52 protein-coding genes, 2 tRNA genes, 1 other RNA gene and 3 pseudogenes (1 of these 58 running past the window's edge) are annotated in these 57,671 nt (G+C 28.1%); 30 read left to right on the top strand and 28 right to left on the bottom strand.

The window, feature by feature from the left end; genetic code table 11:
- From KJR01_RS03470 to KJR01_RS03455, 4 genes are all read left to right on the top strand, one after another.
- Positions 1-2,263, top strand: the 3' portion of a protein-coding gene (locus tag KJR01_RS03470; protein ID WP_214117186.1) for a hypothetical protein. 155 nt of this gene lie to the left of the window's left edge; the window shows 2,263 of its 2,418 coding nt (coding positions 156-2,418); its start codon lies off the left edge, out of view; it ends in the stop codon at positions 2,261-2,263.
- Positions 2,250-3,500 carry an adenylosuccinate synthase gene (locus tag KJR01_RS03465; protein WP_214117184.1) on the top strand — a complete coding sequence of 417 codons (1,251 nt, stop codon included), beginning with the start codon at positions 2,250-2,252 and terminating at the stop codon, positions 3,498-3,500. The genes KJR01_RS03470 and KJR01_RS03465 overlap by 14 nt, the downstream gene beginning before the upstream one ends.
- Positions 3,497-3,913 carry a flagellar FliJ family protein gene (locus KJR01_RS03460; RefSeq protein ID WP_214117182.1) on the top strand — a complete coding sequence of 139 codons (417 nt, stop codon included), beginning with the start codon at positions 3,497-3,499 and terminating at the stop codon, positions 3,911-3,913. Before KJR01_RS03465 ends, KJR01_RS03460 begins: the two co-directional genes overlap by 4 nt.
- 193 nt (positions 3,914-4,106) lie before the next feature.
- Positions 4,107-4,556, top strand: a complete 450-nt coding sequence (locus KJR01_RS03455; RefSeq protein ID WP_214117287.1) for a tyrosine-type recombinase/integrase — start codon at positions 4,107-4,109, stop codon at positions 4,554-4,556.
- A 584-nt stretch (positions 4,557-5,140) separates the two neighbouring features.
- Here KJR01_RS03455 and KJR01_RS03450 read toward each other — a convergent pair.
- Positions 5,141-5,216, bottom strand: a tRNA-Met gene (locus KJR01_RS03450).
- Between the two features lie 9 nt (positions 5,217-5,225).
- A tRNA-Gln gene (locus KJR01_RS03445) sits at positions 5,226-5,300 on the bottom strand.
- Positions 5,301-5,452: 152 nt separating this feature from the next.
- Here KJR01_RS03445 and KJR01_RS03440 point away from each other — a divergent pair.
- On the top strand, positions 5,453-6,442 hold the full coding sequence (locus tag KJR01_RS03440; RefSeq protein ID WP_214117180.1) for a bifunctional 3,4-dihydroxy-2-butanone 4-phosphate synthase/GTP cyclohydrolase II: 990 nt from the start codon (positions 5,453-5,455) through the stop codon (positions 6,440-6,442).
- Between the two features lie 55 nt (positions 6,443-6,497).
- On the opposite strand, the gene KJR01_RS03435 is transcribed toward KJR01_RS03440, so the two are convergent.
- From KJR01_RS03435 to glmM, 7 genes are all read right to left on the bottom strand, one after another.
- Positions 6,498-6,791: a DUF2325 domain-containing protein gene (locus KJR01_RS03435; RefSeq protein ID WP_214117178.1), complete on the bottom strand. Its 294-nt coding sequence runs from the start codon at positions 6,789-6,791 to the stop codon at positions 6,498-6,500.
- Between the two features lie 87 nt (positions 6,792-6,878).
- A complete protein-coding gene (locus KJR01_RS03430) occupies positions 6,879-7,679 on the bottom strand; it encodes an adenylosuccinate lyase (RefSeq protein ID WP_214117176.1) in 801 nt (266 codons plus the stop codon).
- A 121-nt stretch (positions 7,680-7,800) separates the two neighbouring features.
- A complete protein-coding gene (dcuC, locus tag KJR01_RS03425) occupies positions 7,801-9,111 on the bottom strand; it encodes a C4-dicarboxylate transporter DcuC (protein ID WP_214117164.1) in 1,311 nt (436 codons plus the stop codon).
- Positions 9,112-9,255: 144 nt separating this feature from the next.
- Positions 9,256-9,987, bottom strand: coding sequence for an IclR family transcriptional regulator (locus KJR01_RS03420; protein ID WP_214117161.1), 732 nt, complete (start codon positions 9,985-9,987; stop codon positions 9,256-9,258).
- A gap of 160 nt (positions 9,988-10,147) precedes the next feature.
- Positions 10,148-10,591: a protoporphyrinogen oxidase HemJ gene (gene hemJ, locus KJR01_RS03415; RefSeq protein ID WP_214117160.1), complete on the bottom strand. Its 444-nt coding sequence runs from the start codon at positions 10,589-10,591 to the stop codon at positions 10,148-10,150.
- Positions 10,575-11,066 (bottom strand): signal peptidase II, encoded by a 492-nt coding sequence (lspA, locus tag KJR01_RS03410; RefSeq protein ID WP_214117157.1) that lies wholly within the window; start codon positions 11,064-11,066, stop codon positions 10,575-10,577. The genes hemJ and lspA overlap by 17 nt, the downstream gene beginning before the upstream one ends.
- Positions 11,033-12,355, bottom strand: coding sequence for a phosphoglucosamine mutase (gene glmM / locus KJR01_RS03405; RefSeq protein ID WP_214117155.1), 1,323 nt, complete (start codon positions 12,353-12,355; stop codon positions 11,033-11,035). Before glmM ends, lspA begins: the two co-directional genes overlap by 34 nt.
- Before the next feature lie 99 nt (positions 12,356-12,454).
- Between glmM and rpsT the strand changes: the two genes are divergently transcribed.
- The 7 genes from rpsT to sdhE all read left to right on the top strand — a co-directional run bounded on the left by rpsT (position 12,455) and on the right by sdhE (position 22,588).
- Positions 12,455-12,721, top strand: a complete 267-nt coding sequence (gene rpsT, locus KJR01_RS03400; RefSeq protein ID WP_214117154.1) for a 30S ribosomal protein S20 — start codon at positions 12,455-12,457, stop codon at positions 12,719-12,721.
- 6 nt (positions 12,722-12,727) lie between these two features.
- Positions 12,728-13,795 (top strand): peptide chain release factor 1, encoded by a 1,068-nt coding sequence (prfA, locus tag KJR01_RS03395; protein WP_214117152.1) that lies wholly within the window; start codon positions 12,728-12,730, stop codon positions 13,793-13,795.
- A complete protein-coding gene (locus KJR01_RS03390; protein WP_214117149.1) occupies positions 13,792-14,661 on the top strand; it encodes a hypothetical protein in 870 nt (289 codons plus the stop codon). Before prfA ends, KJR01_RS03390 begins: the two co-directional genes overlap by 4 nt.
- Positions 14,662-14,721: 60 nt before the next feature.
- Complete coding sequence (gene nifJ, locus KJR01_RS03385) at positions 14,722-18,273, top strand: pyruvate:ferredoxin (flavodoxin) oxidoreductase (RefSeq protein WP_214117146.1); 3,552 nt, start codon at positions 14,722-14,724, stop codon at positions 18,271-18,273.
- Positions 18,274-18,920: 647 nt separating this feature from the next.
- Positions 18,921-20,765, top strand: coding sequence for an 8-methylmenaquinol:fumarate reductase flavoprotein subunit (gene sdhA, locus KJR01_RS03380; protein ID WP_214117143.1), 1,845 nt, complete (start codon positions 18,921-18,923; stop codon positions 20,763-20,765).
- Entirely contained in the window at positions 20,765-21,724 is a 960-nt protein-coding gene (sdhB, locus tag KJR01_RS03375; RefSeq protein ID WP_214117140.1) for an 8-methylmenaquinol:fumarate reductase iron-sulfur subunit, read from the top strand. The genes sdhA and sdhB overlap by 1 nt, the downstream gene beginning before the upstream one ends.
- Before the next feature lie 3 nt (positions 21,725-21,727).
- The gene (gene sdhE / locus KJR01_RS03370) at positions 21,728-22,588 is read left to right on the top strand and encodes an 8-methylmenaquinol:fumarate reductase membrane anchor subunit (RefSeq protein ID WP_214117138.1); all 861 of its coding nucleotides are present in this window, start codon (positions 21,728-21,730) and stop codon (positions 22,586-22,588) included.
- Positions 22,589-22,597: 9 nt separating this feature from the next.
- Here the strand turns inward: sdhE and KJR01_RS03365 are convergent, their stop codons facing one another.
- The 6 genes from KJR01_RS03365 to KJR01_RS03340 all read right to left on the bottom strand — a co-directional run bounded on the left by KJR01_RS03365 (position 22,598) and on the right by KJR01_RS03340 (position 29,220).
- Positions 22,598-23,497, bottom strand: a complete 900-nt coding sequence (locus tag KJR01_RS03365) for a LysR family transcriptional regulator (RefSeq protein WP_214117135.1) — start codon at positions 23,495-23,497, stop codon at positions 22,598-22,600.
- Between the two features lie 400 nt (positions 23,498-23,897).
- A complete protein-coding gene (locus tag KJR01_RS03360) occupies positions 23,898-24,539 on the bottom strand; it encodes a histidine phosphatase family protein (RefSeq protein WP_214142703.1) in 642 nt (213 codons plus the stop codon).
- Positions 24,520-26,106 carry a phosphoglycerate dehydrogenase gene (gene serA, locus KJR01_RS03355; protein WP_214117130.1) on the bottom strand — a complete coding sequence of 529 codons (1,587 nt, stop codon included), beginning with the start codon at positions 26,104-26,106 and terminating at the stop codon, positions 24,520-24,522. The genes KJR01_RS03360 and serA overlap by 20 nt, the downstream gene beginning before the upstream one ends.
- An 88-nt stretch (positions 26,107-26,194) precedes the next feature.
- Positions 26,195-27,010: a Gfo/Idh/MocA family protein gene (locus tag KJR01_RS03350; protein ID WP_214117128.1), complete on the bottom strand. Its 816-nt coding sequence runs from the start codon at positions 27,008-27,010 to the stop codon at positions 26,195-26,197.
- The gene (locus tag KJR01_RS03345) at positions 27,010-28,128 is read right to left on the bottom strand and encodes a 5-methyltetrahydropteroyltriglutamate--homocysteine S-methyltransferase (protein WP_214117126.1); all 1,119 of its coding nucleotides are present in this window, start codon (positions 28,126-28,128) and stop codon (positions 27,010-27,012) included. The genes KJR01_RS03350 and KJR01_RS03345 overlap by 1 nt, the downstream gene beginning before the upstream one ends.
- Positions 28,129-29,220 carry a DegT/DnrJ/EryC1/StrS family aminotransferase gene (locus tag KJR01_RS03340; RefSeq protein ID WP_214117124.1) on the bottom strand — a complete coding sequence of 364 codons (1,092 nt, stop codon included), beginning with the start codon at positions 29,218-29,220 and terminating at the stop codon, positions 28,129-28,131.
- A gap of 327 nt (positions 29,221-29,547) precedes the next feature.
- Here KJR01_RS03340 and putP point away from each other — a divergent pair, with 327 nt between their 5' ends.
- The 5 genes from putP to KJR01_RS03315 all read left to right on the top strand — a co-directional run bounded on the left by putP (position 29,548) and on the right by KJR01_RS03315 (position 36,926).
- Positions 29,548-31,068, top strand: coding sequence for a sodium/proline symporter PutP (gene putP, locus KJR01_RS03335; RefSeq protein WP_214117121.1), 1,521 nt, complete (start codon positions 29,548-29,550; stop codon positions 31,066-31,068).
- 71 nt (positions 31,069-31,139) lie between these two features.
- Positions 31,140-33,680 (top strand): alanine--tRNA ligase, encoded by a 2,541-nt coding sequence (gene alaS / locus KJR01_RS03330; RefSeq protein ID WP_214117115.1) that lies wholly within the window; start codon positions 31,140-31,142, stop codon positions 33,678-33,680.
- Positions 33,674-34,132 carry a hypothetical protein gene (locus KJR01_RS03325; protein ID WP_214117112.1) on the top strand — a complete coding sequence of 153 codons (459 nt, stop codon included), beginning with the start codon at positions 33,674-33,676 and terminating at the stop codon, positions 34,130-34,132. Before alaS ends, KJR01_RS03325 begins: the two co-directional genes overlap by 7 nt.
- Positions 34,133-34,141: 9 nt before the next feature.
- Complete coding sequence (locus tag KJR01_RS03320) at positions 34,142-36,085, top strand: PBP1A family penicillin-binding protein (protein ID WP_214117110.1); 1,944 nt, start codon at positions 34,142-34,144, stop codon at positions 36,083-36,085.
- 10 nt (positions 36,086-36,095) lie between these two features.
- Complete coding sequence (locus tag KJR01_RS03315; RefSeq protein WP_214117106.1) at positions 36,096-36,926, top strand: hypothetical protein; 831 nt, start codon at positions 36,096-36,098, stop codon at positions 36,924-36,926.
- A 100-nt stretch (positions 36,927-37,026) separates the two neighbouring features.
- Here KJR01_RS03315 and KJR01_RS03310 read toward each other — a convergent pair whose 3' ends face one another.
- A complete protein-coding gene (locus KJR01_RS03310; protein WP_214117104.1) occupies positions 37,027-37,644 on the bottom strand; it encodes a hypothetical protein in 618 nt (205 codons plus the stop codon).
- A 68-nt stretch (positions 37,645-37,712) separates the two neighbouring features.
- On the bottom strand, positions 37,713-38,462 hold the full coding sequence (locus tag KJR01_RS03305; protein ID WP_214117102.1) for a histidine racemase CntK family protein: 750 nt from the start codon (positions 38,460-38,462) through the stop codon (positions 37,713-37,715).
- 53 nt (positions 38,463-38,515) lie between these two features.
- Here KJR01_RS03305 and rnpB point away from each other — a divergent pair.
- Both rnpB and KJR01_RS03295 read left to right on the top strand, forming a co-directional pair.
- Positions 38,516-38,840: RNase P RNA component class A (gene rnpB / locus KJR01_RS03300), an RNA gene on the top strand.
- A 9-nt stretch (positions 38,841-38,849) separates the two neighbouring features.
- Positions 38,850-39,215 (top strand): YbgC/FadM family acyl-CoA thioesterase, encoded by a 366-nt coding sequence (locus KJR01_RS03295; RefSeq protein ID WP_214117099.1) that lies wholly within the window; start codon positions 38,850-38,852, stop codon positions 39,213-39,215.
- Position 39,216: 1 nt separating this feature from the next.
- Here the strand turns inward: KJR01_RS03295 and KJR01_RS03290 are convergent, their stop codons facing one another.
- Entirely contained in the window at positions 39,217-39,945 is a 729-nt protein-coding gene (locus tag KJR01_RS03290; protein WP_214117097.1) for an ATP-binding protein, read from the bottom strand.
- Positions 39,946-40,073: 128 nt separating this feature from the next.
- Between KJR01_RS03290 and KJR01_RS03285 the strand changes: the two genes are divergently transcribed.
- The 4 genes from KJR01_RS03285 to KJR01_RS03270 all read left to right on the top strand — a co-directional run bounded on the left by KJR01_RS03285 (position 40,074) and on the right by KJR01_RS03270 (position 43,493).
- Positions 40,074-41,354, top strand: a complete 1,281-nt coding sequence (locus KJR01_RS03285) for an aminotransferase class V-fold PLP-dependent enzyme (RefSeq protein ID WP_214117095.1) — start codon at positions 40,074-40,076, stop codon at positions 41,352-41,354.
- A 10-nt stretch (positions 41,355-41,364) separates the two neighbouring features.
- On the top strand, positions 41,365-41,946 hold the full coding sequence (locus KJR01_RS03280; RefSeq protein ID WP_214117093.1) for a hypothetical protein: 582 nt from the start codon (positions 41,365-41,367) through the stop codon (positions 41,944-41,946).
- Positions 41,909-42,313, top strand: a complete 405-nt coding sequence (locus KJR01_RS03275; protein ID WP_214117091.1) for a glycosyl transferase family 90 — start codon at positions 41,909-41,911, stop codon at positions 42,311-42,313. Before KJR01_RS03280 ends, KJR01_RS03275 begins: the two co-directional genes overlap by 38 nt.
- A 100-nt stretch (positions 42,314-42,413) precedes the next feature.
- A complete protein-coding gene (locus KJR01_RS03270; protein WP_214117089.1) occupies positions 42,414-43,493 on the top strand; it encodes an NAD(P)/FAD-dependent oxidoreductase in 1,080 nt (359 codons plus the stop codon).
- A gap of 32 nt (positions 43,494-43,525) precedes the next feature.
- Here the strand turns inward: KJR01_RS03270 and KJR01_RS03265 are convergent, their stop codons facing one another.
- Positions 43,526-44,812: an adenosylmethionine--8-amino-7-oxononanoate transaminase gene (locus KJR01_RS03265; RefSeq protein ID WP_214117087.1), complete on the bottom strand. Its 1,287-nt coding sequence runs from the start codon at positions 44,810-44,812 to the stop codon at positions 43,526-43,528.
- A gap of 48 nt (positions 44,813-44,860) precedes the next feature.
- Between KJR01_RS03265 and KJR01_RS03260 the strand changes: the two genes are divergently transcribed.
- Genes KJR01_RS03260 through KJR01_RS03250 form a run of 3 tightly spaced genes read left to right on the top strand, consistent with a single transcriptional unit; the run spans position 44,861 to position 47,209 of the window.
- The gene (locus tag KJR01_RS03260) at positions 44,861-45,961 is read left to right on the top strand and encodes an aminotransferase class I/II-fold pyridoxal phosphate-dependent enzyme (protein WP_250325119.1); all 1,101 of its coding nucleotides are present in this window, start codon (positions 44,861-44,863) and stop codon (positions 45,959-45,961) included.
- Entirely contained in the window at positions 45,951-46,538 is a 588-nt protein-coding gene (locus KJR01_RS03255; RefSeq protein WP_214117085.1) for a pimeloyl-ACP methyl esterase BioG family protein, read from the top strand. Before KJR01_RS03260 ends, KJR01_RS03255 begins: the two co-directional genes overlap by 11 nt.
- A complete protein-coding gene (locus KJR01_RS03250) occupies positions 46,535-47,209 on the top strand; it encodes a methyltransferase domain-containing protein (protein ID WP_214117082.1) in 675 nt (224 codons plus the stop codon). The genes KJR01_RS03255 and KJR01_RS03250 overlap by 4 nt, the downstream gene beginning before the upstream one ends.
- Before the next feature lie 5 nt (positions 47,210-47,214).
- On the opposite strand, the pseudogene KJR01_RS10550 reads toward KJR01_RS03250, so the two are convergent.
- From KJR01_RS10550 to KJR01_RS03215, 9 genes and pseudogenes are all read right to left on the bottom strand, one after another.
- Positions 47,215-47,718 (bottom strand): annotated as a pseudogene (locus KJR01_RS10550) (methyl-accepting chemotaxis protein); the annotation flags it as partial.
- Positions 47,719-48,072: 354 nt separating this feature from the next.
- Positions 48,073-48,816: pseudogene (locus KJR01_RS10545) on the bottom strand (cache domain-containing protein); the annotation flags it as partial.
- A gap of 308 nt (positions 48,817-49,124) precedes the next feature.
- On the bottom strand, positions 49,125-49,865 hold the full coding sequence (locus KJR01_RS10540) for a methyl-accepting chemotaxis protein (protein ID WP_442862312.1): 741 nt from the start codon (positions 49,863-49,865) through the stop codon (positions 49,125-49,127).
- 117 nt (positions 49,866-49,982) lie between these two features.
- Positions 49,983-50,726, bottom strand: a pseudogene (locus KJR01_RS10535) (cache domain-containing protein); the annotation flags it as partial.
- 578 nt (positions 50,727-51,304) lie between these two features.
- Positions 51,305-52,300: a DNA adenine methylase gene (locus tag KJR01_RS03235; RefSeq protein ID WP_214117075.1), complete on the bottom strand. Its 996-nt coding sequence runs from the start codon at positions 52,298-52,300 to the stop codon at positions 51,305-51,307.
- Complete coding sequence (locus tag KJR01_RS03230; protein WP_214117072.1) at positions 52,297-53,424, bottom strand: EVE domain-containing protein; 1,128 nt, start codon at positions 53,422-53,424, stop codon at positions 52,297-52,299. Before KJR01_RS03230 ends, KJR01_RS03235 begins: the two co-directional genes overlap by 4 nt.
- Entirely contained in the window at positions 53,421-53,651 is a 231-nt protein-coding gene (locus KJR01_RS03225; protein ID WP_214117070.1) for a hypothetical protein, read from the bottom strand. Before KJR01_RS03225 ends, KJR01_RS03230 begins: the two co-directional genes overlap by 4 nt.
- Before the next feature lie 47 nt (positions 53,652-53,698).
- Positions 53,699-54,490: a TRM11 family SAM-dependent methyltransferase gene (locus KJR01_RS03220; protein ID WP_214117067.1), complete on the bottom strand. Its 792-nt coding sequence runs from the start codon at positions 54,488-54,490 to the stop codon at positions 53,699-53,701.
- Positions 54,491-54,499: 9 nt separating this feature from the next.
- Positions 54,500-55,336: a biotin synthase gene (locus KJR01_RS03215; RefSeq protein WP_214117065.1), complete on the bottom strand. Its 837-nt coding sequence runs from the start codon at positions 55,334-55,336 to the stop codon at positions 54,500-54,502.
- A gap of 53 nt (positions 55,337-55,389) precedes the next feature.
- Between KJR01_RS03215 and bioD the strand changes: the two genes are divergently transcribed.
- The 4 genes from bioD to KJR01_RS03195 all read left to right on the top strand — a co-directional run.
- Positions 55,390-55,986, top strand: coding sequence for a dethiobiotin synthase (gene bioD, locus KJR01_RS03210; RefSeq protein ID WP_250325118.1), 597 nt, complete (start codon positions 55,390-55,392; stop codon positions 55,984-55,986).
- A 2-nt stretch (positions 55,987-55,988) separates the two neighbouring features.
- Positions 55,989-56,549 carry a LemA family protein gene (locus KJR01_RS03205; protein WP_239803579.1) on the top strand — a complete coding sequence of 187 codons (561 nt, stop codon included), beginning with the start codon at positions 55,989-55,991 and terminating at the stop codon, positions 56,547-56,549.
- On the top strand, positions 56,546-57,310 hold the full coding sequence (locus tag KJR01_RS03200) for a DUF3137 domain-containing protein (protein ID WP_214117062.1): 765 nt from the start codon (positions 56,546-56,548) through the stop codon (positions 57,308-57,310). The genes KJR01_RS03205 and KJR01_RS03200 overlap by 4 nt, the downstream gene beginning before the upstream one ends.
- Positions 57,307-57,671: hypothetical protein (locus tag KJR01_RS03195; RefSeq protein WP_214117060.1), on the top strand; the 365-nt coding region annotated here is incomplete at its 3' end. The genes KJR01_RS03200 and KJR01_RS03195, both read left to right, overlap by 4 nt.

Below are 57,671 nucleotides of genomic sequence, written 5' to 3'. Positions count from 1 at the left end.
TCAAAATGCTATAAAACAGCATAAAATTAGACTAGATTTATATTCAAAAGCACTTGAGATGAATCCTAGTTTAAAAAATTTAGACTTAAATACATTTTCAGCATTTTATTATCTTAATGAAGATGGAGAAGTTTTAGATAAAATTAGCAGTGATGAAGTTGACCCTTTAAAAAAATTCATAGAAATTAATACTAGGAATTTAACTGGCAAAACTACTTATATTAGCGAATTAATTACTACTAAAGACTTACAAAGTAGCATATATTTTGCAAAAAAATTAGAGAATAATAAAAATACATTTTTGGTTGCAAAGCTTGATTTAAAAGAACTTTTAAAAAGTGTTAATAAATTTAATACTGATTATATATTGGTAGATTCTTTTGGTAATGTTTTGTATTCAAGTAATCAATCAAAATTAGATTTATCTGTCAATGTAAATGAGTTTAGTTACTATTGGTATTTATCTGGAATTTATCAAACAGCAAGTAATTCTGATAATATTATTAAAGAAGTAGAATATAGCGGCTTTAATGTGAGAAGCTTTATATCTGTAAGCGAGTATTTTAATTATTATTTTGTATTAAGTGCATTTTTGCTAATAATATTAGTTATGTATTTTTGGAACGCTTATCTTGATTCTATGTTGGTTGAAAATGGTTTAGTAAGACAAGTAAGGTATTGCTATGATTTACAAGGTGCTAGCGATATTGATGAGTTTCAAAATTTTGAGCTAATAGAAGGCTCTGATTTAGAAGATTTGCAAAAACAAACGGCATTTTCAGTTCTTGAATATAAAGATATTAAAAAAGAATATAGAGAATTAGAACAAAGACTTAGCTCTATGTTTAGTAAAAGCACAATTCCTATGCTAATGATTGATGCTTTTACGGCTAAGATTTTTAAAGCAAATCAATCAGCACTTGATTTTTATAATCAAAAAATTACAGGTATGTCTAAAATGAATTTGTATATGCTTGGTAAAAAAGAGCAAAGAGATACCATTATAGACCCGATAAATTTTGCAAACAATATGCAAAATTCTATTAAAAATCAAGGATTTTATATACAAACTGAACACTATGTGAATGGAGAAGACTTTAAAGAAGTTAAAATATATCCATTCGTTATGAGATCAGAGAGATTTTGCTACGATATTTTGATGATTTTAGATACTAATATGGTTAGTAAAAGTTATGAAAATATTAAATCTCAATATGAAGCTTTAGAAAAAAGTTTCATTATTACTATGAATTTTACCCTTAAAGGTGGTAAGTTAAAAATAAGAAGTTGTAGTAAAAATATAGATAGAATTTTAGGCTATACAGCTTTAAGTTATGCTTATTTTAAAGAGCTTTTACATAAAAGTAGCTATCCTGCTTATATTGAATTTTTATTAAAATTAAAAAATCTTAAAGATAATAGTTTTACAAATTATTCTAAAGTAATTGAACAAAATTTATATTTAAGACAAAATAATGGTAGATATGCAGAATTTAAAGTTAGCTTTAATATTTCAAGGGATTATAATTATGATAGTAAACAAGCTAGGTTTTTAAACATAACAGCTCATCTTGCTTTATTAAAACAAGATATATTAGAAGATGAAATAAAAGAACCTATATCTTTTAGTGATATTTATAAACAAAGTAATTCTATCATAGGTATATTTGATAAAGAATTTAAATGTATTAGTGCTAATAAAGAACTAAGAAATTTATTAAATACTCAAAATGTACCTAAGATATATTTAAAAGACTTGTTAGCAAAAGAACAAGATAAAATTATTGCAAATATATTAGATGGCAAAACTTGTTCTATTAAGGATATTGTTTATTTAAAAGACTTTAATAACATATTGCATCCTAATAAATTAAGCTATGTTGTAACTAAGAATTCTTTAGGTGAGAATTTATATTGTTTAATTTTTAGACAAGAATACGACCCAGCAGAATTGGATAATTTTGTTGTATTTTGTAAAAATAGAATTGTAAATAATGAGAATTTAGATATTTTGTATTGCGAATATTACTATAAAGTAATTGGCAATAGAATTAACAATAATGAATCTTTTGATAATTTAGATTTTGATAAATTCTTAAATAATATTAGAAATTTTGATTTTACTAATGAAGAATTGGCTATTAAAGCAGATTATATGAGTAGATTAGTATCTTTAGTGAAAGAAAAAAATAGAGATAAAATTATGCAAATGTATGAAAACGGAAATAATATTTTTATAGGAGATATATATGAGCAAAGCTGACATATTAGTAGGTATTCAGTGGGGAGATGAAGGTAAAGGCAAAGTTGTAGATAAATTATGCGCTAACTATGATTTTGTATGTAGGAGTGCAGGAGGACACAACGCAGGTCATACTATTTGGGTTGATGGAGTTCGTTATGCTTTACATTTATTGCCTAGTGGTATTTTACATCATCGTTGTAAAAATGTAATAGGAAATGGGGTTGTATTAAATCCTGAAGTTTTGATTACAGAAATGGCTCAATTTGATAATTTAGAAGGTAGATTATTTATTAGTGATAGAGCTCATCTTAATTTAAGTTATCATGCACAAATTGATATTGCTAAAGAAAAATTTAAAGGTGATAATGCAATAGGAACGACTGGTAAAGGAATAGGACCTTGCTACGCTGATAAGATTTCAAGAAGTGGGCATAGAGTAAGTGAGTTGCTTGAACCTGAAAAACTTTGTAATGCAATTTTGAAAGATTTTGTGATAAATAAACCATATTTTGATACTTTAGGCGTAAATGCACCTGATGCAAATGAGCTTTTAGCTAATCTTAAAAGATATAAAGAAATGTTAGCACCATTTATTTGTGATACTACAAGACTTATATGGAAAGCTTTAGATGAAGATAAAAAAGTCTTATTAGAGGGAGCTCAAGGTAGTTTATTAGATATTGACCACGGAACTTATCCTTATGTAACTAGCTCAACAACTATTGCTGCAGGAGCTTTAAGTGGTTTAGGATTAAGTCCTTATGAAGCAGGCAAATCAATAGGAATAGTAAAAGCTTATACTACAAGAGTTGGGCACGGACCTTTCCCTACAGAAGATAAAACAGAGCAGGGCGAAAGAATAGGCGAAATAGGAAAAGAAATAGGTGTTAGCACAGGTAGAAAAAGACGCTGCGGATGGTTTGATGCAGTAGCTGTAAGATATACTGCTAGATTAAACGGACTTAGCGAACTTGCTTTAATGAAATTAGATGTTTTAGAAAATTTTGATAGTATTAAGATTTGTAAAGCATATGAATATAAGGGCGAAATAATTGATTATGTTCCAGCTGATTTAGAAAATGTAAAACCAATTTATGAAAGTGTTGATGGCTTTGGTAAAATTTATGGAATTAGAAGATACGATGATTTACCTGTAAATGCGAAAAAATATATCTCAAAAATTGAAGAATTAGTTGGTGTAAAAATAAAAATGATTTCTACTTCTCCTGAGCGTGAAGATACAATCATTTTATGAAATTTAAACAAATATTAAGTGTAAAAAAGCAAGCTTTACAAAATGCAGAGCTTGCTTTAAATAAAGCAAAACTTAAAAAAACTGCAATTGAACAAGAATTTGAATTAGTAAAAAAAGAATTAGACACATATCCAGAACCAAAAACTATACTTGAAATAAAATTAGCAAATGAAGCGATTTTTTTTAATTTAAATAAACAAAAAGAATTACTAGAAAAAATTAGTTTATGTGAAAAAGAGATAGTGCATTTTACTCATTTGTATAAAAAAGCTTCGCTAGATTATGAGAAAATAAAATACTTACACGATGAAGAAATTAAAAAAAAGAAAAAAGAATTTGAAAAAAAACAAGCGTTAGAGTTAGATGAAATTGCAACAATGAGATTTTTTGCAGCTAATCAAGATATAAATTAAGTTTAAGGTTTTTAGTAAGATATTTGATAAATTATTAAAAAAGGCTGTAAATCAAAAATAGCTTTATTTTAGATATACAACCGATATTCAAAAGAATATAATTAAAGCAATTGTTAATAATAAAGATAAATATAGTAATATTTTTTTATACGGAAGAAGAAAAAACGAAGTATTAAGCCTTAAATAAAAAGTTATAGATTTTAAAAACGAAAGCTATATAATACGCTCCGAAAATTGTAAAATCTCTAAAACTATGGAATATTCATTAACCCCTTTATTAAAATATAGATTAAAAGAGCATTATAAAAATACTCTTTTTAACTCCCCTAAAGATTATGTATTCACAAACCCAGATACGGCAAATAAATATATAGATTTGCGTAGAGCTTGGAATAACTTTTTAAATAAAAACAATCTACCAAAAATGAGACTTCACGACATAAGGCATTTAATAGGAACTTATGCTATTAATCATTTAGGACTTAGTATGGAAAGCGTAATGCTTACACTAGGACACGCTAACATTACTACTACTCATCACTATTTAACACGCAATAAAAACCTTTCAAAAATAGTAATTAATAGTATCTTAGAAAGTATCATTATTCCTAATAATAATGATGATTTACAGAAAGCCGAGTAAATAAAAAAAAACTTCAATTGGGGTTATTAGGGGCTTACCCCTAATTAACAACGAACACGCCAAAGCGTGTGAGTGGAAGCATTGAAAAACGAAGTTTTTCAAACTCTACCTATTCTAACGCATAAAAACGCCCTTTATTTCAAAAATCTACTAAAAACAATGATAACTCTTTCTTATTAGCCCTTAATAACTTTAAGCTTAATTACGCTTATTTAAAAGCTATATCTTAGAGTTTATAAAATATAATGCTAAATTATATAAAAAGAGCAATAAAGGGCGTGAGTTATGGCGGGGGGCTTTAGCCCAACGCCGTAACGAACCCCGCCTTGTCTTATTTATACAAATTTGCGAGATTTTAAAAATTCGCCCCTTAAATGCCTATCACATAGGCATTTCAACCTTATTAAGTTTCACTTAAGAAAAGCAATAAACCAACATAAAAAAACAACATTTTCAAAGTAAAATAAAACTAAACTATTTTAAGAATTTTTTAAGTTCAAAGATGTTAAAATTCTAAACATTTATATAAAAAAGAAGTCTGATAAAGATTTATATATTAAATAAGTATTCTAATTATGCTAAAATGGTTGCGAAAGAGGGATTTGAACCCCCGACCTTCGGGTTATGAGCCCGACGAGCTAACCACTGCTCTATTTCGCGACAAAAAAGTGGATGGGGTAAAGGGATTCGAACCCCTGAATGACAGGACCAAAACCTGTTGCCTTACCGCTTGGCGATACCCCAATGCAAATTAAAAGCGTGATTATATATCAAAAAAATATATTTGTCAAGTAAAATTTTTAAAAAAATAATTTTTACTTATTTTTTTGTATTTCTAAACATTTATATATTATTTTTACATACACTTAATTAAAATAATTATTAAAAGGAAAAATATGTCTTTTGTTAGTATAGAAGAAGGTATAAAAGAATTAAAAAAGGGAAATATGTTGATAATGTTAGATGCTGAAGATAGGGAGAATGAAGGTGATTTGATTTTTCCAGCAGAATTTAGCACGCCAGAAAAGGTGAATTTCACATTAACACATGCTAGGGGCGTTGTTTGTGTAGCACTAGATAAAAAAATTGCAGAGCATTTTGAATTACCGCTAATGGTTCCTAAAAACACATCTAATCATGAAACGGCATTTACTATTACGGTAGATATTAAAACGGCAAGTACAGGTGTTAGTTCTAGTGAAAGAGATGCTACTATAAAATTATTTGCAAATAAAAATGCAGTTGCAAGTGATTTTGTAAGACCTGGTCATATTAATCCGTTAATAGCAAAAGATGGCGGTGTATTAGTTAGAACAGGGCATACGGAAGGAACGGTTGATATGTGTAAATTAGCTGGACTTACTCCTGCTTGTGTAATTTGTGAAATTATGAATCCTGATGGAACAATGGCTAGGCGTGATGATTTAATAGAATTTGGCAAAAAGCACAATATAAAATTAGTAACTATTGAAGACTTAATCAAATATAGATTACAAAATGAAAGCTTAGTATCAAAAATTAGTGAAGAAAAAACCAAATTACTATGTAAAGATGTTAAAAAGATTGTATATAAAGATTTTTTAGGAGATATTCACACTATTTTTGCTTTTGCAGGTAAAAATGAAAAAAGTCTGATTAAGTTTTATAAGAGCTCTAAAGATATTAATATTTTAAATGCTACTAAATTAGAAGAAACTTTAAAATCAATAGATGATTTAAGTAAAGAAGGTGGTATGTTAGTATTTATGGAAGGCTTAAAAAGCGATGATAAAAATTATGGCATAGGAGCGCAGATTTTAAAAGATTTGGGCATTAATAAGTTTAAATTTTTAGGCAATCAAGAACAATTTGCAGCTTTAAGTGGCTTTGGCTTAATTATTGAATAATTAAAATATTTAGAATTTGAAATTAAATAATTGATTTCAAATTCTATTTTAAAACTTACTTATTTAAACCCAAGACTTTGCAGTATTCACAATACACACAACTAACAGAACGCTTAGCACATACTAAAGGTATATTTCTTTTTTTAGCTTGGCTTTTTATTTTTTTCATAGTGTTATGATTTAAAAAACTTGTAAGCATAACAACACAGCCAGTATCTTGTGGAATGCTTTGACGATTTACTCTATTTTCATTTCTAGCATCCCAATGAGTGATTGTTTTTGCACCTAAGTCATGTAAAACTGCTTTAATAGGGGTAATCTCATCTGCACCAATAACCAAAACTGACATAAAACTCTCCTTAAAAATAATTTTGAGTATGATACTCAATTAACCTTTAAAGAAACTGATAATTATTATAAATTTCTAACAATTATATTAACTTACATTTTTATACAATGGTTTTAGGCTTTCATATGCGATATTTATTTCTTCAAATTTTTCTTTTAACACTCTTTTTACTTCTTCACTTTTTTCCGAGTGAAAATCAGGATGATAAACTTTACTTAACTTAAGATATTTATTCCTTACAACATCAAAACTAGCTCCTACTTCCACTCCTAATGTTTTAAAATGTTCTTCTAAAAGCATACAAACATTTAAAAACCTATTATCTTTTTTCAGCTCATTTTTAATTTCTTTTTTAAATTGCAAATAAGCCAATTCGCTTAGACTAAAGCTTACGCAGTAATTTAAATGCTCGTTACAAGCACATAGTTTATCTAATAAACTTAAGGTATTTTCATCTTTATAAGTGATGATAAATTTAGTTTTTAATATTTTTATATCGTGCTCTTTAAAATAATTAGAAAGATAAATTATTAAATTTTTTTCAAGATTTGAGAAATTTAAAATTATATCTTTTCTCATAAAATCAAGCTTACAATTTATCATTGCTTTTAGGCTATTTACACTTACTAGATTTAGTTTAAATTTTTTATAATATGCGGTATTTATATTTTGAAGTTGTTCATTATTATATTTTTTATTCAATATTGATAGTAATTTTAAAAAATATCTTCTTTGTGGAATTTCATTTTCAACATAAAATGATATTAATTTGCTTTTCTTTCCGATATTTTGTGAAAAATTTTTATTAATTATTTCTTTCATTTCTTTAAAAAATGAAAAATCTTGAGTATTTATACTAATTGATTCTAAATTCTGTACAACTTGCATTTATAACCTTTATTAAGTTTTTTATAAATAAGCAATTTATATTCCAAATATAATTGTAGTGATTTTTAAAAGAACTTTTGCAAAAGGAAATAATATTAATTTTCCTTTTGCAATGTAGAATTTAAATAGCGATTAATACATATACTATTGCTGCAATAATTGTTGGTATTGCATTTCTTTTAGCTAGTTCAATTGGATTAACCTTCGCATAAGTAGCACATATAATAGCAGCTCCTGCAATAGGGCTCATACTTCTTCCAAGTCCAGCTACAGCAGTTACAACAGAGCCAAGGTGCATAGGGTCTAGTCCGATATCTGCTGCTTTTATCGTTACAGCTTGATTAAATGCTATTCCGGCAGCATCTCCGCTACCTGTTATTAAGGCTAGGGCAAAAGTTCCAACAGAACCTATGAAAGTTGCAATATTTGGATTTGATTTCATAAAATCAATTAATTGTTGAACAAATCCCATAGCTTCAAGCCCTGCAACGAATATCCCCGCACAAATAATGATTCCATATACATGTGAAAATCCTTCACCCATACCAGCACAAAATTTCTTCATAACTTCACCGGCTTTTACATCTTTAAAGCAAGTAATAAATGCTAATAATGAGCCAATAATCATTGCATGACCAATGCCAACTTTTGGAACTTTAAGTGCAAAAGTAGCTTCATACCATTCTTTAAAATGCGAATTGCTAAGAACTAAAAGTATAGCAACAGGAACAATTGGAACAATAGCTTTTATAGGATTGATTTTGAAATCTTTATCATCATTGCTTTCATCTTCAAGAACATAACCTTTATATTCTTTTAAAAGTAAGCCAACAATCATTAATCCAAAAGCACAAATTACAGCACTTACTCCAAAATAAAACGCTTCATAATGAATTACTTCCATTACATTTACTTTACTAACTTCAGCGACTATATTTGTCTGATGATAACCAGGGTTTAGATTTGCGCTTCCATAAGTTCCTAATAAAACGGTTGAAGCAGCAAGCGCAGGATGAACCCCCATTCTCATAAGTAGCGGGATAATAACCGCACCAACAGCAGCAGAGCAACCAGCAGCAGAAGTTACTGAAATATTAATAAATGCAGTGATTAATACAGCTCCAGGAACTAGAAAAATACCTGCATATTTTAATACTTTTGACAAAGCATGAACTAAATGCTTATCGCAAGTTGTAAGCTTTAAAACATAAGCAAAACCCATGGCAGCAACTATTGGTTCAATAATGTTTGCCTTTTTTATCGCTTTAGTAAAAGCTTCTAGTGCGTCCATTGGAGCACCTGCAATAATACATAAAACAACACCACTTGTAAATAGAACCATTCTTGATTCGTGGCGTTTAATTAAAAGTGTAATAGTAACAATTACTACTATTAACGCTAGTGCAATTTTAAGAATTGCAAAACTTTCCATATTTTCTCCTTAGATTAAGTAATAAAAATTAAAATTAATTTTCATTTATTCTAACTGAAAGTTGTTAATTTGATATAAATTATAAAAATGATAAAGCAATAATTAAAATATATTTAATATAAATATTAAATACTATTAAAATAATTATTGCAATTGCTCTTCTATAATTTTTTTATATTTTAATAATTCTGTTGTTATTAAATCCTTTTTTTCATCATTTATATGAAATTTCAAGATAGTAACACTAATTGCAGCAAATATTTGTTGGTTTTTATAAATAGGCACAGCAAAACAAGAAAAATCATCATCATATTCCCCGTATTCATAAGAATAACCTAGATTTTTACAATACTGAATATTGTCGTATAAATCATTTATATTATTGATTGTTCTTGCAGTATTTTGCTCTAGAATTTGTTTTTTGAAAATACTTTTTAATTCATTTAAATTCTTATCAAATAACAATGCCTTACCAAGAGCAGTTGCGTTAGCATTGGCTACATCTCCAGCTTTTGTCTTTAGAATAATTTTTTCATTACCTTCACTTTTATGTAAATAAATTACTTTTTTACCATTTAAAATCCCTAATTGCACGGCTAATCTTATTTTTTTAGCTAGCTCATCCATATAATAAATTATAATTTTTGTAGATTTCCTTTGTTCTAGCTCTGGATTTAGACAAAAAGATAATTTGTAATTTTTATTATCAAAACTTAAATAATCTAATTCACAAAGTGTTTTTAAAATAGGATGAAGAGTTCCCACACTGATTTTACATTCTTTTGAAATTTGTGTTATGTTAAGACCTTCATCACAATTTTTTAAAGTCTCTAAAATTTTAATAACCCTTAAAGTTGGTTGATGTAAAGTATCCAAGATTTTTCCTATTTATGTAAGATATTTTAATATATTAGATATTTCTTAATTATCTCTTAAAATTACAAGTTTTTTAGCTTAGTATTATTATTTAGTTTTTAAAAGAATTTAAACTGATAATATATATTATTGTTTAAATAGGAATATGTTGTATTCCTATTTAAAATGGTCTTATAATCATTGCAGTAATTATACCTATCATTATTATAGTAGGCACTTCGTTATAAGCTCTAAAAAATTTACCACTTTTTTTACAAGTATCATTTTTTAGTTGTTTAAGGTATCTTAAGCAATCAAAATGATAAATTAGTAGTAGAACAACACACAATAATTTAAGATGAAAATAACCAAGTTTCATCAAGGTTGAATTAGCACTAATCATTAAAATTCCAGTAAGTAGTGTAATTATCATAGAAGGTTGTCCTATGAAATAAAACAATTTATCTTCTTGAATTTTTACAACTTCAACAAATTCTTTTTTATGTGAATGTTCTTGATGATATACATAAAGGCGTGGCAAATAAAACAAAGTCGCCATCCAAGAAATAAACGCTAAGTAATGAAGCCATTTTATCCAATCATAATTGTTAGCTAGAAATTCCATTTTTCTTCCTTTTCTTAAAAATTTCTTTTAAAATTATTATAATAACGCCAAGGTTAATACACACATCAGCAATATTAAAAACAGCGAAGTTAAACCAATAATGCCAAGCTATAAAATCAATAACTCCAGGATATAAAAACCTATCATAAATATTGCTTATGCCTCCGGCTAATATGAATGATAGAGCATAATAATTATCGTTTAGGAATTTTTTTTCTTTAACTAAAAGTATTCCAGCAATTATAAGCAACATTATTTGAATATATTTTAGATATTCTTGTAAAAAACTTAGCATTGAAAAAGCAACCCCATCATTAAAAACTAAATAAAAACTAATAGGGGTAAAATGCCATTCATAACCTGCTAAAAATATATTTTTACTAAGTCTATCTAAGATTATTACAATGGCTATTATAAGACTTGAGATAATAATTTTTTTTCTCATACTAGCACACTTTGAAAGTATTTTATACATTCATTTTCCATATTTTTTAAAGTTTTTTCACTTTCGCATTCAAGTAATATTCTCATTAAATTTTCAGTTCCTGAATATCTAAATAAATAATTCACATTATTTTTATTTAATTTTTCATATAAGTTATCTATGCCTTCTAATTTATCTAAAGGTTTTTTTTCTGTGATTTTTAGGTTTGTTAAGCTTTGTGGAAATAATTTAATTTCGCTAAAAATCTCGCTAGCTTTTTTATTTAATAATAATTTTGCTACTTGAAGTGCTGCTACTATACCATCGCCAGTTTTTGCGTAATCGCTAAAAATTATATGTCCGCTTTGCTCTCCACCAAAATTATAATTTTTATCTTGCATTGCGTGTAGAATATATTTATCTCCAACATCGGTTGTAACATAAGAAATATCGTGTTTTTTAAGATAATTTAAAAATCCCATATTGCTCATTTTGCTAATTGCAACACCGCTTAAATTATTATTATCTTTTAAAGCTTTTGCTAAAACCCCTAATAAAATATCTCCATTAATGATTTCTCCGTTTTCATCAACCATAACCAATCTATCAGCATCTCCATCAAAAGCAAACCCAACATCAGCTCTTAATCTTTTTACTTCTTTAGCTAACATATTTGGATGAAGTGCTCCACAATTATCATTAATATTTATTCCATTTGGCTCACAAGCTAATGTTATAACATCAGCTCCTAATTCAGAAAAGACAGCAGGCGCAACCTTGTAAGCCGCTCCATTTGCACAATCTAACACAATTCTAAGGTTTTTTAAGGTTGTATCTTTTGGAAAAGAATTTTTAATATGAACTATATATCTACCTATTACATCATCAATTCTTTTTGCAGAGCCGATTTTATCCTTTATTGCAAGATGCGAATTAATTAAATTATCATCATTAAATATTCTATCTATTTCAAATTCTTCGCTTTCGCTTAATTTAAATCCATTAGCATCAAATACTTTAATACCATTATCATAATAAGGATTATGAGAAGCACTTATCATAATAGCAAAATCACATCTTAAATCTTGACTTAAAAAAGCAACAGCAGGTGTAGGCATAGGGCCAATTTGCAATACATTAAAACCTACTGCATTAAGACCACTAACGATTGCATTTTCTATCATATAACCACTTCTTCTAGTATCTTTTCCAACTATTACTTTTTTTGTTAATGCTTTATTTTTAAAAAAAATTCCAATAGCCATAGCAGCTTTAAGAGCTTTAAAAGCACTTAAATCATTACCTGCAAAACCTCTAATTCCATCTGTTCCAAATATCATTTTTTTGCCTTTCAGTATGATTTTAATTTTGAATTAAGATTATTTTAACAAAACTTTACTAAAATCAGTCTTTTAAAAATTTTTACGAAGGAATTTTTTATGGCAAATCATAAATCATCAGAAAAAAGAGCTAGACAAACAATTAAAAAAACTATTAGAAACAGATTCTATAGAACAAGACTTAAAAACATTACTCGTGCAGTTCGTGAAGCAGCAGCAGCTAATGATAATGAAGCGGCAGCAGCAGCTTTAAAAGTAGCTAATAAAAAAATTCACGAAATGGTAAGCCGTGGTTTTATTAAAAAACAAACAGCTTCAAGAAAAGTAAGTCGTTTAGCACTTTTAGTAAATAAAATTGGTGCATAATTTTTAATGCTAGCAAGCAAACTTGAACCTTTCTTAAAACGCTATGAAGAAATTCAAGCGTTTTTAAGTAATATTGAAAATACTACAGATTTAGCAAAAGTTACAGCCTTATCAAAAGAACAAAAAAGTTTAGAAGATATAGTTGAGGTTGCTAAAAAATATTTAAATACGCTAGATTCAATTGAAGAAAATAAAACTTTATTGCAAGACCCTGATTTAGGTGATTTAGCTAAAGAAGAATTAAAAGAATTAGAAGAATTAAAACCTAAATTAGAAGAAGAAATAAAAATACTTTTATTACCAAAAGACCCAAATGATGATAAGAATATTTTCTTAGAAATTAGAGCTGGAACTGGTGGAGATGAAGCTGCTTTATTTGTCGGAGATTTATTTAAAGCTTATGCAAGATATGCTGAAGATAAAAATTATAAAATAGAAGTAGTTAGTCAAAGTGAAGGCAGTGCAGGTGGATTTAAGGAGATTATTTTATTAATTAAAGGTGATAAAGCTTATTCAAGATTAAAATACGAAGGTGGCACACACAGAGTTCAAAGAGTTCCTGCTACAGAATCTCAAGGCAGAGTTCATACAAGTGCTATAACCGTTGCAGTTATGCCTGAAGTAGAAGATAGTGATATTGAAATAAATCCAAATGATTTAAAAATTGATGTAATGAGAAGTAGTGGTCATGGTGGTCAGAGTGTAAATACTACTGATTCTGCAGTTAGAATTACGCATATTCCAACAGGTTTAGTTGTTGTTAATCAAGATGGTAAAAGTCAGCATAAAAATAAAGAAAGTGCTTTAAAAGTTTTAAAAGCAAGACTTTATGAAATGCAAGAGCAAGAAAGATTAGCAAAAGAGCGAGAGAGTAGAAAATCTCAAGTTGGAAGTGGAGATAGAAGTGAAAGAATTAGAACTTATAATTATCCACAAAATAGAATAAGTGATCACAGAATAAATCTTACTTTACACAGATTAGACATAATTATGCAAGATGGTTTATTAGATGAAATAATTGAACCACTAATAGCTCACTATCAATCAGAGGCTTTAAACGAAGCTAATTTATGAAAAAAATAATTTTAAGCATACTTGTTGTTGTATTAACAACTAGTGTGTTTTTGTATGATAATTATCAACAAGAACAAAGAAATATAATCAAGCAAAAACAAGAAATAGATTATCTAGTAAAATTACTTGAAAAATTATATATAGCAGCTAAGGTGGAATGTTCAAGTTATACTGAATGTTTTATTGAAAATGGAGTTTTTAAATATTTTAAATTCTCTAATATTTATATTAAAAACAGAGTTGCATTTTATAATTTTTTACAATTACTTGAAAAGGATTTTAAAGATTTAAAATACTCTTTTATAGAAAAGAATAATTTAGAATATTATTTTGATAAAAATAAATATTATTTTGATGATACTAGCTTGTTTAATATGAGTTCAGAATTTGAATTTAATGTTGATAATCTGAAGTTTAATGACAATGTAAAAGATGATTTAGCATTTTTATCTTGGTATTTAAATAAAACTGCTTATAAATCTATTCTTGATATGTTAAATGATATTAGTATAGATTTTAGAGTAAAATATAGCGTTGTAAATAACGCAATTGATTATTCTAAAATAGCGACTAATTTACAAATCAATCTTTCAAATACAAGTAAAATTAGTTTTAAAATAAGAAATAAAAAAATTGAGTTTAAGATTGAAAATTTTGATTTAATTAAAATTATTTTTATAGAATTTAAAGAAATCATAAAACCATTTTTAAAAAATAATGAAAATATTATATTTTTTGAAAGTTTATTTACTCATTATGATGAAATAATTAACCCTAAAATTAAATCAGTAACTTTTTTGATTGACAATATTTACAATACTAAAAATGTCCTATTTTCTAGCACTTACAAACTTGAATCAAATTAACATTTATTTATAAGCTTTGAGTAAAATTGAAACACAAATTCTATAAAAAAGGAAAAAATTATGGCAAAAGTTATGAAAACAATGGATGGTAACGAAGCCGCTGCATATGCTGCCTATGCGTTCACAGAAGTGGCAGGAATTTATCCTATTACTCCAAGTTCACCTATGGCTGATTATACAGATATTTGGGCTTCTCAAGGAAAGAAAAATATTTTTGGAATGCCTGTAAAAATTGTTGAAATGCAAAGTGAAGCAGGTGCTGCTGGTAGCGTTCATGGTTCGTTACAAGCTGGTGCATTAACTACAACTTATACAGCTTCTCAAGGTTTATTACTTAAAATCCCAAATATGTATAAAATCGCAGGTCAAATGCTTCCTGGTGTTATACATGTTGCTGCTCGTGCAATTGCTGCTCAAGCTTTATCAATTTTTGGTGATCATCAAGATATTTACGCAGCTCGTCAAACAGGTTTTGCAATGCTATGTTCAAATAGCGTTCAACAAGCTATGGATTTAGCTGGTGTTGCTCATCTTAGTGCTATTAAAGGAAGAGTTCCATTTATGCATTTCTTTGATGGATTTAGAACATCTCATGAAATTCAAAAAATTGAAGTAATGGACTATGAAGTATTTAAAAGATTAATTGATATGGATGCAGTTCAAGCATTCCGTGATACCTGTTTAAATCCTGAACATCCAAAAACTCGTGGAACAGCGCAAAACGATGATATATATTTTCAAACTCGTGAGTTAGCTAATAAATTTTATGATGCTTTACCTGATGTAGTAGCTGATTATATGAAAGAGATTTCAAAAGTTACAGGTAGAACTTATAAACCATTTGTATATTATGGTGCTGCTGATGCTACTCGTGTAATTGTTGCTATGGGTAGTGTAAATGAAGCTTTAACTGAAGTGGTTGATTATCTAAACAAAAAAGGCGAAAAAGTTGGTGTTATGATGGTTCATTTATATAGACCATTTAGCTTAAAATATTTCTTTGAAGAAATGCCAAAATCAGTTAAAAAGATTGCAGTTTTAGACAGAACAAAAGAACCAGGTAGTATAGGCGAGCCTTTATATCTTGATATAAAAGCTGCATATTATGATAAAGAAAATGCGCCTTTAATTGTAGGTGGTAGATATGGTCTTAGTTCAAAAGATGTTGACCCTGCACAATTACTTGCAGTATATGAGAATTTAAATCAAGAAAAACCAAAAAATAATTTTACAATTGGAATTAATGATGATGTAACTCATCTTTCATTACCACTAGGCAAAAAGATTTCATTAGGAGATGAAAGTACAACTGAATGTTTATTCTACGGACTTGGTGCTGATGGAACGGTAGGTGCAAATAAAAACTCAATTAAAATTATTGGGGATAAAACTGATTTATATGCACAAGCATATTTTGCTTATGATAGTAAAAAATCAGGTGGATATACAAGAAGCCATTTAAGATTTTCTAAAAAGCCAATAACTTCAACTTATTTAGTAAGTACCCCACATTTTATTGCTTGTAGTGTTGCTGCATATTTAGATATTTATGATGTTTTAGCAGGTATTAGAGAAAATGGAACTTTCTTACTAAACTCAATTTGGGACGAACAAACTACAATTGAAAAAATTCCTAATAAAGTTAAAAAAGTTCTAGCTGAAAAAAATGTGAATTTTTATATCATAAATGCTACAAAACTTGCTCGTGATATAGGACTAGGTAATAGAACAAATACAATTATGCAAAGTGCATTCTTTAAATTAGCAAAAATTATTGATTATGAAGATGCTCAAAAATATATGAAAGAATTTGCATATAAAAGCTATGTTAAAAAGGGCGAAGCAGTAGTTGAGATGAACTATAAAGCTATTGATATTGGAGCACAAGGTTTAGTAAAAGTTACTGTTGATCCAGCTTGGGCTAATTTAGTAATAGATGAGAAAAAAGCTGATGATAAATACATAGGAACTGCTTTTGTTGAAAATATAGTTAAACCTATGAACGCTGCAAAGGGTGATGATTTACCAGTGTCAGCATTTATTGGATATGAAGATGGTAGTTTTGAGCATGGAACTACACAATATGAAAAGCGTGGTGTTGGTGTTATGGTTCCTAAATGGATTGAAGCAAATTGTATTCAATGTAACCAATGTGCATCAGTTTGCCCACATGCGGTAATACGCCCATTCTTAATTAATGATGAAGAAATGGCAAATGCTCCAGTAGGCGTGAAAGAGCATTCAATCGATGCTAAAGGTGTAAAAGGCGAAAGTCTTAAATTTAAAATTCAAGTTTCAACATTAGATTGTACAGGTTGCGAGTTATGTGTAACTGAATGTCCAAGTAAAGAAAAATCACTTGTTATGGTTCCACTTGAAGAAGAGCTAGAAAAAGGCGAACAAGATAATGCTGATTACTTATTCCATAAAGTTACTTATAAAGATAATTTTATAGCAAAAGATACTACAAAAGGTGCTCAATTTGCACAACCATTATTTGAATTCCACGGGGCATGTCCAGGTTGTGGTGAAACTCCATATATTACATTAGTTACTAGAATGTTTGGTGAGAGAATGATGATTGCGAATGCAACAGGTTGTAGCTCAATTTATGGTGGTTCAGCACCTTCTACTCCATATCGCAAAAATGATAAAGGTTTTGGACCTGCTTGGGGTAACTCATTATTTGAAGACAATGCTGAGTTTGGTATGGGTATGAGAGTTGCTACCGAGACAATTCGCCATAGAATTGAAGATATTATGATTAATACGAAAGATAAAGCTCCAAATGCAATTGCAGCTCTTTATGGCGAATGGTTGGCTAATAAGAAAAATGCTGATATAACAGCAGATGTTAGAGATAGACTAATTCCATTATTAGAACAACACGCAGAGCTTGAAGGTGCTAAAGAAATTTTAGGTCTAAAAAGCTATGTAGCTAAAAAATCTCAATGGATTTTTGGTGGTGATGGCTGGGCTTATGATATTGGTTATGGTGGGCTTGACCATGTTTTAGCTAGTGGAGAAGATGTGAATGTATTAGTAATGGATACTGAAGTTTATTCAAATACAGGCGGACAAGCTTCAAAATCAACTAGAACAGGTGCAGTAGCACAATTTGCTGCAAGTGGTAAGCCAAGTCAGAAAAAAGACTTAGGACAAATTGCTATGACTTATGGAAATATTTTCGTAGCTCAAGTAAATTCAAATGCAAATTATGCTCATTTTATTAAAGCACTAATCGCAGCAGAAGCTTACGATGGACCAAGCTTAATCATTTGCTATAGCCCTTGTATAGCTCACGGAATTAAAGGTGGAATGGGTGCTAGTGGTGATCACGCAGAAATCGCAACTAAGTGTGGTTATTGGCCAATTTACACATTTGATCCAAGATTAGAAGCAGAGGGTAAAAATCCATTAAAAATTGCTTCAAAAGAACCTGATTGGAATTTATATGAAGAGTTCTTAATGGCAGAAGTTCGTTATAACTCACTAAAAAAAGGAAATCCAAAAGAAGCAGCAGAACTATATGCTCGCAACAAAGCAGATGCGCAAAGACGCTATAGACAATTAAAGCGTTTAGCAGCAGCTGATTATAGCGTTTCTGAATAATCTCAAGCCCTTTTTAGGGCTTGATTATTTTATTACTCAAATAGAATTTAAAACATTAATATAATTTTTTAATAACTAGTGAACTATTAATCATATTAATCTTTTTATGAAGAAATAAGAAACATTATTGACGCTTATAAAAGCATTAAAACACTTTCATAGTTTTATACTCAAAAATTAAAATTATTTTTTAAGAATATATAAAAATATCATCTAATTATTATAAATTAAAGTAATTACTTAAATGGTGTTAATTTGCCTATTTAAAGCTTAATAGTATATATTTAAAATTAGCGTAAATAAAGGCAAATTAAATATTTAAAATATTAGTAAATTTATACTATAGATTTATAAGCAATGTGAAATATTATTAATTATTAAAATACTAAAAAAGAAACTTTTTATAAGTTTATTACTAATAAATATTGATGATATTTTATTTTTTATATTAATTTTATTACAAATTCTCTAATTCAAAATACCATAAAATCGTGATTTTTTATATATTATAATTTTTATCTTATGAGATTATAAAAAAAATAATATTTGACTTATAATGTAATTTAGAATAATATTTTGCTATTAATTTTTTATTTTAAGAAAAAAATAAAGATTAATACCAAAATTCTTATTTAAAGGAGTTTTATATGAATGAAGAAAAATTCAATAGGCGAGATTTCATAAAATCAGCTACTATTGGTGTTGGTGCAGTAGCAGCTAGCACAAGCCCTGTATCAATTATGGCAAGTGAGCTTAAAAAAAGTGGTAAAAATACCTCACTACCAAGCGTAGATGTTTTAGTTATCGGCTCTGGTGGTGCTGGTCTTAGAGCTGCTGTTGCGGTTAGAAAAAATCATCCAAATTTAAATGTTGTAGTAGTTAATAAAGGTATGCCATCACGAAATGCAACCTGTATGGCTGAAGGTGGGATTAATGGTGTGATTGATTTTGAAAATGGTGACTCAAACAAATTACACGCGTATGATACTGTTAAAGGTAGTGATTTTTTAGGCGATCAAGATGTAATTATTAAATTTGCTGAAAAAGCAACTGAAGCAATTCACGAACTTGATTATGCAGGAATGCCTTTTAATAGACAACAAGATAAAACGGTTGCAAGGCGTTTTGCTGGTGGTGCAAAATATGAACGCTGTAATTATGCAGCCGATAAAACAGGTTCTATTATGATGCACACCTGTCTTGATGAAGCCATTACAAATGGTGTTAATTTCTTGCTTGACCATTACTTACTTGATATTGCGATTGATAATAATGAGTGCGAAGGTGTAGTTCTTTTAAATATGCAAACAGGAGATGTAGTGCCTGTATTAGCAAAATCAGTGGTTCTAGCAACAGGTGGTTATACTCGTGTGTTTTATAACCGCACTTCAACCCCATTTAATGCTAGTGGAGATGGAATTGCTGCAGCACTTAGAGCTGGACTTGCGTTTAAAGACCCTGAAATGCTTCAATTTCACCCAACAGGAGTTAGAAATGGTGGTGCATTAATTACTGAAGCGGCAAGAGGTCTTGGTGGAAAATTAATTAATAATAAAGGCGAACGCTTTATGAGTAAATACTCAAATCGTCTTGAGCTTGCTCCAAGAGATATTGTTTCTCGTTCAATTGAAAGTGAAATTCGTTTAGGCAATGGATTTGGAGAGGGAATGGGCTCTTATGTTCTTTTAGATGTTACGCATTTAGGTGAAGAGCAAATTATGAATGAATTACCACAAATTCGTCATATTGGACTTTTATTTGAAGGTATAGATTTAGTAAAAGAACCAATTAAAATTCGTCCAACAGCACACTATTCAATGGGTGGTATAGAAATTGCAAAATTTGATGATATGAGTACTCATTTAGCAGGACTTTTTGCTGCAGGTGAGACAAGTTGTGCTTCAATTCACGGAGCAAATCGTCTAGGTGGAAATAGCTTAGCTGATGCGGCAGTTACAGGCAAACTTGCAGGTGAGGGTGCAGGTGAGTATGCAAGTAAAAGACAAAATTATGGCTCTGGCAAACACGCTGAAGAATTAGCTCAAAAATGGAGAATTAAGCTAAAAGATATAACAAGTGGCAATTCAAAACCTAACGAGCTTTATGATTTAAGAGAAGAATTTGGACAATATAACTGGGATAATATGGGAATTTATAGAACAGGTGAAAAGCTTGAAAAACATATAAAAATCCTAGATGAGATTTGGGCTAAATATAATAATCTTAAAATTTCAAATCCAAATATGTTCTATAACACTGCTTTAATTGAGTATTTAGAATTTGGAAATCTCATTCTTTTAGCAAGATGTGCTTGTCTTGGTGCATTAAATAGAAAAGAAAGCCGTGGGGCTCATACTAGAGAAGATTATCCAACAAGAGATGATGAGAATTTCTTAAAACATAGCCTTGTTACTTTAAAAGATGACAAATTAAGCCTTAGTTATAAAGATGTAGTTATTACAGAATTTAAACCTGAAGAAAGGAAATACTAATGAAAATTTTAATTGACCGCTTTAATGGAGTTGATAAATTTGTTCAAGCATATGATTTAAGTATAGATGAAGTAAAAGGAAAAACGCTTTTAGCCTTATTACAACATATAAAACGCACTCAAGATATTTCACTAAATTTTACTTCGGCTTGTCGTATGGCAATTTGTGGTGCTTGTGGTGTGCGTGTGAATGGGCATTCATACCTTGCTTGTGATACTAAAATGGATGATTTATTAAAAGAATATGACAATCCTGAAAGCTTAAAAATCTCTCCTTTGGCAAATTTTAAAGTTCTTTCGGATTTAGTTGTAGATTGGGAGCCAAGCATTGAGAATTTAAGAAAAATAAAACCAACTATAACACCAAAAGAAGCCTTTTCTGATAAAAAAGGTTGCGTGCAAACTCAAGCTGAAGTTGATGCTATTAAAAAACAATGGGATTGTATTTTATGTGGTTGTTGTGCTAGTGAATGTAATAAACTTGAAGCTGATTCAAGTGATTATATGGAACCATTTGTATTTACTCACGCATTTCGTGCTGCTTATGATTCACGCTCAAAAGATGCTTTAAAACACTTAAAACCATCTATTGCAAATGGTCTTTGGATGTGCGTTCATTGTCAAGAGTGTGCTGACCGCTGTCCTAAAGGAATTAGTGCTGCTGATGATATAGCAATGCTAAGAGTAATGGCTATGAAAAAAGGTTTAAAAGATGGCACAGGACCAGCTCACGCAGAAGCATTCTTAAAGGACTTAGAAGATACAGGTAGATTAAATGAGATTTATTTAGCACTTCGCTCTGAAGGTGTTTTAGCAAATACTACAAAAATAGATATTGCATACAATCTAATGAAAGCAGGTAAGATGAATCCATTACATATTTTTGGTGATGAAGAAATTGAAGGTCATGAAGATTTAGTAAAAATGATTGAAGCAGCTAGAGCTGCTAATAAGGAGTAAGTTATGCAACAAAAAGATTTCGCTTTTTTCCCTGGCTGTGTTTTAAGTCAAGCAGCTAAAGAATCAAAAATGTCATTAGAAGCAATAGCTCCAATACTAGGTATAACTTTACACGAGATTAAGGGTTGGAGTTGCTGTGGTGCATCTCAAGCACAAGATGTAGACCCAATAGCAGCACTTGTAGCAAATGCTAGAAATATAGCATTAGCTGAGAATATGAATATGCCAATGCTAACAACCTGTAGCACTTGTATGCTAACTTTAACTCGTGCAAAAACTGCTTTAGATAAAGGTGCAAAAGACCGCATAAATGAATATTTAGCAAAAGGTAATATGAAATATCAAGGAAATAATGAAATAACAAGCCTTTTATGGATTTTGTATGAGAATTTAGATACCTTAAAATCAAAAGTTGTTAAGCCACTTTCAAATCTAAAAGTAGCTTTATTTTATGGTTGTCATAGTATTCGCCCTGAAAAATCATATAACGCAAAAGAAAGTTCAACTAATCCAAAAAGCTTTGAAGCTGTAGTTAGTGCACTTGGTGCGACAATAGTTCCATTTGAAAAACGCTTAGATTGTTGTGGTTTTCACGCTAGTTATCCAGCAGTAAAATCGGTGCAAAAAATGTCATCTCAAATTGTTGGTAGTGCTGATAAAAATGGTGCTGATTGCGTTGTTACACCTTGTCCGCTTTGCCAAATGCAGCTTGATATTTACCAAGAACGCTATCAAGATGCAATGGGTTCTGAAATTAGAAAGCCAATAATTCATCTTTCTCAATTAGTAGGATTAGCACTTGGTCTTAGCAACGAGCAATTAGGACTTGATTTAAATATAATTGATGCTACAAAATTATCATAATTTTAGGGGCTAAGCCCCTAATTCTTTTGCCATTTTTATAAACTCAAGCTCTAAATGTGAGAGTTTTTTATCTTTTTTATAAGCTATAACTAATGTTTTAATTAAATTATTATCTTTTATATTGAATAATTTTATTTTATCTTTTTTATCATCTTTTATTAATTCGCTAATAGTAAAAGTAGCACCAACACCACTTGCTACTATTGAATTTGCAATATCAAAAGTCTCAGTTTCGCATAAAATTTTAGGAATAAATTCATTGTTTTTAAACATTAAATCAATATCTAATCTACTTCTTTGAGAAGATTTTGGCAGAATAAATTTCTCATTTTTTAGTTCTTTGATTGATATTTCTGGCAATTCTTTATTTTTATATTTTAAAGATAATTCGTGTAAAGATGGTAGTGCTAGAAAAACATTGCTGCTTTTTATTATTTCATATTTTAAATATTTTATATCAAGCGGTAACACTAGCATTCCAAGGTCAATTTCATCATCATAAATCATTTGTTTGATTTTAAGCGTTGAAAAGATTTGAGAAATTTTAATACTAGCGTCGCTAAAACGCTTGCAAAATTGTGGCAAGAGATTTGGAATCATATTATAGCCATTTTGTAAGAATGCTATACGAATTTTGCCAGTTTTGGCATTGTTTAGTGCTGAAATTTCAGTATCAAGCTCTGCTATCATATCTTTTATTAGATTTGCTTTTTTTAAATATATTTCTCCTGCTTCGGTTAAAGATATTGGATTTGTGCTTCTATTAAAAAGCGTGGTTTTTAGCTCATTTTCTAATGCAAAAATACTTTGAGATAATGATGGTTGCGGTATTTTAAGCTCATTTGCAGCCTTTGTAAAGCTTTGCAATTTTGCTACTTTTAAAAATAGTTGCATATGTCTAAAATTCATCTTTTATCCTAATTTAAATTCTTTATTTTTCATATAAATATTTTATATGTTATTTGGTAATAAAATAAAAAATAGCTTTATAAAATTTTTTACTTTTAAAATTTAAATAGATAATATTTATTATAAGATTTTAAAACAAGGTAAAAATGATTATTCTAGCGTGGGTAATACCTGAATATAAGTAAAATAGCAAAAATAATATGCTAAATAATATTGACATTACAACAAATTCTACTTTAGATTAATATATCTTGTAAGAATATTTTAAAGCAAATTGAAGCTGTATTTTATGGTTTTCATATTATACAAATTTATATAATTTTTAAAGATTAATTACTAAGTAAAGCAATGATTTTAAATTCTTATTTTGTAAAAATCAAAATAAGAATTTAAATAAGTATTATAAACCTAATTGAATTTCTTTAGAATATAAATATCCTAAATGATTGGTGTTATTTAAGGTTATTATTTTTGCTAAATCATTAGATATTTCAAGGACATTAATGCAGGTATTATCTTGAGTAATGTTCCAAAATGAGCTAAGTGGTGCATTTAATAAATGAGAAATGATTACCTTATTTACTGCATCGTGAGCGAAAACTGCAATTGTTTTTCCATCATATTTTGTAATATAATCGTTTATTGCAAGTTTTACTCTATTTAAAATATCTTCTAAGCTTTCTCCATTAGGCATTTTTACTAAATGTGGGGTTTGCTTCCATTTTTTTAATAAATCTTGTTCTATTTCACTTGATAATCTACCTTCCCAAGTTCCGTGATTTATCTCTAATAATCTTTCATCTTTTAAAACTTCTTTATTGTGAAATTTAGCACTTTCACAAGCTGTTTCATAAGCTCTTTTTAAAGGACTTGCTATAAAAAAATCAATTTGTATATTTTTTAAAGCAAGGGCTAATTTCTTAGCTTGCTCCTTGCCTAAATCACTTAAATCAGTATCAATTTGACCTTGATATCTACCTTCTTTATTCCAATTAGTTTGCCCGTGTCTAAGTAGTATTAGATTAATCATCGCAAATCTCACTGCAATCAATTATCTTAACTCCATGAACTCCAGCTAATTCACAAAGTTTTTTATAATCTGTTTTTAATGGTTTTTTATTAATGCTAATTGCCATTATGTTTTCACCACTTGTATTTGTTTTGCTAACTTGCATACTTAAAATATTTATTCCTGCTTCGCCTAAAATAGTTCCAATTTGTCCTATCATACCAGGCACATTATCGTGTGGCACTAACAATAATACTCCACTTGGTTCAAATTTAATATCATATTCATCAATACCACTAACATAAGCACTCTTATCGCTCATTAAAGCTCCTCTTATTTCGTGCTCACCTAATTCGCTTACTATTTTTACTTTTATTTGATTATTTACTTCATCACTTTTTTGCTCAATTAAGCTTATTCCTCTATTTTGAGCTAGAATTGGTGCATTAACCATATTTACTTTTTCTTGCAATATAGAATTTAATAATCCACATAACATTACTTGGCTTAAAGCTCTAGTATCAAGCTCTTTAAAGGCATTTGAATACTCAATGAAAACTTGTTTAATTGCTGAATTGCTAACTTCACATGCAATAAATCCTAATGCTTTTACTAGATTAAAATAAGGCTTAATTTTATTTAGCATTTCAGGACTAACTGGCACAGCATTTAAAGCACTAGCAACCATTTGACCATTTAACGCTTCTTTAATAGCAATTGCCACATCAACTGCAACTCCTTCTTGAGCTTCTATTGTAGACGCACCTAAATGCGGTGTTAAAACCACATTTTTTAAAGTTGTAATCTCGTGGTTTCCTAATGGCTCATTAGCAAAAACATCAAGAGCAGCCCCTGCAATATCTTTATTTTTTAAAGCATTTGTTAAATCATCAAGATTAATACATTCACCCCTTGCTGCATTTATAATTCTTACACCTTTTTTCATTTTAGCTATGCTATTTTTATTTATCATTTCTTTTGTTTCATCTGTTAATGGAAGGTGTAATGTAATAAAATCAGCTTCAGCATAAACTTCATCTAATTCACATTTTTTAACTTGTAAATGAATAGCTCTTTCGTTGCTAAGATATGGGTCATACGCAATTACTTTCATACCAAATGCTTGCGCTCTACTAGCAACACCAGCACCAATTCTACCTAAACCTAAAACCCCTAAAGTTTTATCTTTTAATTCAAGTCCTAAAAAGCTTTTTCTATCCCAAATACCATTTACTACGCTAGCATGTGCGTTAGGTATCATTCTAGCAAGGCTTAACATTAGTGCAAAAGTATGTTCTGTAGCTGCGTTTGTATTACCATTTGGTGCATTTACTACTATTATTCCTTTTTTTGTAGCTGCTTTTATATCTATATTATCAACACCAACTCCAGCTCTACCAATTACTTTTAATCTATGAGCGTGTTCTAATACTTTTTCTGTAATTTTTGTAGCACTTCTTAAAATAACTGCATCATAATCACCAATTATTTTTAGCAATTCTTCTTCGCTAATTTTAGGATATTCGCTTACTTTGCAATCTTTTTCTAAAATTTTAGTAGCTAAATCGCTAACTCCATCTAAAACTAAAATCTTGTTCATCTACTCTCCTTTAAATAAAAGCTTTATTCTAGCAATTATTTTAAAGGATTGATTAATTAATTTGTTTTAAGTCGGTATTTTTAATATCTTAATTCAAATTCTTTAGAATTTCTTGAGTATAAATAGCATCATCAACACTTGCTAAAAGCCCTAAATCATTTGTCTTGATATAATTAATAAATTCATCTTGCTCTTTTGCTAAGCTTGAATGAGCTTGAAGTGTTATTGTAGTTTCATCTTTAATTAATTTTGAGTTTAAAAAGTCTAATTCATAGCTTGATACATTTGTATTTATAAAGGCTTTTCTAATCCTGCTATTAAATTCCCAAGAAGCTAAAATATCAAGATTATTAGAATTTAGTTTAATTTGTGTGCAAGGATTATTTGTGCGATTTATTTTAAAACTAGCCTTTATCCCAAAGAAATTTGCTAAATCCAAATCATGCACACAAAGGTCTAAATCAACCCCAACATCACTAATTCTAGCTGGTTTTTTAGATGCTCTTATAAAACTTGCATATTTTATTTCTTCGTTTTTGATATGTTTTAAAAACTCAAGGCTTACAGGATTAAATCTCTCACAAAAGCCAACTGCTACATTCACTCCACTATTTTTAATAGCTAAAGCTTCATCAAGGCTAAATGATAATGGTTTTTCTATTAGAATAAAATTGATTTTATCTTTAATCTTAGAAAATACTTCATAATGATATTTAGTCGGCACAACTATTATCGCTCCATCAATATAATTTTTTAACAATTCATCTAAATTAGAAAAATACTTATCATCATCAATCCAATCAGGCTTAATTAAATCAAAGCAATATAAATTTATATCCTTTTTACAAAGTTCGGTGTAGTGGTTTTTACCCATTACACCAAGACCTATTAATGCTATATTCATTAAAAGCCTTCTTTATCTAAAGTATTATTTAATTCATTTAAAAGTGCGATTTTTTCCCATTGAGTATTCATATCAATTTCATTACCTTCTTCTGTAGAGCTAAAACCACATTGGGTGCTAAACTCAATTTGTTTTGTATCTAAGAAATTAGCTGCTTCTTTTGCTCTTTTAATTAGAGTTTGAATACTTGGATTTTCCTTAGTTTTAGTAGTTAAAAGTCCAATTACTACTATTTGATTTTTAATATATTTTAATGGTTCAAAATCTCCTGACCTATCATCATCAAATTCTAAAAAGAATTTATTTATATTAAGATTTGCAAATAATTCGCTAGCAACTTTGCTATATCCACCACTAGCACTAAAATGGCTTCTATAATTACCCCTACATATATGTATTGCACTTGTGATTGTTTTTGGCATAGTTGCTAGGCTTTTGTTTAAATACTCTACATATTCTTTAGTGCAATCATCGGCGTTATAGTTGTTTTTGATTAGATTTGCTCTAAAATCTTCATCACAAAACGAGCCAAAGCTAACATCATCAAGTTGTAAATAAACTCCGCCTAATTTTTCAAATTCTAAATAAAAATCAGCATAGGCTTTTAAAATATCTTCTTTTAATTTTGCATAATCTTTTCCGTAGTATTCAAATTCTACATTAAATCCACCACGGATAAATAACATATATAAAAGCATTGATGGGCTAGGAATTGTTAATTTTAAGCGATTTGTATCAATGCCTAATTCTTTTGCAATGTTTACTAAACTTGCAAAATCTTTTAAGAAAGGATGGTCTTTACATTCTATTTTATTAGTTATTTTAATACCTTCAGCTCTTGTTTCTATACCTTTAAAAACATAGCCTTTTTCTTTAATAATTTTGCTAATTCCACTAAATCCCCAATAAAAATCTAAATGCCACCAAGAGCGTCTAAATTCTCCATCACTTAGATAATAAACATTGTTTTTATCACACTCAATGAGTAGTTCTTTTATGCACTCATCTTCAATAGCTCTTAATTCGTCTTTACTGATTTTTGCGTTTGCATAATCACTTCTTGCAGCTTTTAATTTAGCTGGTCTTAAGAATGAACCTACTTGGTCTAATCTTCTCATTTATTCTCCTTTATTAAAAATTTCAATGATTTTTTCTTGGTCTAGTGTATCTAAAAATGCAGAAAATGGCAAAGATAAAATCTCATTTGTTACATTTTCGCATACTTTAAAATCACTTGCTTTATAATCTAAATATTTAAAGCAAGGTTGCGAATATAGTGCTATTGGATAATGAATTGCGGTTGGGATATTGTTTTCACTTAGTTTTTTTACTACTAAATCTCTATTTTTAACCCTTACGCTATATTGAGCCCAAACGCTCTTATATCCTGGTTTTACCTTAGGTGTAATGCAGTTTTTAAGGTTTTTTGTATAAATGTTAGCAATTTCGTTTCTTTTAGCAATTTCTTCATCAAAATATTTTAATTTTACATTTAAAACTGCAGCTTGTATGCTATCAAGTCTTGCATTTAAGCCTATTATTTCGTGTTTATATCTCATTTCGCTTCCGTGATTTATAAGTAATTTTACTTTTTTTGCTAATTCATCGCTATTTGTAAAGATAGCCCCACCATCTCCATAACACCCAAGTGGTTTTGAAGGGAAAAAACTTGTCGTGCTAATATCGGCAATATTACAAGAGATATTGCCTAAATCATCTTTTGCACCAAAGCTTTGAGCTGCATCTTCAATCAAGTATAAATTATGTTTTTTACATATATTTTTTATGGAATTTAAATCAGGCATTTGACCAAAAATTGAAACTGCCAAAATAGCCTTAGTCTTAGGTGTAATTAGGCTTTCAATTTTGCTTATATCAAGGTTATAATCTACTTCGCTTATATCAACAAAAACAGGTTTAGCTTTAATTAAAGCTATCATTTCAGAACTTGCAATGAAAGTAAAAGGAGTTGTAATTATCTCATCACCTTCTTTAATCCCTAAAGCTTTTAATGCTACATATAAAGCCGTAGTTCCGTTTGAGCAAGAATATGCGTATTTTGCTTTTGTATAATTTGCTAGATTACTTTCAAGCAAAGCAACTTCATTACCACCGATAAAACTTGTATTATTTAATATATTTTGAATTCTTTCATCTATTTCGTTTTTGTATTTTAAATATTGAGATTTTAAATCACAGAATGCTAACATTGATTATCCTTAAAAAATAAAAGGCTAATTGTATTTGCTTTCATTTAATACATAATTATTTAAGGCTTTATTGTAATCTTTATAATAAGCTTTTTTAAAATATAAATTTATAAAAATTATTTAAAATGATATTGAATGTGATAAAATAGGATATTTAAAAGCTTTTATTTATAAACAAGTAGCAAATACTCAAAAACTATAGCTAGTAATAAATCTATTTATTAATAAAATATTTGAATTATTAAATAATCTTATTTTATAGTATTTTATTATTATTGGAATTTAGGTGCTAGAGTTTTAAAAGTTAGTCTATATAAAAGGATAAAAATGAATGAATTAGAAAAGGTGCAAATTAGTTTGCCAATAATTTTAGATTTTGTATTCTATAGCGTATTAATGCTAGGAATTGGGTTTTATTTTTGGAAGAAAAATAAAACTTCAGAAGATTATTTTATAGGCGATAAAGGTATGGGTCCTATAGTATCAGCACTTAGTGCTGGAGCGTCTGATATGAGTGGTTGGCTTCTTATGGGATTACCAGGGGCTGTTTTATTATATGGCTTAGGTAAAACTTATATAGCAATAGGGCTTAGTGTTGGTGCTTTAATTAATTGGATGTTTGTTGCTAAAAGGCTTAGAATTTATACTGATGTTAGAAAAGATTGTATAACTATTCCTGATTATTTTGAGACTAGATTTAGCGATGATAGTCATACCTTAAGAATAATTTGTGCTATTGTGATTTTAATATTTTTTACTATTTATATATCTAGTGGTTTAGTAGCTGGTGGAAAGCTTTTTGAAGAATTATTTTCAGTTAAATACGAACAAGCAGTAATTACAGGAACTATATTAATAGTTGTTTATACTTTCGTTGGCGGATATAAGGCAGTTTGTTGGACTGATTTGATACAAGGCTTATTGATGATGGGAGCTTTAATTATTGTTCCATTGGTTATGATTAATGAAATAGGCGGATTTAGCGAAGCTATTAATATAATAATTAAGCTTGGAGAAGAAAGTCAAAAAGATTATATTTCTATGAGTAAAAATCTAACTTTAGTAGGGATAATTAGTTCTTTAGCTTGGGGACTTGGGTATTTTGGTCAGCCACACATAATAGTAAGGTTTATATCTATAAAAAGCACAAAAGACATTCCAATTGCTACTTTTGTAGGTATTTCTTGGATGGTAATTAGTTTAATTGGAGCTATTTTAATAGGATTTATTGGTATTGCTTATTTGTATAAGTTTAATATAGACTTATTAGATAAGGATAGAATTTTTATAGTAACTAGCCAATTATTATTTAATCCTTGGATTTCTGGAATTTTATTAAGTGCGATTTTAGCAGCGATTATGAGTACGGCAAGTTCGCAATTATTAGTATCTAGCTCAACTTTAGCAGAAGATTTTTATAGAAAAATTTTTAATAAAGGAGCTCCTGCTAAGATAGTAATGAGAGTTTCAAGACTTAGTGTTTTGGTTGTTGCTATTGTTGCTTTTATAATTTCTGCTGATAAAAATACTAGTATTATTGATATTGTTGGATATGCTTGGGCTGGTTTTGGTGCTTCTTTTGGTAGTGTGATAATTTTTTCTTTATTTTGGAAAAATATGAGTAGATTAGGTGCGATTTTAGGTATGAGTTTTGGTGCTTTAGGAGTGATTTTGTGGGAGCATATTGATTATTTTAATATTGCAAAAGAAGGTATATTTGAACTTTATTCAATAATACCAGGATTTTTACTAGCTTCAGTATTTATAATAATAGGCTCAATAATACAGCCAGTAAGACAAGGAACAAAAAAAGCTTATGATGATATGCTAACTAAATTAAAGCTCTAAAAATTAGAGCTTTATTATCTTTAGTTTAAAACCTTTTTGATATGATTTAAAAAATTTTCAAGGATATAAAAATGGATATAAGAAAAGAATTTTTAGAGTTTTTTGCTAGTAAAGGTCATGAAATTACCCCATCAAGCCCACTTGTGCCTGATGATGCGACTTTGCTTTTTGCAAATGCAGGAATGGTTCCTTTTAAGAGTATTTTTACAGGTGAAGTGCCACGCCCAAATCCACCTAGAAAAACAAGCTGTCAAACTTGTATTCGTGCAGGTGGAAAGCACAATGACTTAGATAATGTTGGTTATACTGCAAGGCATCATACATTTTTTGAAATGTTAGGAAATTTCTCTTTTGGTGATTATTTTAAAGAACAAGCTATAGCGTATGCTTGGGAATTTGTAACTGAGGTTATAAAATTACCTAAAGATAGGCTTTATGTAACCGTTCATGAAAACGATGATGAAGCTTATAATATGTGGCAAAAACACATTGCAAAAGAACGCATTTATAAATTTGGAGATAAAGATAATTTCTGGCAAATGGGTGATACTGGCCCATGTGGTCCTTGTAGTGAGATTTTTTACGACCAAGGTGAAGAAAATTTTAAAAGTGATGAAGATTATATGGGTGGAGATGGAGATAGATTCCTTGAGATTTGGAATTTAGTTTTTATGCAGTTTGAAAAACACCCTGATGGAACTATGACAAAACTACCAAAACCTAGCATTGATACAGGTATGGGGCTTGAGCGTGTAAGTGCTATTAAAGAAGGTAAATTTAGCAATTTTGATAGCTCATTATTTATGCCAATAATTGAAAAAATCGCAAGTTTAGCAAACTTAAAATATGAATATAAAAGTGGTGCTAGCTTTAGAGTAATTGCTGATCATATTCGTTCAGCTACATTCTTACTAGCTCAAGGCGTAACATTTGACAAAGAAGGGCGTGGATATGTTTTACGCCGTATCGTAAGAAGAGCTTTAAGACACGGATATTTACTAGGATTTAAAAGTGCATTTATGTATAAATTAGTAGATATTGTTTGTGAATTAATGGGAGAGCATTATACATATTTAAATGAGAAAAAATCTTTTGTAAAAGAGCAATTATTAAGCGAAGAAGAGAGATTTTTAAATACTATTGAAAATGGAATGAGTATTTTTAATGAAGAGCTTAAAAATACTAAAAATGTTTTTAGTGGAGAAGTTGCGTTTAAATTATATGATACTTATGGCTTTCCACTTGATTTAACTCTTGATATGTTAAGAGAAAAAAATCTTAAAATTGATGAAGACAAATTCAATGAACTAATGGCTAAGCAAAGAGAATTAGCTAAAGCAAATTGGAAAGGTAGTGGGGATAAAGCAACTCACGGAGATTTTAAAGAATTATTAGATAAATTTGGTGTAAATGAGTTCGTTGGATATGAAAATACTGAAATTAAAGCAAAATTATTAGCTGCTTTAGATGAAGAATTTAAAATTGGAATTAAAAGCAAAAAAGCTTGGCTAATGTTTGATAAAACTCCACTTTATGCAACAAGTGGTGGGCAAAATTACGATTTAGGTAGTATTTATAAAAATGATAAATTAGTTGCAAATGTGATTGAAGTTGAGAAATTTTTTGATATTAATTTAGCTTTAGTTGAAATTGTAGGTGATTTTAATGTAAATGATGAATTATTAATCAAAATTGATACCGAAAGAAGAGCAGAAATCGCAAGACATCATAGTGCTACTCACTTGCTTCATTATGCGTTAAGAAAGGTTTTAGGAGAAAATGCAACTCAAGCAGGTTCATTTGTAGATTTTAATAGAATTAGATTTGATTTTAATTTTACCCGTGCATTAAACGAAGATGAGCTAAAGCAAATTAGTGATATTGTAAATGATATGATTTATAAAGCTACAAATTCAAATATTCAAATAACTGATATTGAAAGTGCAAAAAAATGTGGTGCAATGGCGCTTTTTGATACAAAATATGGCGATAAAGTAAGGGTATTAACTTTAGGAGATAGTATTGAGCTTTGTGGTGGAACTCATGTTAGCAATACTTCAGTAATTGGCGATTTTATAATATTAAAAGAAAGCGGAGTAAGTGCTGGTGTTAGAAGAATTGAAGCAATAGCAAGTAAGGCTGCTAAAGAATACTCAAGGAATTTGATTGCGGAATTTGAAAATATCAAAAAAAGTCTAAAAACAAATGATATTTTAAAGAGTTTTGAGAATTTAAAAAATGAAATAAAAGAACTAAAAGACGCTTTAAAAAATGGTGCTAATAATTTAAATAGTGAGATTATTAACGGCATTAATGTTTGCGTTAGTGAATATAACGGGCTTGATATTAAAGCTAGTATAGATGAGTTTAAAAATAAATTTGATAAAGCTGTCATTGTTTTAATCGCTTGCAAAGACGATAAAGTAAGCATTGCGGTTGGCTCAAAAAATACTAGCGTTAAAGCAGGAAATTTAGCTAAGATTGTAGCTCAATTTTTAGGCGGAAATGGCGGCGGTAGAGATGATTTTGCTACTGCTGGTGCAAAAGATATTAGTAAAATCAACGAAGCTTTAGCTTTAGCAAAAGATGAAATCAAGAAGGTAATATGCTAGGGCTTGATAGCTTAGTTTTACCTTATATACATTTATTAGCCGGTATTTGCTTTATTGGTCTTCATTTAGGCATTAGAGCAAATGCTGGTTTTTATTTATGTGAAGATGAAGAGAATTTACAAAAAGCACTAAGGATATTAAAAAAGCAGCTTTATGCGTTTTTTGTTTTAATGGCTGTTATGGCTTTTAGTGCTATATATGTAATGATTAATAATAGTTCTGACCCATTGTTTAATACTTTAGCATCTACGCAATGGTCGCTTTATGCTTTTGCCACTTTAAATTTATTATATATTTATTATCAATTTATTTTATGTGAGAAAGAAAAAGAAAATAAATTATTGGTTTGTAATGAAAAAATAGCTTTAATTGTTTATTATTTTATCCCGTTAAATATTTTGATTTCTTGTATTGGTGTGCTATTTGCTTTACTCATTAGCACTATGATTTAAGGAGATTTTTTGAAATACATTATTTATTTTATAGCTGTTTGTGGAATTTTAGGCTGTGTTGTTTTAGGATATTTTTTAAATGTTGTTGAAAATAAAGATATTGATTATAAGGAATTTGATTTAGACCTTACAACTCAATTTTATGATAGAAATGGCACTTTACTTGCAAATGTTTTTAACGAAAATAGAGCTTATGCTAGATTTGAAGAAATTCCACCAAGACTAATTGAAGCATTAATTGCTATTGAAGATACGAGTTTTTTTGAACACGAAGGAATTAATATTGATGCTATTTTTAGAGCAATTATCAAAGATATTCAAAAAGGTCGCTTAGCAGAAGGTGCTTCAACTCTTACTCAACAACTTGTGAAAAATCATTATTTAACAAATGAAAAAAGCATTAAAAGAAAAATAAATGAAGCAATAATTAGTTATGAAATTGAAAAAAATCTAACAAAAGAACAAATATTAGAAAGATATTTAAACTTTATATTTTTAGGGCATGGATATTATGGGATTAAAACAGCTGCTGCTGGGTATTTTCATAAGGAATTAAACGAACTTAGCCTTAAAGAAATGGCTATGTTAGTTGGCTTACCAAAAGCTCCTAGCACATATGATCCTACAAAAAGAATTGATTTATCGCTTTCAAGAGCTAATGCGGTTTTAAAAAGAATGTATGATTTAGGCTGGATTAGTGAAGCTGAGTATAAACAAAATGTAGCTTTAAAGCCAATTGTTTATGATGAGAGTTTAACTCAAAATAAAGCTCCTTATGTAATAGATGAAGCTATTAGACAATTACAAGCTATGGGAATTGAAGACATTAAAACAGGTGGTTATAGAGTTGAACTTAGTGTTGATTTGAATACTCAAAAAATAGCTGAAGAAGCTATTAAGTTTGGATATGATGAACTTATCAAAAGAGATAAAGATATAGATTTAAACCAAATCAATGGAGCTATGATAGTTACAGAGCCTAGTAGCGGGGATATTTTAGCTTTAGTTGGTGGGGTTGATTATTATAAAAGTAATTTTAATCGTGCTACTATGAGTAATCGTCAAGTGGGTTCAAGCTTTAAGCCATTTGTATACCTTACAGCTTTAAATCTTGGCTATTCACCTGCTAGCGAGATTGCTGATATTGCAAGAGTATTTGAAACTCGTGATGCACAGGGTAAGAAAATGATTTGGAAGCCTAAAAATTATGGAAAAGATTTTAATGGTTTAATCACTCTTAAAGAAGCACTTACAAAAAGTAGAAACCTAGCTACAATTAACTTATTACTTGATACTAGCCTTAGTTTTGTTCATCAAACAATTACTAAATTCGGTTTTACAAATGTTCCACAAGATTTATCAATAGGATTAGGTTCTTTTGGGGTTAGTCCTTATAATTACGCTGAACTTTATAGCATTATTTCAAATTATGGAACAAAACAACCTATTAGATTGATTACAAAAGTTACTGATAAATTTGGTAATGAAATTGAGTTAAAAACCAAAGAAGCAGAAGAATTTGTAAAACCTGAACAAGCTTATTTAATGATTGATATGATGAAAAATGTTGTCGCAGCCGGAACTGGTGGTGCAGCAAGAATTGCAGGACTTGAAGTAGCTGGAAAAACAGGGACATCAAATAAAAGTATAGATGCTTGGTTTGTAGGTTTTGCGCCTAGTATTCAAGTAATAACTTGGTATGGTAATGATAATAATAAGCCTATGAAATATTATGAAGGTGGTGCTAGAACGGCTGCTCCTGTATTTAGATATTTTATGCAAAAATATTTAGCAGAAAATCCAAATATTAAAAGAACTTTTGATATACCAAAAGGCGTTGAAAAAAGAGTAATTGATGGTAAAACTTGGTTTTATACAGATAAATCACCTTTACCAAAAGCAAGCAGAAATGATATATTAAAACAACAAGAAGAAGATGGATTGATGTTTTAGGTAAGTTATTATGAAAATATATAATAAAATTTTAAGAAGTTGTATTAAAAGAAAGTATGAGATTTTATCTTTATTTAATAATGATATTAAAACTATAAATCCTTATGCTTTTATAAGGGTTTATAATGAAATAGAAACGATAGAGGCAACGCTAAAAACAATAGTGGGGGGGGGTATTACAAGAGGAGTTCTAGGCTATCACTTAGATGAATTTGGTAAAGATGATGGAACTAGTGAAGTAATTAAACAATTTTGTAAAAATAATCCAAATTTTATAGCATTTGAATATCCATATAAGGTTATACCTCCAAGTAAGACAATGTATTTAAATGATATTAAAGAAGAGTATAGATTGGATACTTATTATAATTTTGTGCTTAATAAAATTCCATTAAATGATTGGTTGATTAAAATTGATTGTGACCATATTTATAATGAAATTGCATTAAAAAAGGTATTAATGCAACCAAAAAGTATTATTGATAGTATTTATTTGCCTGCTCTTAATATGCATTATAGTGATGGTAAATTATATTTTTTAAAGAATTTTTATAAAATAGGAGATGACCATTGGTTATTGTTAAGAAATAAAGATACTAATTTTTGCATTGATAAAGATATGGGTTGTGAATTTTTAAATTATAACTTTTTTAATTTTATTAAAGCAGAAAATATAATAAGTCTTCATTTTCCGTTAATGAAAAAATCTCGTATTCATTTAGCAACTAAAGATAATTTAATTCCTTATGATGAATTTGATTTTTCACAATTAAAAATGACAGAGATTGATAAAGAATTTATTTTAAACAAAGAAAAAATTTTAAGTTATTTTAATTCCTAAGTATTTTAAATTCTAATTCAATTTAAAATCTAGTATTAATTATATATTACTATCAAATATATAGCTATATTTTATAAAGTTGAAATATTAAATTATTCACTTATTTTAAACTTTTATAATTTTTAAGAAAATATATCAAAATAGTAGCAAAACTAGGGATTAAAAATGCAAAAATTAAAAAAGTTAAAAAACTAATATAATCAATTCCGTATCCATATTTTATAAATTTTATATCAGGCGGGAATATAAATGCTATAAAAATTAAAAAACAAATAGTTATAAGCCTAAAAATTAAAGATTTTTTATTTAATTTTATATTAAGATTTGTAGAATTTGTATTAAAAATCATAATAATAACATATAAAATAAATATTAATATTATATAAAATACCCCAAAAAATACAAGTAAAACAAATAAAGGTATCAAAAATAAACCAGCATAAAATAACCAAGATTTACAAGAATTTGCCTTATAAATAAGACTTAAAAATAATATGCTAAAAAATGGTAGTATCAATATATCTATAAAATATGCTTGAAAAGTAAAAATACTTTTAATTACTCCTATTTTAAACATTAAAAAACCAAAAAATATATAAGAGCTTAAAATTAAAAGTAAAATGCCCCAAAATTTAAAAAAATCTGCTGTGCTTAAACTTGCATTATAATTTAATAAAAATATATTTAAAAGAGTTTTTAAAAATATATTTTTAAGCATTTTTATCCTTTAGATTTGATATTTGTTATTAAATTGATATATAAAATATATGTTAATATGATATTAATTTACAAAATATCTTTAATAATTGAGCTAATATCTATAAAGCCATCAACTTCTCTTAAAAACAAATACTCATTTGAAGGTTGTTTTAGTGCTAAATAATTTTTACCTAAAATTTCATTGCAATATAAATAACTAGCAAAACTCCCACTCCCACAAGCGCTCTCATAAAATAAAGTCTTAATATCTCTTACCCAGACAATAGGCTCAAGACAATCACCTTGTAAATACATAAAACCACTTGCTTTTTTGTCTAAAAAATCATTATCTTTTAAATATGAATATGCAAATTCTTTTAAATTAATTTTAGATAAATCTAATTTTTTCGTATAAATAATATGAAAAATATCTCCTAAATCTACATAATATATATCATCATCAAGCTTATTTAATTTATATTCATTTTTAAATCTTAAATAATAAAAATTATCATCTTTATATAGTTTTTTAATATTATTATCTTTTATAAAATCACTACTACTAATACCGCATAAATAATCTTTATCATTTAGTTTAATTTTTGTAGTTTTTAAATTATTAGTATCTAAAAAATACTTTCCCGCACATCTTAAAGCATTAAAACAAATCTCTCCACCTGCCATTTTTAATTCATAATCTTGCACAAAGCCAACTTGTTCAACATCTTTATGCTTAGATAAAATCTCATTATTTATACTTTTAAAATCTAAGTTATTAATACCAATAACCAAAGCTGTAGTATTTCCCGCTGGATAATATAAATTATATTTATACATTTTTTACTCCTTTAATTTTCTTTATCTTAAACAAGCTTAGTTAAAATGGCGTAAGAGTATGGTGGATAATCGCTTTTAATTAAGAGGAAAGTCCGGGCTGCAATAAGATGAGGTTCCATCTAACAGATGGCTAGAGCAATCTAAGGGAAAGTGTAACAGAAAATAAACTTCCTAATTTTAGGTAAAGGTGAAACGGCGGGGTAAGAGCCCACCAGTGATTATGCGAGTAAAAGCAATTCAGCTTATAAACCCAACCTGCAGCAAGAAGGGGTGGTTTTTATCTTATATTTTAAACCCTTCGCTAGAGTGCTATTGTGAAATAGTAAGTAGATAAATGATTATCCAAGACAAAACCCGGCTTATAGCCATACTCTTTTAAGGATTAGGATGCAAATTAGAGTTTATTATGAAGATACTGATTGTATGGGGATTGTCTATCATACAAATTATTTAAAATATTGTGAAAGAGCTAGGAGCGAATGGTTTTTCGCTAATGAAGGAAAAGATTTATTAAAAGAAAATCCTTTTGCATTAAGAGAAATTAAGGCTATTTATAAAGCACCTGCTAAATTAGGAGATATTTTAGAAGTTAAAAATATTCTTGTAGGATTTGATAAATATTGTTTAGAATTAAAGCAAATAATTTATAAAGATGATAAAGCTATTTTTGAAGCTTTTATAAAATTAGTTCATATAAAAGATGGCAAACTATCCCCAATTAGCGAAGAATTAAAAGAATATTTGAGTAAATAATTTATATAAATTCTTTAAAATTTTCGTGATTAGCTAGTATTAGCCTTTTATCATTTAAAGCTAGAAGTTTTTTGCTAAAGCCGTTTTTGCTAAAAAGTATAAAATAATCAGGCTCAAAACCCAAATATCTAGCCTTTTGAATGAGTTTTGAATACGAGCTAATACACATTTTTTTGCCATTAAATTTCACTTCGCCTAATAAAGATATTTCGTAATTATCATAAAAAATATCACATTCATAATCTTTGCCCCAAATACTTTTAATGCCTTTTATATTAAATCTCTTCTCGCACCACTCACAAGCGATTTGCTCGTAAATAAACGACTGATATTCATAAAATTTCTCATTAATTAATCTTAAGGCTAATTCTTTATCTTTTAAAATTATTTTCTCCATTGCCTTTAAAAAATAAAAATAAAATCTAGTGTAATTAGAATTAAAAATAACTTTATTTTGTGGATAAAATCTCTTAAAACTCAATAAATCATTATTTAATTCAAGTCTTAAAAAACCACGATTGATTAATGAATGAAAGCTCTTTCTAGCTTTAAATCTTGAGCCGTATTTGTTGATAGAAAACTCCAAGCGAGATTTTCTAGCATAGTGAATTAGTGCCTTGCATTCGCTTTCATTTATTTCAAATTCGTAAGGATTATATGTATTTACTAGCTCGTGTATATAATAATTAATATCATTTAAACTAGGTTTAAAACTCTTATCTCCAAACACAGAATAAAAGTCTAACGCTTCATCTAAATAAAAATGCGGATATCTTTTAATAAAGTCTAAAAATTCTATAACTACCCCTTAATTTTTTTGTGCTAATTTTACTTTAATTATTTTTACAAAGGGCAAAAATGCAAATTAGTGAGCTAAAAAGCGACATAATTTTAGATGAAAATACAAAATATTTTGATTACACAGCAAGTGCTTTAGCACTAAAATCAATTGAATTAAAAATGCAAAATATTTTAAAAACATACGCCAACACTCATTCAGATAGTGCAAAAAATTCAAAAATAACAAGTAAATACTATAAAGACGCAAAAAGCTATATCAAAAAAAGCTTAGGATTAAATTCTAATTATAGCTTGATTGCTTGTGGGAGTGGCTCAACTGCGGCTATTAAAAAATTTCAAGAATTATTAGGAATATATGTTCCACCGCTTATTAAACAGCGTTATTTTAATGATATTGCTAAAAATACTTTGCCTTTAGTAATTGTTAGTGCGATTGAACACCATTCAAATGAGCTTAGTTTTAAAGAAGGTTTATGCGAGTGCATTAGGCTAAATCATAGGGATTTTAATAGTGATTTATACGAGCTTGAAAGAATTTGCAAAAAGAACGCTAATAGAAAAATAATAATGAGTTTTAATGCCGTTAGCAATATCACAGGAGTTAGAGCAAACCTTACAAAAATCAGCGAAATTGCGAAAAAATATAAAGCGATTTTAGCAATTGATGCAAGTTCGGCTATACCTTATGAAAATATTGAAATTCCGTTTGATGCTTTGTTTTTTTCAGGACATAAAATGCTAGGTGGAGTTGGCACGAGTGGATTTTTAGCTATTAAAAATGAGCTTATTGGCAAAATTCCTACATTTGCAGCTGGTGGGACGGTTGGCTATGTTAGTAGGAGTAATTATGAGTTTTTAGACGATGCTGAAAGCCTTGAAGAGGGTGGAACCCCTGCGATTTTACAAGTTATTAAAAGTGAATTGGCTTTTAGACTTAGAGATGAAATAGGGCTTGGAGTGATTAAAGAAAAGGAAAATATCTTAAAAGAATATTTTTTAAACGCTATTAAAAAAGTGCAATTTAAATACAAAATCACACTATACGCTGCAAATATTAAGGATAGATTGCCTATATTTTCACTAAATTCTACAGGCGTTAGTCCTTATGATTTGGCTAGGGTTTTAAGTGATGATTATGGGATAGAAACTCGTGCTGGGTGTGCTTGTGCTGGTCCTTATGCACATGATTTATTAAATTATGTGGATAATCAAAATTTCAATGCTAAGCCTGGATTTTTAAGAATAAGTTTGCATTATACTCACGAATTAAGCGATATTGATTATTTGATTAACGCACTTTGCAAAAGCATAGAAAAGCTAAATAAGAATTTAAAATAAGGAAAATAATATGAGTAGAATGATTATGAATTTAAAAGGACTTGGTGCTTTAAGTATTCCAAGAGTGTTTTTTAATATGCAATTAATTTCAAAATTAAATGCTTTAAAAAAGCTAAAAAATTATGAGATTTTACATATAAAAAATAGATTGAATTATTACAATAAAATTAATGATTTTTTTGAGCTAAAAAAGATAGAAAATGTAGAGCATTCTAAATTAGGCGAAAACTTATTAAAAAACACTTCATATTCTTTTGATTTTTACAAGGTTAGCAAATATTTTCATAAAGATTTAAAGATAAATAAATTCTTTTATGATTGTTCTAGCGAGTTTTTAAATACCATAACAAAATCAAGACCAATTGATAGTAAAAATGTGATTTTAAAGCTTGATAGCAGAAGACATTTTTGTTTTTTAAATGATAAAAATGATTTTAAAGATAAAGTGGATTTGGCTGTTTTTAGGGGTGCTTGTGTTCAACAAAATAGAATAGATTTTATTAATAAATTTAAAGATTGTAAAAGACTAAATCTAGGTAATGTAAATAAGAAAAATGGGGGGGGGGTATTTAAGCAAGGAAGAGCAGCTTAAATATAAATTTATAATCTCTCTTGAAGGTTGGGATGTTGCTACAAATCTTAAATGGATAATGAGTTCAAATTCTATCGCAATTACTCCAAGATTAAAATATGAAACTTGGTTTATGGAAGGAAAATTAATTCCTAATGAGCATTTTTTATTAATTCAAGATGATTTTAGCGATATTTTAGATGTAATGGATAATGCTTTAACTAATGATAAATTAGTAAAAAATATTATTAAAAATCAAAATGAATATATACAACAATTTTTAAATCCTAATATAGAAGAGTTGCTTGGTATTTTGGTTTTAGCGAAGTATTTTTATTATTCAAATCAAGTGAAATTAGATAATTTTGTAATTGAATTATTTGATTGAATTTAAAATATATAAATTTTATTTTAAACTTTATTAATATTTAATATGAATTAAAGTAAAAATATTTTAATATTTATTAAATATTTTTAAAGGAGAGTTTATGAAAAAAATTGTATTTTTAGGTGCTGGGTATGCAAATTTAAGTCTAATTAAAAAGATTAAAAAGAAAAATCTAAGAAAAGCAGAATTTATACTAATTAACAATAATTCTTATCATTATAAAACGACAGAATTACACAAAATAGCAGCAAGAGAAAGCGAAAAAGACATAGTAATAAATTTAAAAAGCATACTGCCTAAAGATATAACCTTAATTTGTGATAATGTAAAAAGTATTGAAAATGGCAAGGTTATTTGTGAGAATGCAAATTATGATTATGATGAGCTTTATGTTGGGCTTGGTGCGAGTGTAAATACCTTTGGCATTGATGGACTTGATGAATGCTTAAATATTATAAATTATAAAAACGCTTTAAATACTGCTGAAACACTTTATAAAAATCTTGAGCTTTATGAGAATAAAAATGTAATTATTTGCGGTGCAGGGCTTAGCGGAGTAGAGCTTTGTGGCTCAATCGCTACAACTTGCAAAAATCTAGGAATTAGCATTAATTTATATTTGGTTGAAGCAATGGATGAGATTTTGCCTGTTTATACTAAAGATTTAGCTAAAAAAGCTAGAAATTATTTAGAAAATCTAGGCGTAAAAGTTCTAAGCTCTCATAAAATAATCAAAAAAGTTGACGATAAATTATTCTTAAACGATGAAAATAATTATATAGAAGCAAAAACTATAATTTTTACAGCTGGCATTAAGGGTAGTGAAGTAATTGCAAATAGTGGCTTTAATCACAAAAATAATAGAGTTTTAGTAAATGAGTATTTAATGGCACCTAATTTTGATAATTGTTATGTTTTAGGAGATTTGGCGATTGTTTCAAATTTTGCACCTACTGCACAAATTGCTTGTAAGCAAGGAAAATACCTAGCAAAAAGACTAAATGCAAGACTTGAAGGAATTGAGTTTAACGAACCTTTTAAATACAATGATAAAGGTAGCATTTGTTCGGTTGGAAAAGACTATGCAATAGGCATTATTTTAGGTAAAACTTATAGTGGTTTTATGGCAAAAAGTCTTAAAAAATTAACCGAAATAGAATGGAGTGAAACTCTAAAGTAAAACATTAAAACAATTTTAAGAATTTGAAATTCTCATTTCAAATTCTTAAATCTCAAAATCTCTTTTATGCTATTTATTACATAATTTATCTCATCATTATTAATTACATAAGGTGGCATAAAATAAATAGTATTGCCAAGTGGTCTTAAAAGTAACCCATATTCAAGTGCTTTTAGATACACTTCAAGCCCAAATCTAGGATTAAAATGCTCTATATCAAATGCAAACACCATTCCTTGATGCCTAACATTTCGCACACTTTTAAATTCAGCAAATCCTTGCCAAAGTGAGTTTATATACTCGCTTTTAATTTTATTTTGATTTATAACATTATCTTTAGTAAATATATCTAAAGTTGCATTCGCAGCAGCACAAGCAAGTGCATTTCCTGTATAGCTATGTGAATGCAAAAACGCCTTGTATTCGCTATATGGAGCATAAAATTCATTATAAATTTCATCATTTGTAATTACTACACTAATTGGCAAATACCCACCGCTAAGCCCTTTGCTAAGGCATAAAAAATCAGGCACAATTTCACACTGCTCTAAAGCAAACATAGTCCCGCTTCTTCCAAATCCAACGGCAATTTCATCAAAAATTATATCAATATCATAAGATTTTGCTAACCAACAAGCCTTTTTAATAAACTTAGCTGAATACATATTCATTGAACCTGCACACTGAATTAAAGGCTCAAGGATAAAGGCATTTATGTTTTTATGCTCTTTTTCAAGTAATTTTTCAAGCTCTTTTAATTCATTTTCATAATCTAGTCCACTTGGTGCAGGGGTGTTTAAGCATTCAAGCAAAAGTGGTTTATAAGTCTTTTTATAAAGCTCAACATCGCTTACGCTTAAAGCCGCTATTGTTTCTCCGTGGTAAGAATTACTAAGTGATAAAAATTTGCTTTTTAATTTTCCTTGCAAAAGATTTTTATGAAAACTCATCTTAAGTGCTACTTCAACAGCACTTGAGCCATTATCAGCATAAAAGCATTTATTAAGCTTAGTTGGTAGTAAATCAGTAAGTCTTTTTGATAATCTTATAATGCTTTCGTGAGAAAATCCAGCCATTATGATATGCTCTAGGGTGTTTAATTGCTCGTAAATTTTGCTATTTATATAATCATTGCTATGTCCGAAAAGATTTACCCACCAAGAGCTAACGCAATCAATATATGATTTATCATTAAAATCATATAAATACACACCTTTTGCCCTTTTTATAGGGATTAATGGCACAAATTCGTGCTCTTTCATTTGCGTGCAAGGGTGCCAAATATGTGCTAAATCAAGTTTTACTAATTCTTCTTGCATTTATAACTCCTTTATAAATTTTAATTAAAATTATTATAAAGGATAAAAATGCAAAACTTATTAAATGAATTAAAAAAAGAAAATAATTTTAGAGAACTAAAAAGATTTAAAAATGATGGTAAATTTGTGATTTTTAATGATAAAAGACTGCTTAATTTTGCTAGTAATGATTATTTAGGAATTGCAAGTAGCGGTGAGCTTGAACGAGAGTTTTTAAAAAATCATTTTGCACTTAGCTCAAGTGCTAGTAGAAGTCTTGGTGGCGGTGGAGATGAATACTTTTTGTTTGAAGAATACTTATCATCTTTATATAAAAATGAAGCGCTTTTATTTAGCAGTGGGTTTTTGCTAAATTATAGTTGTTTAAGTGCTTTAGCTACTTTAAAAAATACGCTTTTTTTAGCTGATAAAAAAGTTCATGCAAGTATCATTGATGGCATAAAGCATTCTAATTTTAAACGCTTTAAACACAATGATATAAATGATTTAGAAAAATTATTGCAAACGAATTTAAATTATGAAAAAATCATAATAATTTGCGAGAGTTTATATAGTATGGATGCAGATTTTGCACCACTTGATAAGCTTTTAGAACTTAAGAAAAAATATAAAAACATTATGCTTTATGTTGATGAAGCACATAGTGTTGGCTCACTCGGCATTAATGGGCTAGGACTTGGATACTTAAAAGACATTGATTTTTTAGTTCTTACATTTGGCAAAAGCATTGCTAGTATGGGTGCTGCGATGATTTGCTCAAAAGAAGCAAAAGATTTTTTTATAAACAAGGCTAGGGGGTTAATTTATTCAACCGCTTTACCACCTATTAATGTAGCTTATTCGCATTTTGTGTTTTCAAAATTAGCTAATTTTGATAAATTAAGAGAGCATTTACAAAATCTTAGCTCATATTTAAACGAGTTGCTAAAAGATAAAATAAAGGGCAAAAGTTACATAAAAATGATAGTTTTAGGAGATAATGAAAAAGCTAATTTTTACTCGGCAAAACTTATGCAAAAAGGCTTTTTTGCTCCAAGTATAAAAACTCCAACCGTAGCTATTAAAGATACAGGAATAAGACTATCAATAAATGCTAGTATGGATTTTAGCGATTTAGATAATTTTGTTAAGGCTTTTTATGAAATTTGAGTTTTTACATAAAAATAATTCTAGTGATTTGGTGCTATTTTTCGGTGGTTTTGGCTTTTTACCGAGTGCTTATAATTTAGCTTCTAAAAATGATGTTTTAATGGTTTATGATTATTTGGAATTTGATTTAGGATTTTTAGAGATTTGTAAAACTTATAAAAACATTAAACTAATCGCTTTTTCAATGGGTGTTATGGTGTCTTGCAAGTGTGATTTAAGTTCGCTTAATATCGTGCAAAAAATAGCGATAAATGGCACTATAAAAGGTATTGATGATGAGTTGGGAATTAGCGAAAAGCTTTTTAAAATTACGGCTAAAAGATTTGATAAAGAAAGCTTTTTAAATAATTGTGGCGGGATAAATAAGGCATTTAATCAAAATCCTAAAGATGAGCTTTTAAGTATTATAGAAATTTCTAAAAAGCCTTGTATTTGGCAAGATTATGATTTGGCATACTCATCAAATGATGATAAAATTTTCCCACAAAATGCACTTTTAAAAAGCTTTAAAAATATTAATAAAATCAATGCTTCTCATTTTTGCTTTGATGAGTTTTTAAGCTGGGATGAAATATGAAAAGTTTTTTAAGAGCAAAAGATACTTATTTTAAAAATGCTATCGTGCAAAATGATATGAGAGAAGTTTTGCTTAGCGAAATAAATGGGCGTTTTTGTAGGGTGCTTGAGCTTGGCTCAAATAGGGGCGAGTTTAGCAAAATGGTAGCTAAAAAGATAGAATTTAGTGAGTTTTATTGCGTGGATATTAATGATTTTAGCTGTGATTATGGCAAGGAATTTATTTTCGTAAAGCACGATTTAAGAGATTTTGAAAACTCATTTTTAGCTAAAATGGATTTTGATTTAGTTATTTCAAATGCGTGTTTTCAGTGGCTTGATTTAGCAAAATTAATAAATGAAATTCCTAAATCAAATTCTAAGCTAATTTTTAGCACTTTTGGAGTGAATAATCTTTGGCAAATTAATGAGCATTTTGGCGTAGGGCTTGAGTATTTAAGTATTGATGAAATAGAGCGGATTTTAAAGCCACATTATAAAAATATAAAGATTTTTGAGAAAGATTATGAGCTAAATTTTAGCTCAAGTATTGAGCTTTTTAGGCATTTAAAACTTAGTGGAGTAAATGCCTTTAGCGGGGTATTTTTAGGTAAAAATGATTTAAAAATCTTTAATGATAAATATCACAATACCTTAAACTACCACGCCATTTTTGTTAGTGCTAGTAAATGATTTAATCAAGTTCTAAATTCATTTAGTTTTGAGTTTAATTTTTCTGTAATGTTGCTAAGATGATTTGCTGCTCCTGCTATTTCTTCTACGCTTCTTGCGTTTTCGTGAGTTATTTGATTTATATTATCCATACCTAGCAATATATCATCCATTGCTTTGCTAGTATTTATGTAATCATTTACCGTGTTATTAGATATTTCAATAACCATATTCATAGCATTATTCATATCTTTCATAATTTTTTGCGTATCTTCAGAAAGATGGGTTAAATCGCTAATTTGTTTAGCGTTTATACTCATTTGTTCGCTTGCATCTTTAATACCTTGAACTATAACACTTATTGTTGCATTTATTTCACTAAGGCTTTTTTGAGTTCTCTCTGCTAAACTTCTTACTTCATCAGCTACTACAGCAAATCCTCTACCATGTTCTCCTGCTCTTGCAGCTTCTATTGCAGCATTTAATGCAAGTAAGTTAGTCTGGTCTGCTACATCGTTAATTATTTCTAAAATAGATTTAACATTATCAGCATCGTGGCTAAGTTTGATAATTTTATCTGATACTTCTGATTCTAAATTTGCACTTTGAATAATTTTTGTATTTAATTCTGAAATAGATCTATTTACATTATTAATATATGTAATTGCATCAACTAATTTTTCTTTACCATTACTAGCAGCATTTACACCACTATCTAATGCTTGTTTTGTAGTGTCGCCTTTATTTGCTATATTTTCAACAATATTAGCACTTTGCTCAACACTTTGACCTGTATTTAAAGAACTTTGAGAAAGCTCATTTGCTACACTAGCATTTTCGCTACTTATATTTTTAGCATCTACGATTAATAATCTAACTTTTTCTATAAAATCATTAATAGCTTTACTTGTTGCTGCTATTTCATCTTTACCATTTATAGGAAGTTTTTGAGTTAAATCTCCATCTCCACTACTTAATTCAGTAGCTCTACTTGTAAGATAATTAAGTGGTTTAGAGATTTGAAATAATACAAAAAATATCAATATCGCAAGTATTATTATCCCAATAATCACTGCGTATGTTATGAATTTAATTCCAAAACTACTGATTTTATCATTCATACCTTTATTGATTGTATTGATTTTTTGCATACTTTCACTTAAGCTTATGCTACAAGCATAGATAATTCCCATACCTGTATCTTTTTGAGCGTATATTAAAACTTCTTTTTCTTTATCTAAAGCTTTATCAAAAAAAGTTGTCCTAACAAAACCACCATCTTTATCTTGAGCAGCTTTAATAATATCTCTTATGTAATAATCTCCGTTTTTTCCTTGAGCATCATAGTTGTTTTTGCCTATTCTATCTTGGATATAATGAACTAGATAATTTCCCTTTTCATCCATAGCAAAAAAATTCACTAATTTATTATGCAAATCCATATCTTTTAAATAAATCAGCGTATTTTGGTAAGCTTCGTTTTTACCTAAACCTTTTGAAATCGCTTCTGTATAAATATTATCAGTTATATGATTTATAGCATAAATAATACTTTTAGCAGTGTTTTGTGCATCATCTAAGACTAATTTTTCAATAGATACATCAGTATCATCGCTAATTGATTTCATCGCACTATTTGATAAATAAATCATACTAGAGCATAAAATCACTAAAGACACAGCAATTATAATTGCTAATTTTTGAGATATTTTCATTTTTACTCTCCTAATAATTTTTATTACAATGAAAATATTATCAAAAAATTAATTTTTTATTCTTAGCCCTTTAAATATCTATATGATAGTAGTTAAATATGTGTTAATGGGGGGGGGTTCTTAATTTGTAATATGTATGAATAATGTCATTTATTAAAATTTTAATAAATAAATAAATTTTTAATATTAAAAAGTAAGCAAAAAATGCTTACTTTATTTACTCAAGTTCTAAATTCATTTAGTTTTGAGTTTAATTTTTCTGTAATGTTGCTAAGATGATTTGCTGCTCCTGCTATTTCTTCTACGCTTCTTGCGTTTTCGTGAGTTATTTTATTAATATTATTAACTCCTGATAATATATCATCCATAACCTTGCTAGTGTTTATATAATCATCTACGGTTTGATTTGAAATTCCTATTACATTATTCATAGCTTCATTCATATCGTTCATAGTTTTTTGAGTATTATCAGCTAATTTTGTCAGTTCCCCAATGCTTTTTGCATTTAGGCTCATTTGACCACTTGCATCTTCTATACCTTGTGTTATAACACTTATTGTTGCGTTTATTTCTACTAATGAATGCTGGGTTCTTTCTGCTAATTTTCTTACTTCATCAGCTACTACGGCAAACCCACGCCCATGCTCTCCTGCTCTTGCTGCTTCAATTGCAGCATTTAATGCAAGTAGATTAGTCTGGTCTGCTACATCATTTATCATTTCTAAAATAGATTTAACATTATCAGCATCTTGACTAAGTCTTACTATCTTATCTGATACTTCAGCTTCTAAATTCGCACTTTGCATAATTTTTGTATTTAATTCTGAAATAGATTTATTTACATCATTTATATATTTTAGAGCATTTACTAATTGATTTTTACCATCTTCTGCAGCTTTAACTCCGATTGCTAGAGTAGAGTTTGCACTATCTCCTTTATTAGCTACATCTCTTACTATCACTGAGCTTTGCTCAACACTTTGACCTGTATTTAAAGAACTTTGAGAAAGCTCATTTGCCACACTAGCATTTTCGCTACTTATATTTTTAGCATCTACGATTAATAATCTAACTTTTTCTATAAAATCATTAATGGCTTTACTTGTTGCTGCTATTTCATCTTTACCATTTATAGGAAGTTTTTGAGTTAAATCTCCATCTCCACTACTTAATTCAGTAGCTCTACTTGTAAGATAATTAAGTGGTTTAGAGATTTGAAATAATACAAAAAATATCAATATCGCAAGTATTATTATCCCAATAATCACTGCGTATGTTATGAATTTAATTCCAAATTCATTTATGTGAGAGTTCATATCGTCGTTGATTTTTTGTATTTCTTTCATTCCTTCATCTAAATCCACGGTGCAAGCATAGATAATTCCCATACCTATATCTTTTTGAGCGTATATTAATACATTTCTTTCTTTGTTAATCATAGAATCAAAAAACTTAGTTTTAACATATCCACCATCTGGGTTTGCTGATGATTTGATTAAATCTTGAATAAAGTATTTTCCATAAATATCTTTGTCATTTATATGATTTTTACCAACTCTTGCTTGAACATAATGAACTAGGTAGGTTCCATCTTCATCCATTGCGAAAAAATTCACTAATTTATTATGTAAATCCATATTGCTTAAGTATTTTATGGTGTTATTGTATGATACTTCTTTACTAATGCCTTTACTTTTTAAATCTAAATATAACTGGTCTGTCATATGATTTACACTATATACAACGCTTTGAGCAGTTTTTAAAGCATCGTCTAAGACTAATTTTTCAATAGATACATCAGTATCATCACTAATTGATTTCATCGCACTATTTGATAAATAAATCATACTAGAGCATAAAATCACTAAAGACACAGCAATTATAATTGCTAATTTTTGAGATATTTTCATTCTCATTCTCCTATTGATAATAATTTCTAAATTAAGCTCCGTATATTAGCATAAAATTTACTTTTTATTCTTAAGCCTTTAAATATCTATTTAGCAATGCTCTAATATGTGTTAATGGGGGGGGTATCTTAAGTTGTAACAAATAAAATAAATATTAATTTAATAGTATTTTGAATTTTTTAAAAAAAATATAAAAATTTTTATATAAATTATTTATGGAATTTGGATTTAAAATTCAAATTACATAAAATTTTTAGCAACTCTTAGCTACTTCATAGCCACTTTTTAAGATGAGTTCTACATCTTTATGTTTTTCTTCGCCTTTTGTGTCAGATAATCTCCTAGCACGATAGCGTTTATTCCTGCTTCAAACATAGCTTTGCTAGCTTTTGATTTATAGTGGTTTTTAAGTAAAAATGATTTAAAATCTTTAATGATAAATATCGCAATACCTTAACTATCATGCCATTTTCGTTAGCGTTAGTAATTGTTTATCTACTTAAAATATGTAAATATTCTATAGTATTATTTTGTTTTTGCACTCTATTGCTATCTGCTTTAAACCTTTGATAATCCTTGCTTATATAAGAATATTCCCCGTATTTAGAAAAGATATTTTTAATATCATCAAAACTCAATAAACCTTCATCGTTATAGCTTAAAAAAATATATTTAAAATTAGCATTTTTAATAAGCTCTTCTAATTCATCATAAACTTTAGCTTTTTTACACCAATTTGAGCGAATATAATCTCTTAGCCCAGTTTTACCTTTTGGAATAAATTCATCATATTTTGCAATGGTATTTAGTAGATGATAATTAGCTCCATATTCACGAGAATTATAAGGTGGGTCAAGGTATAAAATATCTCCTTTTATTGTCTTTATAAGTTCATTTGCATTTTTATTAAATACTAAATTGTTTTGATTTGTGGGTAAAAAATCAGCTTTTTCTATAACTAAATCCTTTAAGGCACTTTTTTTAATTTTTTTTAAAAATGCACCATAAACTGATGCTGTATTTGCTAATTTATCAGCACTTTCAAGCAAAGATGTTAGTAAAAAATAATATTCTTGATTATTAATATATGAGTTTTTAAGCCATTTTTCTATTGTTATTCTAGCAGTGTCAATTTTAGTAGCATTTTCGTTTGTGAAATATTGTCTATTTGCAAATTCTGAATAATTATCATAAATAAACCCTTTTAACGAAGTTTTTAAAATTACTTGGTTTAGCTCCTTGATAAGTAAATCTGCTCTATTTTTATCAAAGTTATTTCCAATGTAATTTTTAGCTAATACAAAGCTATAGAACTCAATATCATTTGAAATGACTTGTTTTACATATGGCTTAAAAGTTCTTGCTACAATGCTTGTCCCACTAAATAAATCACAAAAAATGCAATTCTTTAAATCCGTTTTGATGGTGTTTTTAACTTCATCAAAAATAAAGCTTGATAATTTTAATTTTGAACCTATGTAATTCACGCGAAAATTATCTCATTATTTTTAAAATTAAATTTAATATGCTTCAGAGGATAACATGTATAACCATTATATTGATTAAAATCTTGTTCATATTGTAAAAATAATTGATCGTTTTGAATGTTATAATTTGTATCTCTATACAAAATAACTGGTAAAATTTTACATGTTTTATTTACTCTTAAATAATAGCAATTTAACCAATCTACATATCTTTGCATTTGTATAAGTATGCTGTGATTTACAGCATGGGATTTTAGCTCGATAGGAATTACTATCCTTTCATTATTTACGATAACAGAGATCATTATATCTATTCTTTGCATACCAACGCCGCACCCAACTTCATTTCCAAGCCATTCTAATTCGTATGAGCATTGAAATATTTTCTCCAAAACAATATCTATATTTTGTAGTATATAAGCTTGTAAATGGGTTTCAAACTGTTTGTCGTTTAAATATTTGTTATACATTCTAGGATATATATTGATTAACTCTTGTTTTCCTGTATATTGATAACTAGTATTAGAACAAATTATACTTTGTGTCTTGCAATCAAAACTATATCCAGTCGTGTTGTTTAAAAACCAATTCTGATTTTTTTGTTTAATTAAGTTAATTAAATAATCACTTTCATATAAAGTGATCATCGTATTACCACGATTTCCCTTAAGCTTTCTATAAATTAAGCTCCATATCATTTCATCAGGTCTTTTCAATTGAGTAATATAATCTAGCGCCTCCCACTCTGTTACTCCTAATGGATACACACAATATGGTTTTATTAAACACCTTAACATAAGCGATTTACCTAGTTCACTTGATAAATATTGATTAGATCCGCCATTATCTAAAAATACTTGACTTGCAACTTGAAATACACCATAAAATTTACCTTCTCCTGTATTTTGTGATTGCTGAAGATAGAAAATCACCAAATCGCCTTCCTTTATTCTACAAAAATCAGCGATCATAGATATTACACTATTTTCTGTAGAATGATGCAGATAGGTACTTGAGTTATTATTAAAATCAATAGTTGATAAATTACCCCCAGTTCCTATAAAAAGAAATTCTAAGTGATATTTAAGTGTTCTCTCGTTAACAATCAATACATGTGTTGTCATTTTAATTTCCTATGTGTTGTAACTCTTTCACATTTACTACAAAACATAGATATTCCATTCTTATACCGTCTTACCATATTTTGATCACTATTGCAAAATTTAACTCCTTGTTCTGCCAAATCTCTTACAATAGCAGCGGATTGACTCGATATATGATTTAAATCACATATAACACAGTGCCACTGTTTATCGTCTAAAACATTAATAATATCTTGCTTTTTACTCATATATCTCTCCTAATTATTTATTTAACGGTTATTGTATAATACATATCTTATTCTTTTTTGAATACAAAAATATATTCGTGTTTAAAGATATAATAATCACTTCTAATTGCACGATATTGCCAAATAGAATTAACTCCTAATTTACCACGATTTCCTTCTATGTTTTTTACGATAATTCCTTTTAATTTTACTTTAAAGTGCTTTTTAATCTCATTCATAAGCAAAAATCCCAAAGGCTTTACTTCACTTTCTTTATAAACATCTCCTATAACTAAAGCAAAATATCTATTTTTATCTAAAAATTGCAAAGTATTTTCGCAAGTTTTTAAAAATGTTTTTATAAAGGTTTTTAAATCACTTATATTACTTAAGTCGTTGTTGTGATTTGTAAATTTTACAATATCTAAATAGGGTGGATGAAATATTATAAATTGTGCTGATTTTGAATTTAAATTTTGTAATTTTCCTTGGATTAAATGAGTTATATTTTCATTTGTATTATCATAATTTATTAGGCTATATCTTAAATTATCAAAATCATTTCCCATAGTATTTAAAACATATTCATATATTTTTTCATTAATATCAATTCCTAAAAATTTTCTATTTAGTTTTTCACATTCATAAAGGGTTGTCCCACTACCAAAAAATGGGTCTATTACCAACTCATTTTCTTTAGTATAACGCCTAATTAGCTGATTTGGAATTTGTGGGATAAAATTGCCGTGATATATATTTTTGTGTTTGCCAGAATTATCTCTATTTTGTATAAGCCATAGGCTATTTACATCAATATTTACATTCTTCCAATTGCTTAAATCTACATCATTAAAATTCATAATTACACTTTAGCAACTCTTAGCTACTTCATAGCCACTTTTTAAGATGAGTTCTACATCTTTATGTTTTTCTTCGCCTTTTGTAGTCAGATAATCTCCTAGCACGATAGCGTTTATCCCTGCTTCAAACATAGCTTTAAAATCATCTTTAAATGCAAATTCTCTACCACCTGCAGCCATTAGTCTTGTATTTGGTAGTTTTTCTTTTGCAAGTTTTATTATATTAATAGCTTCTTCTTTGGTGATTTCTTTAGCCTTGATTTTTAAAGCTTCATTTTTTATATAAAAATTAATTGGACTTGTGTGCGGCTTTAAAGTCGCAAGAGCGTCAAGTAATTCAGCTCTTTGCTCATCGCTTTCTCCTAAGCCAAAAATCCCACCACAGCAAATGCCAAGTCCAGCATTTATAGCGTTTTGATTAGTTTCATATCTTTCTTCATAAGTATGAGTTGTGCAGATATTTTTAAAATTGCTTTTGGCGGTTTCTAGGTTGTGATTATAACTATCTATTCCATGCTCTTTTAAAAATACTAAATCCTTATAACTAGCTCTTCCATTGCAGCCAATTAGGTGTAAATGTAAGCCACTTTCTTTAATAGCACTTGCTGCTCTTGCAATAAAATCTAGCTTTTTACTATCAATTCCACGACCAGAAGTAACAAGGCAAAATCCTAAAGCACCAGCTTCACTAGCTATTTTTGCTTCGTTTAAAATAGTATTAATATCCTTATAATCATATACATTAATATTTGTATTATAATGCTTACTTTGGGTGCAATACGCACAATCTTCGCTACAATTTCCACTTTTTACATTGCAAATTGAACATAAAAATATTTCTTTCATTTTATATCCTTTACTTGTTAAAATACAATTTATTCTAACTAAAAAGGATAAAAATGTATATATGTGGCATTCATACTGACGCTGGTAAAACTCATTTATGTGTTGCTTTGTGTAAAGCTTTTAATTATTCTTATTTTAAAATAGTTCAAGCAGGTTGTAATAAAGATAGCGATATTTTAAAGCGTTTTGTAAAGAATGTAAAAGTTCATAAAGAAGGGATATTTTTAAATACTCCTGCATCACCACACATAGCAAAAAAGGTTGATAATATTGAATATTCTATAAATGATTTAATCTTGCCTAATGATGATAAAATGATTATTGAATTAGCTGGGGGTCTTTTTTGTCCTATTGATGATAATTTAACTATGATTGATTTTATGAAAAAACATAAGCGCAAAGTGATTTTAGCTGCTAGGAATTATTTGGGTATGATAAATCATACGATTTTAAGTATAAAAGCATTGCAAGATAATGGTTTTGATATTGTTTGTGTTGTGATGATTGGCGAGATTGATACTAGACTTGATGAGTTTATTTATAATTATACGGGCGTAAATATAGCTCATTTAGAGTATTTTGATGAGTTTAACATAGATGAAAAAATACAAGAATTTAAAAATGAAATTGAAAAATATTTAAGGAGTTAGTTTTGGAAATAATTTATGTGATTTTGGCTATTTTGTTTTTAGTGATTATTATGGTTATTTTTACTTATAATTCTTTAATAGCAAGAAGAAATGATGTAAAAAATACTTATTCAAGTATTGATGTTGAGCTTCAGCAAAGATATGATTTAATACCTAATTTAATAGCTTCTATAAAAGCTTATTTTGAATACGAAAAAGATACTTTAGAAAATATTGTAAAACTTAGAGAAAATGCTATGTATTCAAATAATACTAAAGAAAAATTTGCTTTAAATAACGAACTAAGCAAAGCTTTAGGGAATTTAAATATAAAACTTGAAAATTACCCTGATTTAAAGGCAAACTCAAGTGTTAATAATCTTTTAAATGCTTTAAAAGATTGTGAAGAGCAAATTAGTGCTGCTAGAAGAGCTTATAATTCAGCAGTTACAAGTTATAACAATTATTGCGAGAGTTTTCCAAATAATTTAATAGCTAATGCTTTTAATTTTATAAAAGCTGATTTTTATGAAGTAAAAGATGAAATTAAAAGCAATCCTAATGTAAAAGATTTATTTAAATGATTAAAACATTAAAACTTATTTTTATAGTTTTAGTTGTTTTTGCATTTTATAAATTATGTTTAGCAATAGATGATTATTATATTAGTAAGGATATGAATTTAATTCATTTTAGTCATTTTTTATATTTAGCGGTATCTTTAATATTACTTGCTTTATTAATTTATACTCTTAATCTTTTTTTATATGTATTGCCGTTTTTTTATAAACATAATTTCGTTTTGATTGAAGATAAGGAAAAATATAAAGATACATTAATAGCTTCTGATAGGGCTTATATTTTTAATGCTTATAGAAAAAATGGTTTAGATATTTTGTTTTGCTCTTTTTTAAAAGTTGATAGTATAGGTATGTTTGATGTTAAGATTAAGTATTTAAGCATTGATTTTTTTGGAACTTATATAAGGGTTAAGAAGAAAATTCATAATAATTTTGGTATTTTTGCTAACAGGAGATTGCTATTTTTATATTTTAATAATGGAATTTTATTTAATCAAAAGATTAGTTATTTGAGTGATAATGTAGAATTTAATAAAAAATTTATTTTATATCCTAGTGGTATGGTTAAGGATTTTAAATTTTTAAATCCTAAAAAATTAAGAAATATCGTAACAGCTGCAAAATATATAAATCATAGATTTAGTGTGATTTATGGTGATGAATATTTAGAAATTTATATTCATAATTTTTTATTTTCTTCTAATATTGAGAATGAATTTAAAAGTGTTTTAAGAATTATAAAAGAATTTAATGAGGCAAAATGATAGAGTTTTTAAAAGTTTTTAGAATAATTTGTATTGTGTGTTTGGCAATATATTTAATTTGGGGTATTGCTAGGCAATTTCAAAATATTTATATAATGTTTATTTTGATAGTATTTATTATAATTTCATCATTTTTTATTAGCTATATTCAGTATAAAAATATAATCAAACCATTTTTTATTAGCAATAATTTTAATGAAATATCAAATATAAGCGATATTAAAAAAGGCATAATAAATAGTGAAAGTTTAAATATAGAATTTGCTTATAATAAAGATGATTTAGATATTTTAAAGGTTAATATTAAAAATACTTATTACATACAAAAAGATAAAAAAAGAGAAAAAGATATATTTAAAGG

The organism is Campylobacter sp. 2018MI10 (assembly GCF_018501175.1).
Classification (GTDB): domain Bacteria; phylum Campylobacterota; class Campylobacteria; order Campylobacterales; family Campylobacteraceae; genus Campylobacter_E.
Note: the sequence above shows the minus strand (reverse complement) of the source record. Positions and strands in the feature narration are given on the sequence as shown.

What these genes read in the sequence shown, in the direction of transcription:
- KJR01_RS03465 (WP_214117184.1), top strand. Translation starts at nt 2,250, where the DNA reads ATGAGCAAAGCTGACATATTAGTAGGTATTCAGTGGGGAGATGAAGGT.
- KJR01_RS03460 (WP_214117182.1), top strand. Translation starts at nt 3,497, where the DNA reads ATGAAATTTAAACAAATATTAAGTGTAAAAAAGCAAGCTTTACAAAAT.
- KJR01_RS03440 (WP_214117180.1), top strand. Translation starts at nt 5,453, where the DNA reads ATGTCTTTTGTTAGTATAGAAGAAGGTATAAAAGAATTAAAAAAGGGA.
- KJR01_RS03435 (WP_214117178.1), bottom strand. Translation starts at nt 6,791, where the DNA reads ATGTCAGTTTTGGTTATTGGTGCAGATGAGATTACCCCTATTAAAGCA.
- KJR01_RS03430 (WP_214117176.1), bottom strand. Translation starts at nt 7,679, where the DNA reads ATGCAAGTTGTACAGAATTTAGAATCAATTAGTATAAATACTCAAGAT.
- dcuC (WP_214117164.1), bottom strand. Translation starts at nt 9,111, where the DNA reads ATGGAAAGTTTTGCAATTCTTAAAATTGCACTAGCGTTAATAGTAGTA.
- hemJ (WP_214117160.1), bottom strand. Translation starts at nt 10,591, where the DNA reads ATGGAATTTCTAGCTAACAATTATGATTGGATAAAATGGCTTCATTAC.
- lspA (WP_214117157.1), bottom strand. Translation starts at nt 11,066, where the DNA reads ATGTATAAAATACTTTCAAAGTGTGCTAGTATGAGAAAAAAAATTATT.
- glmM (WP_214117155.1), bottom strand. Translation starts at nt 12,355, where the DNA reads ATGATATTTGGAACAGATGGAATTAGAGGTTTTGCAGGTAATGATTTA.
- rpsT (WP_214117154.1), top strand. Translation starts at nt 12,455, where the DNA reads ATGGCAAATCATAAATCATCAGAAAAAAGAGCTAGACAAACAATTAAA.
- prfA (WP_214117152.1), top strand. Translation starts at nt 12,728, where the DNA reads ATGCTAGCAAGCAAACTTGAACCTTTCTTAAAACGCTATGAAGAAATT.
- KJR01_RS03390 (WP_214117149.1), top strand. Translation starts at nt 13,792, where the DNA reads ATGAAAAAAATAATTTTAAGCATACTTGTTGTTGTATTAACAACTAGT.
- nifJ (WP_214117146.1), top strand. Translation starts at nt 14,722, where the DNA reads ATGGCAAAAGTTATGAAAACAATGGATGGTAACGAAGCCGCTGCATAT.
- sdhA (WP_214117143.1), top strand. Translation starts at nt 18,921, where the DNA reads ATGAATGAAGAAAAATTCAATAGGCGAGATTTCATAAAATCAGCTACT.
- sdhB (WP_214117140.1), top strand. Translation starts at nt 20,765, where the DNA reads ATGAAAATTTTAATTGACCGCTTTAATGGAGTTGATAAATTTGTTCAA.
- sdhE (WP_214117138.1), top strand. Translation starts at nt 21,728, where the DNA reads ATGCAACAAAAAGATTTCGCTTTTTTCCCTGGCTGTGTTTTAAGTCAA.
- KJR01_RS03365 (WP_214117135.1), bottom strand. Translation starts at nt 23,497, where the DNA reads ATGAATTTTAGACATATGCAACTATTTTTAAAAGTAGCAAAATTGCAA.
- serA (WP_214117130.1), bottom strand. Translation starts at nt 26,106, where the DNA reads ATGAACAAGATTTTAGTTTTAGATGGAGTTAGCGATTTAGCTACTAAA.
- KJR01_RS03350 (WP_214117128.1), bottom strand. Translation starts at nt 27,010, where the DNA reads ATGAATATAGCATTAATAGGTCTTGGTGTAATGGGTAAAAACCACTAC.
- KJR01_RS03345 (WP_214117126.1), bottom strand. Translation starts at nt 28,128, where the DNA reads ATGAGAAGATTAGACCAAGTAGGTTCATTCTTAAGACCAGCTAAATTA.
- KJR01_RS03340 (WP_214117124.1), bottom strand. Translation starts at nt 29,220, where the DNA reads ATGTTAGCATTCTGTGATTTAAAATCTCAATATTTAAAATACAAAAAC.
- putP (WP_214117121.1), top strand. Translation starts at nt 29,548, where the DNA reads ATGAATGAATTAGAAAAGGTGCAAATTAGTTTGCCAATAATTTTAGAT.
- alaS (WP_214117115.1), top strand. Translation starts at nt 31,140, where the DNA reads ATGGATATAAGAAAAGAATTTTTAGAGTTTTTTGCTAGTAAAGGTCAT.
- KJR01_RS03325 (WP_214117112.1), top strand. Translation starts at nt 33,674, where the DNA reads ATGCTAGGGCTTGATAGCTTAGTTTTACCTTATATACATTTATTAGCC.
- KJR01_RS03315 (WP_214117106.1), top strand. Translation starts at nt 36,096, where the DNA reads ATGAAAATATATAATAAAATTTTAAGAAGTTGTATTAAAAGAAAGTAT.
- KJR01_RS03310 (WP_214117104.1), bottom strand. Translation starts at nt 37,644, where the DNA reads ATGCTTAAAAATATATTTTTAAAAACTCTTTTAAATATATTTTTATTA.
- KJR01_RS03305 (WP_214117102.1), bottom strand. Translation starts at nt 38,462, where the DNA reads ATGTATAAATATAATTTATATTATCCAGCGGGAAATACTACAGCTTTG.
- KJR01_RS03295 (WP_214117099.1), top strand. Translation starts at nt 38,850, where the DNA reads ATGCAAATTAGAGTTTATTATGAAGATACTGATTGTATGGGGATTGTC.
- KJR01_RS03285 (WP_214117095.1), top strand. Translation starts at nt 40,074, where the DNA reads ATGCAAATTAGTGAGCTAAAAAGCGACATAATTTTAGATGAAAATACA.
- KJR01_RS03280 (WP_214117093.1), top strand. Translation starts at nt 41,365, where the DNA reads ATGAGTAGAATGATTATGAATTTAAAAGGACTTGGTGCTTTAAGTATT.
- KJR01_RS03275 (WP_214117091.1), top strand. Translation starts at nt 41,909, where the DNA reads ATGGGGGGGGGGTATTTAAGCAAGGAAGAGCAGCTTAAATATAAATTT.
- KJR01_RS03270 (WP_214117089.1), top strand. Translation starts at nt 42,414, where the DNA reads ATGAAAAAAATTGTATTTTTAGGTGCTGGGTATGCAAATTTAAGTCTA.
- KJR01_RS03265 (WP_214117087.1), bottom strand. Translation starts at nt 44,812, where the DNA reads ATGCAAGAAGAATTAGTAAAACTTGATTTAGCACATATTTGGCACCCT.
- KJR01_RS03260 (WP_250325119.1), top strand. Translation starts at nt 44,861, where the DNA reads ATGCAAAACTTATTAAATGAATTAAAAAAAGAAAATAATTTTAGAGAA.
- KJR01_RS03255 (WP_214117085.1), top strand. Translation starts at nt 45,951, where the DNA reads ATGAAATTTGAGTTTTTACATAAAAATAATTCTAGTGATTTGGTGCTA.
- KJR01_RS03250 (WP_214117082.1), top strand. Translation starts at nt 46,535, where the DNA reads ATGAAAAGTTTTTTAAGAGCAAAAGATACTTATTTTAAAAATGCTATC.
- KJR01_RS03230 (WP_214117072.1), bottom strand. Translation starts at nt 53,424, where the DNA reads ATGACAACACATGTATTGATTGTTAACGAGAGAACACTTAAATATCAC.
- KJR01_RS03225 (WP_214117070.1), bottom strand. Translation starts at nt 53,651, where the DNA reads ATGAGTAAAAAGCAAGATATTATTAATGTTTTAGACGATAAACAGTGG.
- KJR01_RS03220 (WP_214117067.1), bottom strand. Translation starts at nt 54,490, where the DNA reads ATGAATTTTAATGATGTAGATTTAAGCAATTGGAAGAATGTAAATATT.
- KJR01_RS03215 (WP_214117065.1), bottom strand. Translation starts at nt 55,336, where the DNA reads ATGAAAGAAATATTTTTATGTTCAATTTGCAATGTAAAAAGTGGAAAT.
- bioD (WP_250325118.1), top strand. Translation starts at nt 55,390, where the DNA reads ATGTATATATGTGGCATTCATACTGACGCTGGTAAAACTCATTTATGT.
- KJR01_RS03200 (WP_214117062.1), top strand. Translation starts at nt 56,546, where the DNA reads ATGATTAAAACATTAAAACTTATTTTTATAGTTTTAGTTGTTTTTGCA.